We start from the raw sequence: 56,502 nt of genomic DNA, 5'->3' as shown, positions 1-56,502 counted from the left end.
CCTTGGCTTCGATCTGACGGATACGCTCACGGGTTACATCGAACTGCTTGCCGACTTCCTCGAGGGTGTGGTCGGTATTCATGTCGATGCCGAAGCGCATGCGCAGGACCTTGGCTTCGCGAGCGGTGAGGCCGGCGAGGACTTCGCGGGTAGCTTCCTTGAGGCTCTCGCTGGTCGCCACTTCGATCGGCGACTGCATGGTGGAGTCCTCGATGAAGTCGCCCAGGTGCGAATCTTCGTCGTCACCGATCGGCGTTTCCATGGAGATCGGTTCCTTGGCGATCTTCAGGACCTTGCGGATCTTGTCTTCCGGCATGTCCATGCGTTCGCCCAGCTCTTCCGGGGTCGGTTCGCGGCCCATCTCCTGCAGCATCTGGCGGGAGATACGGTTGAGCTTGTTGATGGTCTCGATCATGTGCACCGGAATACGGATGGTGCGGGCCTGGTCGGCGATCGAACGGGTGATCGCCTGGCGAATCCACCAGGTGGCATAGGTCGAGAACTTGTAGCCGCGACGGTATTCGAACTTGTCCACCGCCTTCATCAGGCCGATGTTGCCTTCCTGGATCAGGTCGAGGAACTGCAGGCCGCGGTTGGTGTACTTCTTGGCGATGGAGATCACCAGGCGCAGGTTCGCCTCGACCATTTCCTTCTTGGCGCGGCGGGCTTTCGCCTCGCCGATGGACATGGCGCGGTTGACGTCCTTGATCTCGGCAACGGTCAGCTGCGAGCTGGCTTCCAGGTCGACCAGCTTCTGCTGGTTGCGCAGGATGTCGTCACGCAGGCGCTCGATGGCCTCGGCGTACTTGGGCTTGCCCTTGAGTACGGCGTCGACCCAGGTGGTGTCGGTTTCATGGCCGGGGAACTGGCGCAGGAAGTCGGCACGCGGCATGCGGGCATCACGCACGCACAGCTGCATGATGGCGCGTTCCTGGCGGCGGACGCTGTCCAGCGAATCGCGGACCTTGGCGACCAGCACGTCGAACTGCTTGGGCACGAGCTTGATCGGCATGAACAGTTCGGCCAGGGCGAGCAGTTCCTCGCTGGCCTGCTTGCTGCCGCGGCCGTGCTTCTTCAGGGCCTTCTTGGCCTTGTCCAGCTGCTCGGAAACGGCGCCGAAACGACGGGCGGCTTCTTCCGGGTCCGGACCGCCATCGCCTTCGTCGTCGTCGGAGCTTTCGCCGTCGCCTTCTTCGTCTTCTTCGTCGTCCTTGGCCTTGGCATCGGCGCTGTCGTCCTTGAGGTCGACGGGCTCGACTTCCTCGGCCGGCAGGCTGCCGTCATCGGGGTCGATGTAGCCGCTCAGGATGTCGGACAGGCGGCCGCCTTCGGCGACCACACGGCTGTATTCTTCGAGGATGCCGTCCACCGCGCCCGGGAACTGGGCGATGGCGCTCATCACTTCGCGGATGCCTTCCTCGATGCGCTTGGCGATTTCGATCTCGCCTTCGCGGGTCAGCAGTTCCACGGTACCCATTTCACGCATGTACATGCGCACCGGGTCGGTGGTGCGGCCGACGTCGCTTTCCACCGCAGCCAGGGCGGCAGCGGCTTCTTCGGCGGCGGCTTCGTCGGTATCGGTCTCCGCCAGCAACAGGGCATCCGCATCCGGGGCTGTCTCGAATACGTTGATCCCCATGTCGTTGATCATGCGGATGATGTCTTCCACCTGTTCCGGATCGGAAATATCCTCCGGCAGGTGGTCGTTGACCTCTGCGTAAGTCAGGTAGCCCTGCTCACGACCACGGGTGATCAACTCTTTGAGACGAGATTGCTGTTGCGCTTTTCCGGACATAACACCCTATCCACTGAAGGTCTTGGCGGGCTGAAATTAAGCCGAGGATTATACCAGATTCGAGGCTTCAGGCGCCAGTTCAGCTCTGGGCGCCTGGTGACGAGGGGGAGCTGATGTGCTCTCGCAGCAGGGCTTTCTCATCGTCGGTCAGTTCACTGGGGCTCTTCTGCAACACGCTACGCAGACGCGCTTCGCGGCTGCTGTGCAGTTGATTGTGTGCAAGTGTAGTAATGGTGTCGAAGAACTGCTTTTCAAGATTGTCCTGGCCGATCAACCATTCCTTTTCCGCCAGGACCTGCAGCAGGCGTCCTTGCGGGGTTCCGTGCCAGCGCGCGATCAGGTGCATCGAGCGTTGGCTGGGGTTCTTCTGCAGCGCTTCGACCAGGGCTGCCAGCAGCTGCGAGTAAGTCTGGCCTTCGTTGGCGAAATGGCTGGCATCCTCGACCTTCTGCGCCAGTTGCGGATGGTGCAGCAGGGTGCGCAGGGCGGTCAGGGTCGGCGATTCGACGCTGATCTCGGTGCGCGGCTGGCGCGGCGTGAAGTCGCCTTTGCGGCCCTTGCCGTCCCATTTGCGATCGCCTTTCCAGGGCTTCTTGCCCGGTTTGCCGCCGCCATGGCCGCCGGAGAAGTCCTTCGGCGCTTCGAAATAGTTCGAGGCATCCTGGTAGTGGCTGTCGCCGTGGTCGGCGAACTGGCCCATGTCGTAGTCGGCGTATTCGTGGGCGTGCTGATCCGGGCCGTGCGAGGGCGCAGCGGCGGAATGGCCGGCATGACCGGAATGTCCGGAGCGTGGTGCGCTGATCTGATTGAGCGCGTCGCTCGACAGACCGGTGATCTCGCCCAGGCGCTGGCGCATCAGCAGGCGCAGGGTGTTGCCCGGGATCTTCTCCAGCAGCGGGCCGGCCAGGGTCGCCAGGTGCGCCTTGCCCTCCAGTGTGCTGGGATCGGCTTCCTGGGTTAATTGCTGGAAGAAGTAGTCCGCCAGCGGTTGCGCCTGGTGGGCGAGGCGGGCGCGGAATGCGTCCGGGCCTTCGGCGCGGACCAGGCTGTCCGGGTCTTCACCTTCGGGCAGGAACAGGAAGCGCACCTTGCGCCCGTCCTGCAGGTTGCTCAGCGCCGATTCCAGTGCGCGCCAGGCAGCATTGCGACCCGCCTGGTCGCCGTCGAAGCAGAACAGGATATTCGGCACGATGCGGAACAGGCGCTTGATGTGTTCTTCGCTGGTGGCGGTGCCCAGGGTGGCCACCGCGTTGCGGATGCCCTGTTGCGCCAGGGCGATGACGTCCATGTAGCCTTCGACCACCATGATCTCGTCGAGATCCCGGTTGTTCTTCCGCGCCTCGTACAGGCCGTAAAGTTCCTGTCCCTTATGGAAGACCGGGGTTTCCGGCGAGTTCAGGTATTTCGGCTTGTCGTCGCCCAGCACCCGGCCGCCGAAGGCGATCACCCGGCCGCGGCTGTCGCGGATGGGGAAGATCACCCGGTCGCGGAAGCGGTCGTATCGCTTGCCGCTGTCGGGGTTTTCCACCAGCAGGCCGGCGTCGAGCATGGCCTTGAGCTGCAGACTGTCGCCGCCCAGGTTCTTCAGCAGGTTGTCCCAGCCCGGCGGGGCGAAACCCAGGCCGAAGTCGCGGGCGATCTCGCCGGTCAGGCCGCGGCCCTTGAGGTATTCCACCGCGGCCTTGCGCGCCGGGTGGCTTTTCAGCGCCTGGCGGTAGAAATCGGCAGCGGCGGAAAGCAGCGGGTAGAGCGGCGAGTCGACCGGTTGGCGGGGCTTGTTGCCGCGCCGGCCTTCCTCGCGGGGCACGTCCATGCCAGCGCGCTTGGCCAGGTCCTCGACGGCCTGGACGAAGTCCAGCTGGTCGTGGTCCATGATGAAGCCGAGCGCGTTGCCGCCGGCGCCGCAGCCGAAGCAGTAGTAGAACTGCTTGTCGGGGCTGACGGTGAAGGAGGGGGTCTTCTCCTTGTGGAACGGGCAGCAGGCGCTGTAGTTCTTGCCGGTCTTCTTCAGCTGGATGCGCGAACTCACCACATCGAGGATATCGGTGCGGTTGAGCAGGTCATCGATGAAGGATTGTGGAATCAGGCCGGCCATAGACTCATCGGGACGCAGGGTGGACCCAAGCATAGCCGCGGGCGGCTAGTCGTGGGCTTGCAAAATAAGCATGGGCTGGAAAAGCAAAAAACTCCGAAGTTCGCGAACGCGAATCGGAGTATTTGTGCCTTGTTTCAGGCACTCGCCCGGCGAGTGGGCCGGGCGATGCGGAAAGCGTGCGACGAAGCGCTGTAACTCAGTACAGGCGCTCGCGGCGGCGCTGCTCGCGCTGCACTTTCTTGGCGTGACGCTTAACAGCGGCAGCGGCCTTGCGCTTACGCTCGGCGGTCGGCTTTTCGTAGAACTCGCGGCTACGGACTTCGGCCAGTACGCCTGCTTTTTCGCAGGAGCGCTTGAAACGACGCAGGGCTACGTCGAAGGGTTCGTTCTCTTTAACTTTGACGGCGGGCATCCAGGTCGTACCTTCAATGATTACCGGGGGTTTATCGCGCTCCTGACAGTTGGTTCGGGAGTCGGCGGTTTTCAAGGGTTGCGGATATTAAACGTTCGGGCGAAGGAATGCAAAGCCTCCGATCGAAAAGCGCTGGTCCGAAGCCAAGCCGCCGATTATGATGCGCGGCTTCAAATTTGCCCAGAATAAAGGCTCGAACCCATGCTAGTGCTGGGGTTGGAAACCTCCTGCGACGAGACCGGCGTCGCACTTTACGACAGCGAAAAGGGCCTTCTGGCCGACGCGCTGTTCAGCCAGATCGACCTGCACCGCCTGTACGGCGGCGTGGTCCCCGAGCTGGCCTCCCGTGACCACGTCAAGCGCATGCTGCCGCTGATCCGCCAGGTGCTGGACGAGTCCGGCTGCACGGCCGAGAACATCGACGCCATCGCCTACACCGCCGGCCCCGGCCTGGTGGGCGCGCTGCTGGTCGGCGCATCCTGCGCCCAGGCCATGGCGTTCGCCTGGGGTGTGCCGGCCGTCGGCGTGCACCATATGGAAGGCCACTTGCTGGCGCCGATGCTGGAAGAGCAGCCGCCGCAGTTTCCGTTCGTCGCCTTGTTGGTCTCCGGTGGCCATACCCAACTGGTGCGCGTGGATGGCATCGGCCGTTACCAGGTCCTCGGTGAATCCGTGGACGACGCTGCCGGCGAGGCCTTCGACAAGACCGCCAAACTGCTCGGTCTTGCCTATCCCGGTGGCCCGGAGATCGCACGCCTGGCCGCGAGCGGCACCGCTGGTCGCTTTGTCTTCCCTCGGCCGATGACCGACCGTCCCGGCCTCGATTTCAGCTTCAGCGGCCTCAAGACCTTCGCCCTGAATACCTGGCAGCGTTGCGTCGAGGCCGGTGACGACAGCGAGCAGACCCGCCGCGATATCGCCCTGGCGTTCCAGACGGCGGTGGTGGAGACCCTGACCATCAAGTGCCGCCGCGCGCTCAAGCAGACGCACCTGAAAAGCCTGGTGATCGCCGGTGGTGTCAGTGCCAACCAGGCGCTGCGCCAGCATCTGGAAAAGATGCTTGGCGAGATGAAGGGCCAGGTGTTCTACGCCCGCCCGCGCTTCTGCACCGATAACGGCGCGATGATCGCCTATGCTGGCTGCCAGCGGTTGCTGGCCGGGCAGAAGGACGGACCGTCGATCGGCGTGCAGGCGCGCTGGCCAATGGAGTCGCTGCCGGCGATCTGAATAATGACGCTGCAAACGACGCGGCACATGCTCTGAGCGGCATGGGCCGTTTTTTCGCTTGCAGCGCGGTTTGCCGGACAGGAAGCTGGTGGATCAGAAGTGACGTTCGCGTCCGGCGATGAGATCGCGCAGGTTGCTGCGGTGACGCCAGACGATCAGGCCGGTGAGCACGGTCATCGGCAGCAACGCCGACGGCTCCTGCCAGGCCAGCAGCGGCAGGGTCAGCGGGGTCGCGACCAGGGATGCGAGCGAGCTGGTGCGTGAGAGCTTGAAGGTGACCAGCCAGGCCGCTGCAGCGAGGAGCGCGGCGGGCGGGTAGAGCGCCAGCAGCATGCCGGCGGCGGTGGCAACGCCCTTGCCGCCACGGAAATTGAAGTACAGCGGGTAGAGGTGGCCGATTACCGCCGCCAGGCCGACCCAGGCCTGCTGCATGTCGGTCAGGCCGATCAGGCGGGCGATGAGTACGGGAAGCAGCCCCTTGGCTAGGTCGCCGAGCAGGGTGAGGATGGCGATCTTCTTGCCGGCCAGGCGCAGCATGTTGGTGGCGCCGGGGTTGCCCGAGCCGCTGGCGCGCGGGTCGGCGGTGCCGAACAGGCGACTGAGGAGTACCGCGAAGGACAGTGATCCGAGCAGGTAGGCGAGGATCGCCAAGAACCAGAACATGGTTTCCACCGGAGACGAGGTCGTTTCCGATTCTAACGGGGCGCCGGCCGCTTGTCGTGTCGCCTTGGAGCATGCAGTCAGTGGACAGAGTTTTCATCGAGGGGCTGGAAGTGGACACCGTGATCGGCGTCTACGACTGGGAACGGGGTATCCGGCAGTGCCTGCGCCTGGACCTGACGCTGGGCTGGGACAACCGCCCGGCGGCGGCCGACGACGACATCGCCAAGGCCCTGGACTACGCCGTGCTCTCCGAGCGCGTGATGGGGTTCGCCCGTGATGCGCATTTCCAGCTGGTGGAAACCTTTGCCGAGCGCCTGGCCGAGTTGCTGATGGCGGAGTTCGGCATCCAGTGGCTGCGCCTCAAGGTCACCAAGCCCGGCGCCGTTGCGGCGGCCATCGGCGTGGGTGTGGAGATCGAACGCGGATGCCGCTGACGACGGTCTACCTGGGGCTGGGCAGCAACTTCGAGCGCGAGCGCCATCTGCTCGCCGGACTCGAGGCGCTGGACGGCTTCCTCGAGGATATCCACTGCTCGCCGGTGTTCGAGAGCGAGCCGGTGGGGATTCGCAGCGGCCCTTTCTACAACTTCGTGATCGTGGCGCGTACCGACCTGCCGCTGGCGGAGCTGAGCCTGCGCCTGAAGCACATCGAGGCGGACAACGGTCGCTATGCGCCGGAGCGCAAAGGGCTGCCCTTGGATATCGACGTGCTGCTGTATGGCGACCTGCACGGCGAGTTCGACGGCCTGACGCTGCCGCGTGCCGAGGTGTTGAAGAATGCCTTCGTGCTCTGGCCGCTGTCGCTGCTGGCGCCGCAGTTGAAGCATCCGGGTGTGCAGCGCAGCTTTGCCGAGCTGTGGGCCGAGGCGCGGATCGACCAGCAGCTCTGGCCGGTGCCGTTCCAGTGGCGCGGCGCGGAGCTGACGCCGGCGACATTGCTCCAGGCGCATCCGGCGGCTTGATCTTGCTGCGGTGTCCTGTTGGACACCGAGTCGTAGGAGTGGACTTCGTCCGCGATCCGCACGGCACGTGGGTTCATCGCGGACGGAGTCCGCTCCTACAAGAGCCTGGCTTCCCGTGAATCGGCGTATAACCGCGAACGGTTATACGCCCTACGGTCAGCCGGCGTAGTTTTCCTTGTACGCCTTCAGGGCCGTCAGGCGCTCGCGCTTGAGGGCTTCACCCAGTTCGGCGCCCTTGTATCCCTTTTCCAGCAGCGGCTGCACCGCGACTTCGCGGGCGGCCTGTGCCGCGCCGCGCAGGTAGTTCGCCTGCGGGTATTCCCGCTCTTCCAGCCCATGGCGGCCACGGGCGTCCATCTCGCTGGCGGCGAGGAACTCCTCGAAGCGCTGTGGGCGGCGGTAGACGTCGAAGGACTGCAGCAGCTCCAGAATCGTGTTCGGCCGCAACTCCAGCGCGCGGTGGCAATGGGTGTGGTACTCGCCGACCAGTCGCGCCAGTTCCTGGCAGTCACGCGGGACCTTGAAGCGCGCGTTGATCGCATCGATCAGCGGCAGGCCGAGGTGTTCATGGGCGTGGTGTTTCGGCCAGTCTGCCTCGCGCGTCCTGCCCTTGCCCAGGTCATGCACCAGGCAGGCCCAGCGTACGCTCAGCGGCTGGTCTCGCCTGGCGCACTCGCGCAGCACGGCCAGCACGTGCTCGCCGGTGTCCACTTCCGGATGGTGTTCTGGCGGCTGCGGTACGCCGAACAACGCGTCGACTTCCGGCATCAGCACGGCCAGCGCGCCGCAGTCGCGCAGGACCTGGATGAACACGTCAGGGCGCGGTTCCATCAGGGCGCGGGAGATTTCCTTCCAGCTGCGTTCGGCGGTCAGGGCTTCCAGTTCGCCGGATTCGGACAGCTCACGCATCAACGCCAGGGTTTCCGGCGCCACGGAGAAGCCCAGCGGGGCATAGCGGGCGGCGAAGCGGGCGACGCGCAGCACGCGCAGCGGGTCTTCGGCGAAGGCGGGGGATACGTGACGCAGCAGTCGCGCCTGGAGGTCCTGCTGGCCGCCGTAGGGGTCGACCACCGTGCCCTGATCGTCCTCGGCCATGGCGTTGATGGTCAGGTCGCGGCGGATCAGGTCTTCTTCCAGGGTGACGTCGGGGCTGGCGTAGAAGGTGAAGCCGCCGTAGCCGCGCCCGCTTTTCCGTTCGGTGCGGGCCAGGGCGTATTCCTCGCCGGTCTTCGGGTGGAGGAAGACCGGGAAGTCGGCGCCGACCGGGCGGTAGCCCTGGGCGAGCATATCGTCGGCGCTGGCGCCGACCACGACCCAGTCGGTGTCGCTGAAGGGGATGCCGAGCAGGCGATCGCGCACGGCGCCGCCCACCTTGTAGATCTGCATGAAGCTGTCTCCTTTTCTAGGGATAGCTTCGGGGTTTGTGGCGGGTGGGGCAAGCGTGGCGGGGATTTCGTAGGAGCGGACTCCGTCCGCGATAGCTTCCAATCGCGCCGGATGCCATCGCGGACGGAGTCCGCTACGAGATAGCTCTGTACTCGGGCCGGCCCTCACCCTAGCCCTCTCCCAGGGGGAGAGGGGACCATTCGGTGCAGGATGAAAACTTTGGTGTCAGGCGGCACGATCAGCTCCCTCTCCCTGAGGGAGAGGGCTGGGGTGAGGGGGACGGCCCAGGCACGGATTATCCGGGACAAGACAGTTGCTCCTACGTTGTTTTCTGGCTCCCCGCGTTCGCTGGGATGACGTGTGCTGGGGACGATGCACGACACCGTCACTCCCGCGAACGCGGAACAGCGCTTGCGCTGAACGCACTTCAGTGCGGCCCGAAGGGTAAGCGCAGCGAATAGCCCAAAAGACAGTTGCTCTTAGAGCGGCGGGCGTAAGGCATGTCGCTACGGCGTGGCGGCGGGGACCTGTTTCAGCAGGGCATCGATGGCGTCCTGCAACAGCTTGGCGCTGGCGTGCGCGGGGCTCAGGCCGGTGCTGACGGTGCCTTCCCAGAGCGTCTGTTCCTGCGCATCGGTCAGGCGCAGGCGCAGGGTGCCGGTTTCGTCACGCAGGCGGTGGATGGCGAGGTAGGGGCCGAGCGGGTCGGGCGGCGGCACGTCGACCTTGAACTCCAACGGCGCGTCCTGCAATGCCAGCCAGTAGTAGACGCGGATCTGCGGCGTGGCGCTTTCCCGGTAGCCGCGCTCGACCAGGCCCTGGCGCACCTGGGCGTTGATCAGTGGGTAGCGGTTACGGTAGGGCAAGGCATCGACGGCGTTCTCCGGCGGCATCAGCTGGAAGTCGTGCAGGCCGGACAGCCGTGCGTCGGCGGTATGGGAAACCTGGGCGCGCGGCATCGGGTTGGTGCAGGTCGCGACGGCGAGGCAGAGCAGCAGGATGGCGAACAGGCGCATGGCGATCTCCACGGGGAGTCTCGCCATGCTGGAAGCCGTCCGATGTACCGGTCAACCGATCAAATGGGTGGGATGATCAGGTCCAGACGCGGGTATCCCTCCTCGCTGTCGCGTTCACCCTTTGGGGGCATGTGGAAGGTGTTGACCAGGTTCTCCCCCTGCAGGGTTTCCAGGTGGATGTCGAAGCCCCACAGGCGGTGCAGGTGCTTGAGTACGTCGTCGGTGGAGTCGCCCAGCGGTTTGCGGTCGTGCTGCTGGTGGCGCAGGGTCAGCGAGCGGTCGCCGCGGCGGTCCACATCCCAGATCTGGATGTTCGGCTCGCGATTGCCGAGGTTGTACTGCGCAGCCAGGGTTTCGCGGATCTTGCGGTAGCCGTCGTCGTCGTGGATGGCGTCGACCAGCAGGTCGTCCTTCTGGTCGTCGTCGAGGATGCTGAACAGCTTGAACTCGCGGATCACCTTGGGCGAAAGGAACTGCAGGACGAAGCTCTCGTCCTTGAAGCTCTTCATGGCGAACTTCAGGGTGGCCAGCCAGTCGCTGCCGGCGATGTCCGGGAACCAGCGCTTGTCCTCCTCGGTGGGGTTCTCGCAGATGCGACGGATGTCGCGGTACATGGCGAAGCCCAGCGCATAGGGGTTGATGCCGCTGTAGTAGGGGCTGTCGAAGCCGGGCTGGTAGACCACGCTGGTGTGGTACTGGAGGAACTCCATCATGAAGCCGTCGCTGACCAGGCCCTCGTCGTAGAGGTCGTTGATCAGGGTGTAGTGCCAGAAGGTCGCCCAGCCTTCGTTCATCACCTGGGTCTGGCGCTGTGGGTAGAAGTACTGCGCCACCTTGCGCACGATGCGCACCACTTCGCGTTGCCAGGGTTCGAGCAGCGGCGCGTTCTTCTCGATGAAGTAGAGGATGTTCTCCTGCGGCTCGCTGGGGTAGCGGGCCAGAGCCTGCTCCTTGTCTTTGCCGCCGGCCTTGGGAATGGTCCGCCAGAGGTCGTTCACCTGGCGCTGGATCTGCTCCTCGCGCTCCTTCTGGCGCTGCCGTTCCTCCTCGGCGGAGATCGGGTAGGGCCGCTTGTAGCGGTCGACGCCGTAGTTCATCAGGGCGTGGCAGGAGTCCAGCAGGTCTTCCACGGCGTCGATGCCGTAACGCTCCTCGCACTTGTTGATGTAGGACTTGGCGAACACCAGGTAGTCGATGATCGAGGTGGCGTCGGTCCAGGTGCGGAACAGGTAGTTGCCCTTGAAGAAGCTGTTGTGCCCGTAGCAGGCGTGGGCGATCACCAGCGCCTGCATGCACTGGGTGTTCTCTTCCATCAGGTAGGCGATGCACGGATCGGAGTTGATCACGATCTCGTAGGCGAGGCCCATCTGGCCGCGCTTGTAGTTCTTTTCCGTGCTGAGGAAGTGCTTGCCATAGGACCAATGGTTGTAACCGATGGGCATGCCGACGGAGGCGTAGGCGTCCATCATCTGCTCGGCGGTGATCACCTCGATCTGGTTGGGGTAGGTGTCCAGCGCATAGCGTTCGGCGAGCCGACTGATCTCGCGGTCGTACTGCTGGATCAGCTCGAAGGTCCACTCCGAGCCGGTGGCGATCGGCTGACGCTTGCTCATGCGACGAGCCTCCTCTGGAACAGCTCGCGGAACACCGGATAGATGTCCGAGGAGGAGACGATCTGCTGCTGGGCGAAGCTGTCTTCGAAGCTCTCGCGGATCTTCTCGTACTCGAACCACAGCGCCTGGTGCTCGCGCGGGGTGATCTCGACGTAGGTGTAGTACTGCACGAACGGCATGATCTGTTTCATCAGGATATCGCGGCAGACCGGCGAATCATCGTTCCAGTTGTCGCCATCCGAAGCCTGGGCGGCGTAGATGTTCCACTCGTTGGTGGGGTAGCGCTCGGCCATCACTTCCTGCATCAGCTTGAGCGCGCTGGAGACGATGGTGCCGCCGGTCTCGCGGGAGTAGAAGAACTCTTCCTCATCCACTTCGCGGGCGCTGGTGTGGTGGCGGATGAACACCACTTCGATCTTCTCGTAGTTCCGCTTGAGGAACAGGTAGAGCAGGATGAAGAAGCGCTTGGCGATGTCCTTGGTGGCCTGGGTCATCGAGCCGGAGACGTCCATCAGGCAGAACATCACGGCCTTGGAGGTCGGGTTGGGCTGCTTGATCAGCAGGTTGTACTTGAGGTCGAAGGTGTCGAGGAACGGCACCCGGTCGATGCGCGCGCGCATGGCGGCGATTTTCTGCTCCAGGTCCTGGATGTCGCCCAGGTTGTCCGGCTCCTCGCGTTTCAGGCGGTCCAGTTCGGCCATTGCTGCGCGCAGCTTGCTGCGGGTCGAGCCGGACAGGGCGATGCGCCGTGCGTGGGCCGAGCGCAGGGTGCGCACGATGTTGATGCGTGACGGGTTGCCTTCGTTGCTGATGCCGGCGCGCACGGTCTTAAAGGTGTCGCTGCCGGTGAGATGGCGCTTGACCAGGTTGGGCAGCTCCAGGTCCTCGAACATGAAGTCGAGGAATTCCTCCTGGGTGATCTGGAAGACGAAGTCGTCCATCCCGTCGCCCTGGTTGCTGGCCTTGCCGCCACCGCGGCCGCCACCGCCGCCCTGGGGCCGTGGGATGTGTTCGCCGGAGGTGAACTCCTTGTTGCCGGGATGGACGACGGTCTGCCGGCCACCGCGGCCATGGTGCAGCACCGGCTCGTCGATATCGCGGCCGGGAATGCTGATCTGCTCGCCATGTTCCATGTCGGTGATGGAACGACGGCTGACCGCCTCTTCCACCGCCTTCTTGATGTGCTCACGGTAACGCCGCAGGAAGCGCTGGCGGTTCACCGTGCTCTTGTTCTTGCCGTTCAGACGCCGGTCGATGACGTAGCTCATGAATGCTCCTCAGGGCCTGCTGCGCGGCGGCGTGGAGCCGCCCCGGAGCAGGTCCGAATGCGACGGCGACCGGCGCGACGGAAACCGCCGCGCCGATGGCAGACTACTGCGACTTGCGAACCCGCAGATACCATTCCGACAGCAGGCGTACCTGCTTCTCGGTGTAGCCGCGCTCGACCATGCGTTTGACGAAGTCGTTGTGCTTCTGCTGATCCTCCTTGCTCGCCTTGGCGTTGAAGCTGATGACCGGCAGCAGGTCCTCGGTGTTGGAGAACATCTTCTTCTCGATCACCACACGCAGCTTCTCGTACGACAGCCAGCTGGGGTTCTTGCCGTTGTTGCCGGCCCGGGCACGCAGCACGAAGTTGACGATTTCGTTGCGGAAATCCTTCGGGTTGCTGATGCCGGCGGGTTTCTCGATCTTCTCCAGTTCCTCGTTGAGGGCGGCGCGATTGAGGATCTCGCCGGTTTCCGGGTCGCGGTATTCCTGGTCCTGGATCCAGAAGTCGGCGTACAGCACGTAGCGATCGAAGATGTTCTGGCCGTACTCGCTGTAGGACTCCAGGTAGGCGGTCTGGATTTCCTTGCCGATGAACTCGACGTAGCGCGGCGCCAGGTATTCCTTCAGGAAGCGCAGGTAGCGTTCGCGGGTTTCCGGCGGGAACTGTTCCTGTTCGATCTGCTGTTCCAGCACATAGAGCAGGTGCACCGGGTTGGCGGCCACTTCATGCGGGTCGAAGTTGAAGACCTTGGACAGGATCTTGAAGGCGAAGCGGGTGGAAAGCCCGGCCATGCCCTCGTCGACGCCGGCGGTGTCGCGGTATTCCTGGATGGACTTGGCCTTGGGGTCAGTGTCCTTCAGGTTTTCGCCGTCGTAGACGCGCATCTTCGAGTAGATGTTGGAGTTTTCCGGCTCCTTCAGGCGCGACAGCACGGAGAACTGCGAGAGCATCTTCAGGGTGTCCGGCGCGCAGTGGGCGTGGGCCAGCGAACTGTTGACCAGCAGTTTGTCGTAGATCTTGATCTCGTCGGAGACGCGCAGGCAGTACGGCACCTTGACGATGTAGATCCGGTCGATGAAGGCCTCGTTGTTCTTGTTGTTACGGAAGCTGTGCCACTCCGACTCGTTGGAGTGGGCCAGGATGATGCCGCTGTAGGGCAGGGAACCGAGGCCTTCGGTGCTGTTGTAGTTGCCTTCCTGGGTCGCGGTGAGCAAGGGGTGCAGGACCTTGATCGGCGCCTTGAACATCTCGACGAATTCCATCAGGCCCTGGTTGGCCCGGCACAGCGCGCCCGAGTAGCTGTAGGCGTCGGCGTCGTTCTGCGGGAATTCTTCCAGCTTGCGGATATCCACCTTGCCGACCAGCGCGGAGATGTCCTGGTTGTTCTCATCCCCAGGTTCGGTCTTGGCGATGGCGATCTGGTTGAGGATCGACGGGTGCAGCTTGACCACGCGGAACTGGCTGATGTCGCCGCCGAATTCGTTGAGGCGCTTGGTCGCCCAGGGCGACATCACCGAGCGCAGGTAGCGCCGGGGAATGCCGTAGTCCTCTTCCAGGATGGCGCCGTCTTCGTCAGGGTTGAACAGCCCTAGGGGCGATTCGAACACCGGCGAGCCCTTGATCGCATAGAAGGGCACGTGCTCCATCAGTTGCTTGAGTTTTTCGGCCAGGGACGACTTGCCGCCGCCCACCGGGCCGAGGAGGTAAAGGATCTGTTTCTTCTCTTCCAGGCCCTGGGCCGCGTGGCGGAAGAAGGCGACGATCTGGTCGATGCACTCTTCCATGCCATGGAAGTCGGCAAAGGCCGGGTAACGACGGATCACCTTGTTCGAGAAGATCCGCGACAGGCGCGAATCGACCGAGGTGTCCAGTAGTTCGGGCTCACCGATGGCCATCAGTATCCGTTCGGCAGCGGTGGCGTAGGCGGTCTTGTCCTGCTTGCAGAGATCCAGGTACTCCTGCAGGGAGTATTCCTCTTGGCGGGTCGCTTCGAAGCGTTCCTGGAAGTGACTGAAAATGCTCATGACGTCTCCTCGCTCGATGCATGGAGCCGGCGCGGGATCGGTCGTGTGCGGGTGCGGTCGGGCCGCCAGTGATGCCGGCGAGAATCCCCCAGAACTCCAACGGAACCTGGCCTCTGCCCTGATCCGCCCCAAATGGTCACTGCCGATTTCCCGGAAGCCGGTGTGCCGGCTCTCCCTGTTTTGGATGGCCTGAGGGAAAGGATAGTTCGTTCTCAGACCTGTAAAGGGCGAAAGCGCGAGAAGTTACAGATTTTTTGGAGAGCTATTCCGTCTGTTTCGTAGGGGTTTTCAGTCGGAGCCGCCCGCGCTGGTATCCGCGGGATAGACGCTGCGCCACAGTTCGAAGCCGCCGTCGAGGCTGTAGACCTCGGAGAAGCCCTGCTGGACGAAATAGGCCGCCGCGCTCTGGCTGGAGTTGCCGTGGTAGCAGACCACGACCAGCGGTGCATCCATGTCCGCTTCGCGGATGAAATCGGCCACCGAGTAGTTGTCGATGTGCCGCGAGCCGGTGATATGGCCCATGGCGTAGCTTTGCGGGTCGCGAATGTCGACGACCTGGGCGCCGCCTTCGCGCAGTTGCTGGGCCAGGTCGGGGGCGATGCGCTTGAACTCGCTCATGTGGGGTACCTCGCAGGAAGCGGGGCTCTCGGCCCCGCTGGAATCAGGGGTGTTCCTTGGCGCAATCGCAGTGGATGCGCTCAAGGGTATCGACGTTCAGCAGGGTCATGCTGCCGCCCCAGACGCAGCCGGTGTCCAGGGCGAACAGGCCGGGGACGTCGCACTGGCCTTCCAGCGCGGCCCAGTGGCCGAAGATGATCTTGCGCCCGGCGGCCTTGCGCTCGGTATAGCTGAACCAGGGCGCATAGCCGGACGGTGCGGTGCCCAGGCCTTCCTTGGATTTCAGATCGAGCTTGCCCTCGGGGGTGCAGAAACGCATGCGCGTGAAGTAGTTGGTGATCACCCGCAGGCGCTCGATGCCGTGCAGCTTCTTGTCCCACTTGGCTGGCTCGTTGCCGTACATGCCGTCGAGGAACATCGGCAGCTGGGTGTCGTCACGCAGGGCCTTTTCGACTTCGGCGGCGCGCAGCAGGGCTTTTTCGATGGACCATTGCGGCGGGATGCCAGCGTGCACCAGAGTGATGTCGCGCTGCGCATCGTGATGGACCAGCGGCATCTGCCGCAGCCATTCGATCAGCTCGGCGCGATCCGGTGCCTCGACGATCTCGCGCAGGGTGTCGTTCTTCTTCAGGCGCTCGGCGTTGTAGGCCACGGCGATCAGGTGCAGGTCGTGGTTGCCCAGCACGCAGACTACCGAATCGCGCATGCCATACAGGAAGCGCAGGGTTTCCAGCGACGCCGGGCCACGGTTGACCAGGTCGCCGACCAGCCAGAGCTTGTCCTGCGCCGGGTCGAACTTCACTTGCTCAAGCAGGCACTTGAGTGGCTCCAGGCAGCCTTGCAGGTCGCCGACAGCGTAGGTGGCCATCAGTGCAGGGCTCCCGGCACGACCAGGCGGAACACCGGGATCTCGGCGTCGAAGTGATGGCCGTCGTCGGCGATCATCTGGTAGCTGCCGTGCATGCTGCCCACCTGGGTGGCCAGCACGGTGCCGCTGGTATAGGTGTGGCTCGCGCCTGGCTCGATCAGCGGCTTCTCGCCGACCACGCCGGCGCCGCGCACTTCCTGCACATGGCCATTGCCGTCGGTGATGACCCAGTGGCGGGTCAGCAGCTTGGCGGCCTGCTCACCCTGGTTGTGAATGGTCACGGTGTAGGCGAACACGTAGCGCTGCTGCTCCGGCTGGGATTGCTCGGGCAGGTGGCGGGTGGTGACGCTGACGGTGACGTTGTAGCGCGGATCGCTCATGCGGATGTGTCCTGCGCAGGGTGGTCGCTCAGACGGTTGGCCAGACGCACGAAGTCGGCCACGTCCAGCTGCTCGGGGCGCAGGGTCGGGTCGACGCCGGCGGCTTCGATCTCTTCCACGCTCATCAGTGCGCGCAAGGTGTTGCGCAGGGTCTTGCGGCGCTGGTTGAAGGCTTCGCGGACGATGCGTTCGAGCAGACGGTGGTCCTTGGCCGGGTGCGGCAGTTCGGTATAGGGGACCAGGCGCACGATAGCCGATTCGACTTTCGGCGGCGGGTTGAATGCGCCAGGGCCGACGGTGAACAGGTAATCCACGCGGCAGAAGTACTGCACCATGATCGACAGGCGGCCCCAGTCGCCGTTGCCCGGCTCGGCCGCCAGGCGTTCCACCACTTCCTTCTGCAGCATGAAGTGCATGTCCTGGATCAGCGAAGCGTGGTCCAGGAGATGGAAGATCAGCGGGGTGGAGATGTTGTAGGGCAGGTTGCCGACCACGCGCAGCTTGTCCTCGGGGGAGGCGACGAGGGTCGAGAAGTCGAACTTCATGGCGTCGCCCTGGTGCAGGCTGAAGTTGGGCTTCAGGCCAAAGCGCCATTTCAGTTGCGGGATCAGGTCCAGATCCAGCTCGATCACGTCGAGCTTGGCGCCGCTGTCCACCAGGCCTTCGGTCAGGGCGCCCTGGCCCGGGCCGATTTCCAGCAGGTGCTGGCCTTCCTTGGCGGCGATGGCACGCAGGATCTTGTGAATCACCCCGGCGTCATGCAGGAAGTTCTGGCCAAAGCGTTTGCGGGCACGGTGTTGGAAAAGTTCGGACATCGAGGGCTCCGGAGGAGCAGCTGGGAGCGCGAGGCTGCAAGCTGGGGACGAAAAACCGTCAGTTTACCAGCCCCGTGCGGCCAGCACGAAACGCTGGCCGAACGGAGCGACGGGATTCAGTGGCGCGCGACACCGGCTTCTGCCATCTGGTAGGCGGTTTCCAGGGCGACCTGCAGGCTGCCGCTGTCGATCCGGCCAGTGCCGGCCAGGTCCAGGGCGGTGCCGTGGTCGACCGAGGTGCGGATGATCGGAAGGCCCAGGGTGACGTTCACCGCCGCGCCGAAACCCTTGTACTTGAGCACTGGCAGGCCCTGGTCGTGGTACATCGCCAGCACGGCGTCGCAGTGCTCCAGGTGCTTGGGGGTGAACAGCGTGTCGGCGGGCAGCGGGCCGATCAGTTGCATGCCCTCGGTGCGCAGGCGCTCCAGGGTCGGCTCGATGACGTCGATTTCCTCGTGGCCGAGGTGACCGCCTTCGCCAGCGTGGGGGTTCAGGCCGCAGACCAGGATGCGCGGGTTGGCGATGCCGAACTTGTCGCGCAGGTCGGCATGCAGGATGCGGGTGACACGTTCCAGGCGCTCCGGGGTGATGGCGTCGGCGATCTGCCGCAGCGGCAGGTGGGTGGTCACCAGGGCCACGCGCAGACCGCGGGTGGCGAGCATCATCACCACCTGGGCGGTGTGGGTGAGGTCGGCGAGGAACTCGGTATGACCGGAGAAGACGATGCCCGCCTCGTTGATCACACCCTTGTGTACCGGCGCTGTGATCATGCCGGCGAAATGGCCGTCCAGGCAGCCTTTGCCGGCGCGGGTCAGGGTTTCCAGTACATAGGCGGCGTTGGCCTGGTTCAGCTTGCCGGGCTCGACGGCCGCGGCCAGCGGGGTATCCCAGACATACAGGGTACCAGCGGCGGCAGGGGCGCTCGGCCACTGGCCGGGGCCGACTTCCTGCAGGGTGATGTCCAGCCCCAGCAAGGTGGCGCGCCCGGCCAGCAACTCACGGCTGGCGACGGCGACCAGCGGATGGGGCTGGGCTTCGCGGGCCAGCAGCAGGCAGAGGTCGGGGCCGATACCGGCGGGCTCACCGGGGGTCAGGGCAAAGAGGGGGGATGTGCTCATCAGGGATCTCGAATCAGGGCGTTGGAGCGGATGCGCCTACTCTACGACGAAGCTTCTTATGGGCAAAAAGAAACCCGGCCATGGCCGGGTTTCTTTCGGGCGACTCGCGCCGCTTACTGCTTGATCTCGACGTAGGCTTCGTCGCGGATCTGCCGCAGCCAGGCCTGCAGTTCTTCGTCGTACTTGCGTGCGCGAAGGGTCTGGGCCGCCTGCTGTTCGCGGAACTTGTCGCTGCTGTCGGTGGCGCGGCGGCCGAGGACTTCCAGCACGTGCCAGCCGAACGGCGAACGGAAGGGCTTGGTGACCTGGCCTTGCGGCGCGTTGTTCATCACCTCGCGGAACTCCGGCACCAGGGATTCCGGGTCGACCCAGTTGAGGTCGCCGCCGTTGAGCTTGGAACCCGGGTCTTCGGAATACTTCTTCGCCAGCTCGCTGAAGCTCTCGCCAGCCTGGATGCGCTCGTAGAGCTTTTCGGCCAGGCGTTGGGTCTCTTCATCGCTGCGGATTTCGCTGGGCTTGAGGAGGATGTGGCGGACGTGGACTTCGTCGCGCAGCATCTTGCTGCCGCCGCGCTTCTCTTCCAGTTTCAGGATGATGTAGCCGCCCGGCGTGCGCACCGGCTCGGTCACGTCACCCACGGCGAGGCTGCCGACCATGCTGTCGAACGGGGAGGGCAGCTGCGCGGCCTTGCGCCAGCCGATCTCGCCGCCTTCCAGGGCGTTGTCGCCGGCCGAGCGGGATACCGCCAGCTGGCCGAAGTCCGCGCCTTGCTTGAGCTGCTGGTACAGCTCGGTGGCCTGACGGCCGGCAGCCTGCACGGTTTCCGGCGAGGCGCCGTCGGGTACCGGGATCAGGATGTTGGCCAGGCGGTACTCTTCGGAGAGCTGGATCTTGCCCATGTCGGAGGCGAGGAAATTCTGCACTTCCTGCTCGCTGACCTGGGTGCGCTCGGCCACGCGACGCTGGCGCACGCGGCTGATGACCATCTCGCGACGCACCTGCTCGCGGGCGTCGTCATAGGACAGGCCATCGTGGGCGAGGGCGGCGCGGAACTGGTCCAGGCTCATGTTGTTGCGCTGGGCAATGGTGCCCATGGCCTGGTTCAGCTCCTCATCGGTGATGCGGATGCCGGAGCGGTCGCCGATCTGCAGCTGGATGTTCTCGATGATCAGGCGCTCGAGCACCTGCTGGGTCAGAACATGTTCCGGCGGCAGCGGCGCGCCACGCTTCTGGATGGTTGCACGGACTTCGCGCAGGCGCTGGTCCAATTGGCTCTGCATCACCACGTCGTTGTCGACGATGGCAACGACACGATCCAGTGGAACCACATCGGCATGCACGACGGAACTTGCCAACAGCGCGCCCAGCATCAGCGGGCGCAGGGCCTTACATAGCATTGTCTTCACGTTGACGATAACCCTGGATACCTTGGTCGAGGAAGCCTTCCACCTGGTTGCCAACCACGCCGCCAAGGCCTTTCAAGATGATTTGCAGGAACACACCGTGGTCGGACTTCGACGTGTCGCTGGAACTGAGGTAGTTCTCGTCGTCGTAGTTGACCCAGTAGCGATTGATCAGGCGCAGCTTCCAGCAGCAGCTGTCGTATTCGAAGCCGCCGAAGGCTTCCAGCGTACGGCTCTGGTTGTAGTCGAACTGCCAGCGGCCGATCGCGGCCCATTGCGACAGTACCGGCCACATGAACGAGAAGTCGTGCTGGTTGATCTTGTTCACGTCGCTGTTGTACTGGAAGTTGCCGGTATTCGGGTTGTAGCTCTTGGTGTCGGCGCGATAACGGTAGCCGGCGTTCAAGATTTTGCGAGGATCGGCTTCAGGCTGATAGTGGAACATCAGGTTGCCGTTGTTCGTGTGATGAGTATCAGCGTTCCAGTTGAAGTCCGAACTCGCAGACCAGTCATGGTTGAAGCGATACAGGCCGGTCAGGGCATAAGGCGAGCGCCAGGTGTCGGCGTCCGGGTTTTCCTGGCCGCTCACGCGCAGGTCGTTCTCGGTCAGGCCGGGCAGCTGTACGCGGCGGTCGCTGAAGTAGTAGATCTGGCCGGCAGCGATATAGGCGCGCTCGAAGCCGCTGTCGTCAATGAAACGCGAACCCAGGCCGAGGGACAGCTGGTTGGCGTCGCCGATGCGGTCCTTGCCGGTGAAGCGGTTTTCGCGCCACAGCGAGTCGTAGCTGAAGGTGAATTCACCGGTGTCGAAGGTCGGCAGGTTGTCCTGGTTCTTGTACGGCACGTACAGGTACATCGCACGCGGTTCGAGCGTCTGGCGGAACTTGCTGCCGCCGAAGCTGGTGTCGCGGTCGAAGTACAGGCCGGAGTCCAGCTTGGCCAGGGTCAGAGCGCGATCCGGGCTGCTCTCGTAGTTGATCCAGGGCTGGTTGTTGGCAATGTATTGCTTGCCTTGGCCGTCCAGGTCCAGGTCGTACTTGGTGTACAGACCCTTGAGGGTGGGGGTCATGAAGCCCCAGCTGCGGTTCATCGGCAGGCTGACGCCCGGCTCGGCATGGAAGCGGTCGCCGGTGGCGCGAGCGAGGCCCTTGATATTGGCGTCCGGGCGGGTGCCTTTGATGGTGCCGTCGTCATTGAGGTAGACGGTTTCATCCAGGTCGCGGTCGAAGCGCACGGCTTCGGTGCCATAGGTGAACTGCGCGCCGCCGGGATTGAACGGCAGGGCGCCGTTCAGGGTGAGTTGCGGCAGGCGATCATACGGCGTCACGTCGGTCACGTTCGCCAGCTGATAGGCCTGGGCATTCAGGCGCGCGGTGTAGCTGTCGCCGCGGTAGGTCAGGGAGCCCTGCTGGTTCACGTAGGTCGGCGCGTTGATGCCGAGCGAGGTGTCCAGGTCCTGGAAGTAGTACGGGTCGCTGATGCGGGTGTAGTCCACCTGCGCCAGCACGCGCGAATCCAGGCCGCTGACGTTCTTCCAGCCGTACAGCCAGCGGGTGTCGGTGTACTGCGGGAAGCCCTTGCGGTCGTCGTCCTTGTCGTTCAGGTAGGCCGCGTTGAACTGACCTTCGCTGCTGTGGGTCAGGTAGCGGAACTCGCCCTCCATCAGCAGGCCGCGCTTGACCATGTATTTCGGGTACAGCGTGGCGTCATAGTTCGGCGCCAGGTTGAAGTAGTACGGCGTAGTCAGCGTGAAGCCGGTATCGGTCGTGGTGGCGAACGACGGCGGCAGGAAACCGGACTGGCGGCGGTTGTCGATCGGGAAATAGATGTACGGGGTGTAGAACACCGGAATGTCCTTCACCCGCAGGGTCGCGTTGGTCGCGGTGCCGAAACCGGTGGCCGGGTTCAGCTTGATGTTGTTGCCCTTGAGGACCCAGGCGTTGCTGCTGGGTTCGCAGCGGGTGTAGGTCCCGTCTTTCAGCTGGATGATCGCGTCTTCCTGGCGCTTGGCATACAGCGCGCTGCCGCGTACCTGGGCCTGGTGCATGACGTATTCGGCGTTGTCGATCTTCGCTGCGCCGTTGTCCAGCTGCAGTTCGGCGTGGTCGCCGACGATCAGTGCGCCGTTGTCGCGCAGCTTGACGTTGCCGACCAGCTCGCCACGGTTCTCCGCCTGGTGCAGGTTGGCTTCGTCTGCTTCCACCTGCATGCTGCCTTGGCGCAGGACTACGTTACCGGCGAGGGTAGCGACCTGTTTTTCCTGCTCGTAGCGCGACACCTTGGCCGAGACGTAGGTCGGTGCCTCGTCGTTCGGGGTCTTGTCGTTCATGCCCGGGCGGATCGGCTCGACGTATTCGCCGCTGCAGTACGGCCCCATTTCTGCCAACTGGGCGGCGGTCAGCTTCTCACGCGGGACCCAGTCGAGGTGGCTGTAATCGGTGCTGCGCGACTTCAGGCCGCGGCCGCCGGACTGGGTGACCAGTTGCTGGGGCTCTTCGGTGCTGGCAGCGGAGCTGCTGCCGGACGTTTCGCCCTTGGTGGCAGCGGCGGTGCTGGCACCGGCACTGACGGCCGTGGCACTGTGCTGCGGACGCGGAACGCTGGTGGCGCTCTGTTGCGGTGCGCAGTTCCAGGAGCCGGAGGCCGAAGGTTGGCAGGCGAACTGCTCACCGGGTGCCGCGGTCACAGAGGCGAGCGGCTGAATAGCCAGCAGGCCACCGGTCACCAGTAAGGGGAATTTTCTACGGAACACGGGGAAATTCACTGCCATCTTGTTAATCCGGGCGTCCTGCGAGCCATCGACCCGGTAAGGGCCGCGAGCCTCTCGATGGGCTCAAAAAGATGCTGGATAATAAAGCATGACCCGCGCAACGGCTAGGGCCGTGGAGAACCCATAAAGATGTCACAGGATGCCCGTTACCAGCAGATGATTGGCTGGTTGGACTTGAGTTTGCCCGCTGTGTTCAATGCTGAAGGCTGGGGCCCGGTGCCCGAGGCGAGCCTCACACCAGCCAGCAGCGATGCCAGTTTCCGTCGTTATTTCCGTTGGCAGGGCGATGGCCGCAGTCTGATCGTGATGGATGCGCCGCCGCCCCAGGAAGATTGCCGCCCCTTCGTCAAGGTCGCCGCTTTGCTGGCCGAGGCCGGTGTGCACGTGCCGACGATTCTGGCCGAGGATGTCGAGGAGGGCTTCCTGCTGCTCAGCGATCTCGGTCGCCAGACCTACCTCGACGTGATCAATCCGCAGAACGCCGAGGAGCTGTTCGAACCCGCGCTGGATGCGCTGGTGGCCTTCCAGCAGGTGGACGTCGCCGAACGCCTGCCCGCCTATGACGAAGCCCTGCTGCGCCGCGAGTTGCAGCTGTTCCCCGACTGGTACCTGCAGCACCACCTGGGTGTGACCCTGGAGGGTGAGCAACTGGCCGCCTGGCAGCGTACCTGCGATCTGCTGGTGCGCAGCGCGCTGGAGCAGCCGCGCGTGCTGGTGCACCGCGACTACATGCCGCGCAATCTGATGCTCAGCGAGCCGAATCCCGGCATCCTGGATTTCCAGGATGCGGTCTACGGCCCGGTCACCTATGACGTGACCTGCCTCTACAAGGACGCCTTCCTCAGCTGGCCGGAGCCGCGCGTGCACGATGGCCTGTCGCGTTACTGGCGCAAGGCACAGGCCGCCGGCATCCCGCTGCCGGCGCGCTTCGAGGACTTCCTGCGCGCCAGTGACCTGATGGGCGCGCAACGCCACCTCAAGGTGATCGGCATCTTCGCGCGCATCTGCCATCGCGACGGCAAGCCGCGCTACCTGGGCGACGTGCCACGCTTCTTCCGCTACCTGGAAAGCGTCATCGCCCGCCGTCCGGAGCTGGCCGACCTCGCCGCCCTGCTGGCGAGCCTGCCCAAAGACGAGACGCATCCCGCATGAAGGCCATGATCCTCGCGGCGGGCAAGGGCGAGCGCCTGCGCCCGCTGACCCTGCATACCCCCAAACCGCTGGTGCGCGCCGGTGGCGTGCCGCTGATCGAGTACCAGCTGCGGGCGCTGCGCCGTGCCGGCTTCGATCAATTGGTGATCAATCATGCCTGGCTCGGTCAGCAGATCGAGGACTACCTGGGCGATGGCGCACGGTTCGAGGTAAGCATCCGCTATTCGCCCGAAGGCGAGCCGCTGGAAACCGGCGGTGGCATCTTCAAGGCGCTGCCGCTGCTGGGCGATGACGCCTTCGTCATCGCCAACGGCGACATCTGGACCGACTTCGATTACGCGAGCCTGCACGGCGCGCTGGCCGAAGGCGATCTGGCGCACCTGGTGCTGGTGGACAATCCCGGGCACCACAGCCGCGGCGATTTCTGCCTGCGCGACGGCCGGGTGAGCGACTACCGCGAAGGCGAGCCGAGCCTGACCTACAGCGGCATTGCCGTGTTGCATCCGGCACTGTTCGAGGGCTGCGAGCCCGGCGCCTTCAAGCTGGCGCCATTGCTGCGCCGGGCGATGGAGGCCGGTCGCGTGAGCGGCGTGCAGCATGCTGGCCGTTGGGTCGATGTCGGCACCCATGAGCGCCTGGCCGACGTCGAACGCCAGTTGGCGGAGGGCTGAGGTGTTCTGGCCGGGCACATTGCTGGGGCTGATCGCCGGCTGGGCACTGGCGAGCATTCCCGGAGCCCTGCTCGGTGGGCTGCTCGGCCAGGTGCTCGATCGTCGCCTGAAGGTGCGCTCGTGGCGCGGGCTGCTGGAACAGTTGCGCGGCGGCCCGCAGGTCGGTGACCGCGAGCTGCTGTTCCTCCTGCTCGGCCGCCTGGCCAAGAGCCGGGGCCGCGTGCACGACGCGCACATCCAGCAGGCTCGGGCGGAAATGCTGCGCCTGCAACTGGACGACAGCGCGCGCCGTCAGGCCATCGAGGCCTTCGGGCGGGGCAAGAGTGGCGGCGAATTGCTGGAGATCGGCCTGCGCCAGCGCCATGGTCATGAGGCGACGGCGGAAGGCCTGCTGCTGGCCTGCTGGCGCATGGCCTGGGCGGCCGGTGCGCCGGGGTCGGCGGAGAAGCACCTGATCCTGCAATGGGGTGACTGGCTCGGCGTTCCGCGTGCCCGTATCCAGGCTCTGGCCGCCGGTGCGGAGCGGGCGAAGCCGGCGGTCACGCCGCGCGAGTCCTATACCCAGGCACTGCGCCTGCTGGGCGTGACGGTGGACAGCGAGCCGGAAGAGATCAAGCGTGCCTACCGCAAGCTGGTCAGCCAGAACCATCCGGACAAGCTCGAAGGCCTGGGCGCCAGCCCGGAACGTATCGCCGCCGCCACCGAGAAGACCCGCGAGATCCAGGCGGCCTACCTGCTGGTCCGGCAGCGGCGCGGCTTCCGTTAATCGGGTTGGCCGACCGGCTCCAGGTGCATCGACAACCAGCCGCGAATGCGGCGGTAGAGTTGTTCCTGCTCGGTCGCAAGGTCGGCGGGCAGGGCGTTCATGCCGATCTGGATGTAGTTGGGTGACTTCTGCCGCTTGCTCGCCTGCAGGCGCTGCTGCGCCGCTGTGCGGTCGGCGGCCTTGTCCTTGTAGTAGAAGTCGCCGGTGGCGACGCTGAGCAGGGGCACCGTTTCGTCCAGCGAAGGCAGGAAGTCGCGGGGCATCTCGGGCGCCACCAGCAGCAGGTTCCTGATATCGGCCGGCGTGCGCTCGCCCAGGTAACGGGTTGCCCAGTAGGCGCCGGTACCATGCCCCAGCAGGACGATGGTCCTGGGCTTGTGCTGCTCGGCCAGTTCCACCGCTGCCTGGATGCGCGCCAGTACCCGCTCGGCATGGGCCTTGCGCAGCGCCACCGGGTCGGTCGGGGTGGGCGCGGCTTCCGCCGGATTGGCCTGTGCCGGTTCGGCGCTGCCGGCTTCGCCGGTGCTTTCCGGTGTCGGCGTGGCGTTGCCCGCGCTGCCGGTCACTTCCGGTTTGCTGGCGCTGTCGGCCGCGCTGGCGTCGGTGTCCGCGCTGGCCTTGTCCGCCGATTCGGACGGACGTGGCACCGGAGCGGTGCTCTGTGGATCGGGCAGGGTCACGCTGAGGCTTTGCCAGCCGGCGTCGGGCAGCTTGCGTCGTAGCGGGCCGATCGCCACTGGCCAGTCGGCGCTTTCGCCATCGCCGGGGATCAGGATCACCACGCCTTCAGCCTCTGCGGTGTTGGCAGGCAGCCAGAGCGTGAGGAAGCTTTCCTCGCCCGCTTGCAGCATCTGCCGCTCACGCTCCGGCAATTGCCGTTGCAGGCCGCTGGCATCGTCCTGGCTACGTTCGCTGACCTGCGGCCTTGCCATTGGCGCGCTTGCCGGTTTGTCCTCGGCGGCGGGCTTGGACTCTGTCGCCCAGGCCGGCGACAGGCCGAGCGACAGGCAAAGGGCGAGCAGAGTAGGGCGGGGCAGGTGCGGCATCGGCGATATCCATGTCCAGGGCGGGCGCGAGTGCGGCCAGCCTAGCGGCTGTTATTAGGTTTGTCAGGCGCAGGCCATGCCGGGTTCCACTGGGGTTGCTGTAAGGTATGCCGGCCGTTTAGTGGCGCGATCGAACTCTGGGGTGTTGTCGGCATGAGTCGTCTGTTCTGGAAAGCCTGTCTGCTCTGGTTGTGTTGCCTGCCGTTGCTGGCTGCGGCGGAGACCGCGGCGCCGCCTCTGGCGCTCGACGATAGCCAGCGCGCCTGGCTTGCCGGGCACCCGCAACTGCGCGTCGGGACGTTGCTGGAGGCGCCCTACGTGCAACAGGACCGGCGCCTGCAACAGCTGTCCGGGGCCAATGTCGAACTGCTGGAGTGGCTGGCCAAGTCCATGGGCGTGACCCTGCAATGGCGCACCTACACGGACCTGGCGGCGCTGGAGCGGGCGGTGCGCGCCGGGGAGATCGACCTGGCGCCCGGCATCGGCCAGACCCCGGCGGCGCTGCGCGACTGGCTGTTCTCCGACCCCTATCTGCGCGTGCCGCGTCTGGTGGTGGGCGACAGGCTCGGTGGTGCCTCGGTGGAGTTGGAGTCGCTCGAAGAGGGTGAATCCGTTGCGGTGCGCGGGCCGGGGCCGGTGGTGGATTATCTGCGCGGCACCTACTCGGGCCTCACGCTGCAAGTGGTCGACAGCGACCGCGAAGCGTTGCGCAAGGTGCTCGGTCGCGAGGCCAGCTATGCGGTGATCGACGAGGCGCAGCTGGCGCGCCTGACCCGCGAGACCGAGTTCACCGGCCTTTCGGTGGTGGCCGATATCGGCTATCCGCAACTGCTGCGCGTGGCCACAAGGCGCGACCTGCCGGAGCTGGCATCGATCATCGACACCGCTCTGCGCGCGGTGCCGGCCAAGGACCTGGATCAGCTCCACGAACGCTGGTTGCAGCCCACCTATCCACGACTGGGCTCCTCGCCGGGCTTCTGGCAGAACCTCTGCATCCTGCTCGGCCTGCTGCTGCTCTTCGCCATCGGCGCATTGCTGTTGCAGCGCCGCCAGCAGCGGACGCTGGAGTCGCGCCTGGTCGCCGCACGGCGCGATATCGAATTGCGCCAGGCGGCCGAACAGGCGCTGCGCCTGACCCAGTTCGCCATCGACAGCAGTACCGTGGGCATTCTCTGGGTCAACTGGGACAGTCACGTCCGTTACGCCAACCGCGCCGCCGAGGAGCTGCTCGGCTATGCGCCGGGCGCCGTGGTGGATCGGCCGCTGGCGGACTTCGAGCCGACGCTGAACATGGATCGCTGGCTCAACCTCTGGCGCCGCGCGCGCAATGCCGACGAGGCGCCGCTGAGCTTCGAGACCCAATGCCTGCGCGCCGACGGCCAGTGGCTGCCGGCGGACGTCTCGCTGAGCTTCCTGCGTTTCGGCGATTCCGAATACCTGCTGGTGTTCCTCAACGATGTCACCGAGCGCCGCCGTGCCCGCGCCGCCCTCGAGGAAAGCGAGGCGCGCCTGCAGGGCATCGCCGCCAACGTGCCGGGGCTGGTGTTCCGCCTGGAACCCAACGCGCCGGACGACGACTCCGATTTTGCCTACATCAGCTTCATCACTGGCGGCAGCGAGACCTCGCTCGGTTACGCCCCCGGCTACCTGCGCGAAAGCGGGCTGGGGATCATGGGGCTGGTGGTGCCGTCCGAGCGCGAGAGCTATCTCGCCAGCCAGTTGCAGGCGGTGGAAAGCGGCAGCAACTGGCGCTGGCAGGGACGCATCCTGACCCGCAGCCATGAGCCGCGCTGGGTGGACATCAAGGCCACCGTGCGGACCCTCGACGACGGTCGACTGGCCTGGGATGGCGTGGTCTGGGATATCACCGAGAACAAGCAGATCGAGCTGGAGCTGGGCGAGTCCCGCGCGCAGCTGCGCGAATTGTCCGCCCACCTGGAGAGCGTGCGGGAGGAGGAGAAGGCGCGGATCGCCCGTGAAGTGCACGATGAACTGGGCCAGGTGCTCACCGTGCTCAAGCTGGAAACCTCCATGTGCGAACTGGCCTATGGCGAGCTGGACGGCGGTCTGCGCGAGCGCCTGGACAACATGAAGCGCCTGATCGCCCAGCTGTTCCAGCTGGTGCGCGACGTGGCCACCGCGCTGCGTCCGCCGATCCTCGATGCCGGCATTGGCTCGGCGGTGGAATGGCAGGCGCGGCGCTTCGAGGCGCGCACGCAGATACCCTGCCTGGTGCAGGTGCCGGAGAATCCGCCGGCGCTGTCGGATGCCAAGGCCATCGGCCTGTTCCGCATCCTCCAGGAGGCGCTGACCAATGTCATGCGCCATGCCCAGGCGCATACTGTGGAGCTGCAACTGGACGTCGAGGGCGACGAACTGTGCCTGCGCATCGAGGACGATGGCGTGGGCTTCGACCCGGGCGCCGCGCGCCAGGGCGTATCCTTCGGCCTGGTGGGCATGCGCGAGCGGGTGCTGATGTTCGGCGGCACGCTGCAGATCGACAGCCAGCCCGGGGAGGGCACCACGCTGTGGATCCGGGTGCCTCTGGACAACGATAACGACAATGACGACGAGCAGGAGTGATGGCGGTGATTCGAGTGCTGGTGGCGGAAGACCATACGATCGTGCGCGAGGGCATCAAGCAACTGATCGGCATGGCCAAGGACCTGCAGGTGGTGGGTGAGGCCACCAACGGCGAACAACTGCTTGAAACCCTGCGCCAGACGCCCTGCGAAGTGGTCCTGCTGGACATCTCCATGCCCGGCGTCAACGGCCTGGAAGCCATCCCGCGCATCCGCGCGCTGAACAATCCGCCGGCGATCCTGATGCTGTCGATGCACGACGAGGTGCAGATGGTCGCCCGTGCGCTGAAGGCTGGCGCCGCCGGCTACGCCACCAAGGACAGCGATCCGGCGCTGCTACTCACCGCGATCCGCAAGATCGCCAGCGGCGGCCGTTACATCGATCCGGACCTGGCCGACCGCATGGTCTTCGAGGTCGGCCTGACCGACTCGCGGCCGCCCCATGCGCTGCTCTCCGAACGCGAGTTCTCGGTGTTCGAGCGCCTGGTGCAGGGTGAGGGCGTCAACGAGATCGCCCAGCAACTGGCAGTCAGCAGCAAGACCATCAGCACCCACAAGGCGCGGCTGATGCAGAAGCTCAACGCCAACTCGGTGGCGGACCTGGTGCGCTACGCCATGGAGCACAAGCTCCTCTGAGCCGGCTCTGTTTGATCTGTAGCAGCTTGCTTGCCGAATTTTCCCTTCACTCTGTGCGACGTGTCCGATTTCTGTAAGAAGCCGTCTATCTAGCGGGCGTGAGGCAGGGAATGATTGCCCGCTTCATGCGGTACGTCGTGAGAATAAGGAGAAGACGATGTTGCGAGCGGTAAGGGGAGGGCTGCTGTTCGGCCTGCTGGGGAGCGTCGCGCTGCCGGCGCTGGCGGACTATGTCACGGTGATTTCCTTTGGCGGCGCCAACAAGGAAGCCCAGGAAGCGGCCTTCTACAAACCTTTCAAGACGGCCACCGACAATGCGGTCGTGCACGGCTCCTACAACGGCGACCTGGCCAAGCTCAAGCGCATGGTGGAGATCAGCCATGTGTCCTGGGACGTGGTGGAAGTCGAGGCACCCGAACTCGCCCGCGGCTGCGAGGAAGGGCTGTTCATGAAGCTCGACGCCAAGACGGTCGGCAACGCCGCCGACTTCGTCCCCGGCGCGGTGCAGCCCTGCGGCGTCGGCATCTTCGTCTGGACCACCCTGCTGGCCTACAACCAGAACAAGCTGCAAGGCACTCCGACCAGTTGGGCGGACTTCTGGGACGTGAAGAAATATCCCGGCAAGCGCGGCCTGCGCTGGGGCGCCAAATACAGCCTGGAATTCGCCCTGATGGCCGACGGCGTCGCGCCCAAGGACGTCTACAAGGTGCTGGCCACCGAGGAGGGCGTCGACCGTGCCTTCCGCAAGCTCGACGAACTCAAGCCGAACATCAACTGGTGGAAGTCCGGCCAGGACCCGGTACGCGATCTGGCCGACGGCACGGTGGTGATGAGCTCCGCCTACAACGGTCGGATCGCCGCCGCGCAGGCCGAGCAGAAAGGCTTCCGCATGGTCTGGGCCGGCGGCATCTACGATTTCGACTTCTGGGCGCTGCCTTCGGGCGTGTTCAAGAAGGAACTGGCCGAGCAGTTCGTTCACTTCGCCAGCCAGCCGCCGCAGCAGAAAGCCTTCGCCGAGAACATCGCCTACGGCCCGACCAACCGCAAGGCGGTGGAACTGCTGGCGCCGGACGTCGCCGCCAACCTGCCCACCGCGCCGCAGAACATCGCCAACGCCGTGGGCATGAACGTGGCGTTCTGGGCTGAGCACGGCGATGCCCTGGAGAAGCGCTTCCAGGCCTGGGCCAAGCGCTGACGCAGCAGTTGCCGGCCCACGTCCGGCCGGCAACTCATGTCCCCATGCTTTGTAGGGATCGCCCTACAAAGCATCCTCTCTAAGCCTTATAGCAATCTCTCATACCGCCCGATTTGCGTGCAGGTCCAGCTTCTCTAGGCTTGAGATCAACGGCATTTACAAAAAAACAAAGGTGCGGTTATGGCCGAGAATCAGGCAAACGATGTGCTGGTGAGCTTCCGTGGTGTGCAGAAGAGCTACGACGGCGAATCCCTCATCGTGAAGGACCTCAATCTGGACATTCGCAAAGGCGAATTCCTGACGCTGCTGGGGCCGTCCGGTTCCGGCAAGACCACCAGCCTGATGATGCTGGCCGGTTTCGAAACCCCCACTGCCGGTGAAATCCAGCTCGCCGGCCGCGCCATCAACAACGTCCCCCCGCACAAGCGCGACATCGGCATGGTGTTCCAGAACTATGCCCTGTTCCCGCACATGACCGTGGCCGAGAACCTGGCCTTCCCGCTGTCCGTGCGCGGCATGAGCAAGACCGACGTCAGCGAGCGCGTGAAGCGCGCCCTGTCCATGGTCCAGCTCGACAGCTTCGCCGGTCGCTATCCCGCCCAGCTCTCCGGTGGCCAGCAGCAGCGCGTGGCCCTGGCCCGCGCGCTGGTCTTCGAGCCGCAGCTGGTGCTGATGGACGAACCCCTGGGTGCGCTCGACAAGCAGCTGCGCGAGCACATGCAGATGGAGATCAAGCACATCCACCAGCGCCTGGGCGTGACCGTGGTCTACGTGACCCACGACCAGGGCGAAGCCCTGACCATGTCCGACCGCGTGGCCGTGTTCCACCAGGGCGAGATCCAGCAGATCGCCCCGCCGGCCGAGCTCTACGAGCACCCGCGCAACTCCTTCGTGGCCAACTTCATCGGCGAGAACAACCGCATCGCCGGCCAGCTGCAGGCGCGCAATGGCGACCGCTGCACCGTGGCCCTGGCCCGTGGCGAGAAGGTCGAGGCCCTGGCGGTCAATGTCGGCAACGTCGGCGACACCGTCAGCCTGTCGATCCGCCCCGAGCGCGTGCGCCTGAACGGGCACAGCGAAAACTGCGCGAACCGTTTCTCCGGCCGCGTCGCCGAGTTCATCTACCTGGGCGACCACGTGCGCATCCGCCTGGAGGTGTGCGGCCGTACCGATTTCTTCGTCAAGCAGCCGATCGCCGAGCTCGACCCGGCACTGGGCGTTGGCGACGTAGTACCGCTGGGCTGGGCCGTCGAGCACGTCCGCGCGCTCGATCCTCTGCCGGCGGCGTGACACCAAGGCCCGGCCACTCCCGGGCCTGATGCATCCAAGAAAAACAAACCTGCACACTGTGGAGAGAACAATAATGTCGAAGTCCCTGAAAGCATCGGGCCTGAAACTCGCGGTACTGAGCGTCGGCCTGGCCTGCGCGGCCCAGTCCATGGCCGCCACCGACCTGACCGTGGTGTCCTTCGGCGGCGCTAACAAGAACGCCCAGGTGAAGGCGTTCTACGAGCCCTACCAGAAGTCCACCGGCGACAAGATCGTGGCGGGCGAATACAACGGCGAGATGGCCAAGGTGAAGGCCATGGTCGACACCAACAGCGTCTCCTGGGACCTGGTGGAAGTGGAATCGCCGGAGCTGGCCCGTGGCTGTGACGAAGGCCTGTTCGAAACCATCGACCCGGCCATCCTCGGCAAGGCCGACGACTACGTTCCGGGTGCCGTGAGCAACTGCGGCGTTGGCTTCTTCGTGTGGTCCACCGTCCTGGCCTACAACGCCGACAAACTGAAGACTGCACCGACCAGCTGGGCCGATTTCTGGGACACCAAGAAATTCCCGGGCAAGCGCGGCCTGCGCAAGGGCGCCAAGTACACTCTGGAATTCGCCCTGATGGCCGACGGCGTCGCGCCCAAGGACGTCTACAAGGTTCTGGCCACCAAGGAAGGCCAGGACCGCGCCTTCAAGAAACTCGACGAGATCAAGCCGAGCATCCAGTGGTGGGAAGCCGGCGCCCAGCCGCCGCAGTACCTCGCTTCCGGCGACGTGGTCATGAGCTCCGCCTACAACGGCCGCATCGCCGCCGTGCAGAAGGAGAGCAACCTGAAGATCGTCTGGAACGGCGGCATCTACGACTTCGACGCCTGGGCCATCCCGAAAGGCGCCAAGAAGGTCGAGGAAAGCCTCAAGTTCATCGCCTTCTCGGTCAAGCCCGAGCAGCAGAAGACCTACGCCGAGAACATCGCCTACGGTCCGGTGAACAAGAACGCCGTACCGCTGCTGAGCAAGGATCTGCTGCACAACATGCCGACCACCCCGGAAAACATGCAGGGCCAGGTGGGCATGGACGTGACCTTCTGGGCTGACTACGGCGAGCAGCTGGAGCAGCGCTTCAACGCCTGGGCCGCTAAATAAGTAGCAGTGCCAAACCGCCGCGGCCGCCCGAGCCGCGACGGACCGGAACCGCCGCTCCCCCTCGCGGCGGCTCCTCCTGACACCACACCTTGGCCGCTCCCGGGCGGCCTGTTTTACCGGAGTTCGCTATGGCCACCGCAGTGTCCTTGAACGAGGTCGCCGGCACCACCACCCTCAAGCAGCGCCTGGCGCGTGCGGAGCGGATGAACCGTCTGAAGTCCCAGGCACTGATCCTGCCGCTGCTGGTCTTCCTCCTGCTGACCTTCCTGGTGCCCATCGCGGCGCTGCTCTACAAGAGCGTGAACAACCCCGAGGTCGTCGGCGCGATGCCGTTGACCGTCAACGCCATTTCCGAATGGGACGGCAAGTCGCTGCCCTCGGATGCGGTGTACAAGGCGCTGAGCGAAGACCTGGTCGCCGCGCGCAAGAACCAGACCCTCGGCGACCTCTCCAAGCGCCTGAACATGGAGCTGGCCGGCTACCGCAGCCTGCTGTCCAAGACTGCTCGCGCGCTGCCGTTCAAGGAGCAGCCAGCGTCGTACAAGGACGCGATGGAAGGCCTCGACGAGCGCTGGGGCGACCCGGCCTACTGGCAGGCGATCCGCCGCAACGCCAGCCACGTCACCCCCTATTACCTGCTGGCGGCGCTCGATCACCGCATCGACGACCTCGGTGAGCTGGCCCGCGCCACGCCCGACCAGTCGATCTACCTGGACATCTTCGCCCGTACCTTCTGGATGGGCGCGGTGATCACCGTGATCTGCCTGCTGCTGGCCTATCCGCTGGCCTACCTGCTGGCGACCCTGCCGACCCGCAAGTCCAATCTGCTGATGATCCTGGTGCTGCTGCCGTTCTGGACCTCGATCCTGGTGCGCGTCGCCGCATGGATCGTGCTGCTGCAGTCCGGCGGCCTGATCAACGGCGCGCTGCTGAAGATGGGTCTGATCGACCAGCCGCTGCAGCTGGTGTTCAACCGCACCGGCGTGTACATCTCCATGGTGCACATCATGCTGCCGTTCATGATCCTGCCGATCTACAGCGTGATGAAGGGCATTTCCCCCAGCTACATGCGCGCCGCGATTTCGCTGGGCTGCCACCCGTTCTCCAGCTTCTGGAAGGTCTACTTCCCACAGACCGTGGCCGGTGTCGGCGCCGGTTGCCTGCTGGTGTTCATCCTGTCGATTGGCTACTACATCACCCCGGCCCTGCTGGGCAGCCCGAACGACCAGATGGTCAGCTACTTCGTCGCCTTCTACACCAACACCACCATCAACTGGGGCATGGCCACGGCCCTGGGCGGCCTGTTGCTGTTCGCCACCCTGGTGCTCTACGTGATCTACGGCTGGCTGGTGGGCGCAAGCCGCCTGCGTCTGGGCTGAGGAGAATAAGAAGATGCTGAGTCCTTACATGTCCCCGGTCGAGCGCGTGTGGTTCTACACCCTGCGCATCCTCTGCGGCCTGGTGCTGCTGTTCCTGGTGCTGCCGGTGCTGGTGATCGTGCCGCTGTCGTTCAACTCCGGCACCTTCCTGGTCTACCCGCTGCAGGGCTTCTCCCTGCGCTGGTATGCCGACTTCTTCAACTCCGCCGAGTGGATGCGTTCGCTGACCAACAGCATGATCGTCGCCCCGGCGGCCACCGTGCTGGCCATGGTCTTCGGTACCCTGGCCTCCATCGGTCTGACCCGTGGCGAGTTCCGCGGCAAGGCCCTGGTGATGAGCCTGGTGATCTCGCCGATGGTGGTGCCGGTGGTGATCATCGGCGTGGCGAGCTACCTGTTCTTCGCGCCGCTGGGCCTGGGCAACAGCTACATCTCGCTGATCATCGTCCACGCGGTGCTGGGTGTACCGTTCGTCATCATTACCGTGTCGGCGACCCTGCAGGGCTTCAACCACAACCTGGTGCGCGCTGCCGCCAGCCTGGGCGCGCCGCCGGTGCTGACCTTCTTCAAGGTCACCCTGCCGCTGATCGCTCCCGGCGTGATCTCCGGTGCGCTGTTCGCCTTCGCCACCTCCTTCGATGAAGTAGTGGTGACCCTGTTCCTCGCCGGTCCCGAGCAGGCGACCCTTCCGCGCCAGATGTTCAGCGGCATCCGCGAGAACCTCAGCCCGACCATCGCCGCCGCGGCGACCCTGCTGATCGGTTTCTCCGTCCTGCTCCTGCTGACCCTCGAGTGGCTGCGCGGCCGCAGCGAGAAGATGCGTACCGCACCGACTGCCTGATCCACAGTATTTCGCGGACGGTTTCGTCCCTGTGCTCACCCACAGGAGCGGGATCGATCCGCGATTTTTTTTGCCTCTCTATTCCGCACTTCCGTATCGGCCATCGGTCGAATCCCCTTCGAGCCGCCTGAGCGGCTACAATGCGCGCCATCCGTGATTCCCGCCCACAGAGGTGCGCCATGCAACCCTACGCCATCGCTCCGTCGATCCTTTCCGCCGACTTCGCCCGCCTGGGCGAGGATGTGGACAAGGTGCTCGCTGCCGGCGCCGACATCGTTCACTTCGACGTGATGGACAACCATTACGTGCCGAACCTGACCATCGGCCCGATGGTCTGCACGGCCCTGCGCAAGTACGGCGTCACTGCGCCCATCGACGTGCACCTGATGGTCTCCCCGGTGGATCGCATCATCGGCGACTTCATCGAAGCTGGCGCCACCTACATCACCTTCCACCCGGAAGCCTCGCAGCACATCGACCGCTCCCTGCAACTGATCAAGGACGGCGGCTGCAAGGCCGGTCTGGTGTTCAACCCGGCCACCTCGCTGGACGCGCTCAAGTACGTGATGGACAAGATCGACATGGTCCTGCTGATGAGCGTCAACCCCGGCTTCGGCGGGCAGAAGTTCATCCCCGGCACCCTCGACAAGCTGCGCGAAGCCCGTGCGCTGATCGACGCCTCCGGCCGTGACATCCGCCTGGAGATCGACGGCGGGGTGAACGTGAAGAACATCCGCGAGATCGCCGAAGCGGGCGCCGACACCTTCGTCGCCGGCTCCGCCATCTTCAACGCACCGGACTACGCCGAGGTCATCCGCGCCATGCACGCCGAGCTGGCGCAGGCGCGCAAGTGATGAGTGCCGCACAGCTGCCGTTCGCCGGGCTGCCGCGTCTGGTGATGTTCGACCTGGACGGCACCCTGGTGGACTCGGTCCCCGACCTTGCCGCGGCGGTGGACAAGATGCTGCTGGCGCTCGGGCGCCAGCCGGCCGGCCTGGACGCCGTGCGCCACTGGGTCGGCAACGGCGCGCGGGTGCTGGTGCGTCGGGCCCTGGCGGGTGACATCGAACACGCTGACGTCAGCGAGGAAGACACCGAGCGCGCCCTCGAACTGTTCATGGACTTCTACGCCGACAGTCATGCGTTGACCGTGGTCTACCCCGGCGTCATCGAGACCCTGAAGTGGCTGAAGAAGCGCGGCGTCGAGCTGGCGCTGATCACCAACAAGCCCGAGCGCTTCGTCGGCCCGCTGCTGGACGAGATGAAGCTGGGCAAGTTCTTCCGCTGGATCATCGGCGGCGACACCCTGCCGCAGCAAAAGCCCGACCCGGCCGCGCTGCTGTTCGTGATGAAGATGGCCGGCGTGTCGGCGGAGCAATCCCTGTTCGTCGGCGACTCGCGCAACGACATCCTCGCCGCCAAGGCCGCCGGCGTGCGCAGCGTGGGCCTGAGCTACGGCTACAACCATGGCCGCCCCATCGCCGAGGAAACCCCGACGCTGGTGCTCGATGACCTGCGCCATCTGCTGCCTTGCTTCGATTCGGGCAAAGCGATAGTGTTGCCCGACTCCGCCTCAACTCCCGCCCAGCGAGACAGCATCGTGGAAACGGCTCCCCACACACTCTGGATGAAGGTCATCAAGGCCCTGGCCCGCTGGCGCTGGCGCGCCTGACATCCTTTGGCCGGTACGCCCGGCGCGTGTGTGCAACCGATACCGTTTTCCCCTCAGAGCCTGTTGAATCCCCGCTGCGTGCCGGCAGACCCGCACTGTGCGAAACAGGCTCCTGTTACGAGGCTGATCATGACCCGCGAAGAATTCCAGCGCCTGGCCGCCGAAGGCTACAACCGCATCCCGCTGACCTGCGAAACCCTGGCCGACTTCGATACCCCGCTGTCGATCTACCTGAAGCTGGCCGACGGCCCCAACACCTACCTGCTCGAATCCGTGCAGGGCGGTGAGAAGTGGGGTCGCTACTCCATCATCGGCCTGCCCAGCCGCACCGTGCTGCGTGTGTACGGCCACCAGGCGAGCATCAAGGTCGACGGCGTCGAGACCGAGAGCTTCGAATGCGCCGACCCGCTGGCCTTCGTCGAGGAGTTCAAGGAGCGCTACCGCGTGCCGACCCTCGCCGGTCTGCCGCGCTTCAACGGCGGCCTGGTCGGCTACTTCGGCTATGACTGCGTGCGCTACGTCGAGCAGCGCCTGGCGCAGTGCCCGAACCCCGATCCGCTGAACAACCCCGACATCCTGCTGATGGTGTCCGACGCGGTGGTCGTGTTCGACAACCTTGCCGGCAAGATGCACGCCATCGTCCTCGCCGATCCGGCCCAGGCCGACGCCTACGACCAGGGCCTGGCCCAGCTGGAAGAACTGCTGGAGCGCCTGCGCCAGCCGATCACCCCGCGCCGCGGCCTGGACTTCAGCGCGGTGAACGCGCCGGAGCCGCAGTTCCGCGCCAGCTTCACCCGCGAGGACTACGAGCGTGCCGTCGGCACCATCAAGGAGTACATCCTGGCCGGCGACTGCATGCAGGTGGTGCCGTCGCAGCGCATGTCCATCGACTTCGCCGCCGCGCCGATCGACCTGTACCGCGCGCTGCGCTGCTTCAACCCGACGCCCTACATGTACTTCTTCAACTTCGGCGACTTCCACGTCGTCGGCAGCTCGCCGGAAGTGCTGGTGCGCGTCGAGGACGGCGAAGTCACCGTGCGCCCCATCGCTGGCACCCGCCCGCGTGGCGCCACCGAAGAGGCCGACCGCGCGCTGGAAGAAGACCTGCTCTCCGACGCCAAGGAAATCGCCGAGCACCTGATGCTCATTGACCTGGGTCGCAACGATGTCGGCCGCGTGTCGCAGACTGGCAGCGTGAAGGTCACCGAGCAGATGGTGATCGAGCGCTACTCCAACGTCATGCACATCGTCTCCAACGTGAACGGCCAGCTGAAGGACGGCATGAGCGCAATGGACGCCCTGCGCGCCATCCTGCCGGCCGGCACCCTGTCCGGTGCGCCGAAGATCCGTGCCATGGAGATCATCGACGAGCTGGAGCCGGTCAAGCGGGGTGTCTACGGCGGCGCTGTGGGTTACCTGGCCTGGAACGGCAACATGGACACCGCCATCGCCATCCGCACCGCGGTGATCAAGAACGGCGAACTGCATGTGCAGGCCGGTGGCGGCATCGTCGCCGACTCGGTGCCGGCGGCGGAGTGGGAAGAAACCATCAACAAGCGCCGCGCGATGTTCCGCGCTGTGGCGCTGGCCGAGCACACCGCCAAGGTGCATGGCCGCGATTGAGTTGCCTGCTCGTTGAAAAGGCCCCGCTTCGGCGGGGCTTTTCTTTTCCGTCGGAGCGGACTCCGTCCGCGATCTGGTCGTGCGCGCGGCTCATCGCGGACGGAGTCCGCTCCTACAAAATCAAAAGCCCCTTCATCCTGCGCAGAGATCGTCTGTGCTACCGAATCGTCGGCAGGCACGCCGTGCGTATTGCGCTGGCGCCCGGCCTTGGGCTACTGTTCGGGCATCGCTAGGCGAGACCGCAACCGTGATCCACCGCAGCCGCATCATCACCTCCCTCCTCAAGGCATTCGCCCGTTGGCGCTGGCGCGCCTGATTCCTTCTTTCCCGGCATAGCGCCGGTCTCTTCTTACGCGTCCATTTCCCCCATCCGCTGGCATAATTGCCAGATTCGCGCAGCCTGCGAGGCCGCAACGGGTGTCGACGATGGCGCGATCCGAAAGCAGTGCAATCATGAGGTTCGAGCAGACATGCTGCTGATGATCGATAACTACGACTCCTTCACCTACAACCTGGTGCAGTACTTCGCCGAGTTGAAGGCCGACATCCACGTTATTCGTAACGATGAACTGAGCGTCGACCAGATCGCCGCGCTCAATCCCGAACGCATCGTCCTGTCCCCCGGTCCGTGCACGCCGAACGAGGCGGGCGTGTCCCTGGAAGTCATCGAACGCTTCGCCGGCAAGCTGCCGCTGCTGGGCGTGTGCCTGGGCCACCAGTCCATCGGCCAGGCCTTCGGTGGCGATGTGGTGCGGGCTCGCCAGGTCATGCACGGCAAGGTCAGCCCGGTGTTCCACAAGGACCTGGGCGTATTCGCCGGCCTGAACAATCCGCTGACCCAGACCCGCTACCACTCCCTGGTGGTCAAGCGCGAGACGCTGCCCGACTGCCTGGAGATCACCGCCTGGACTGCGCTGGAGGACGGCTCGGTCGACGAGATCATGGGCCTGCGGCACAAGACGCTGAACGTCGAGGGCGTGCAGTTCCACCCGGAGTCGATCCTCTCCGAACAGGGCCATGAAATGCTGGCCAACTTCCTCAAGCAGACCGGTGGGGTGCGCGCATGAACATCAAGGAAGCCCTCGGCCGTGTGGTCAACCAGCTGGACCTGACTACCGAGGAAATGCAGGACGTCATGCGCGAGATCATGACCGGGCAGTGCACCGACGCGCAGATCGGCGCCTTCCTCATGGGCATGCGGATGAAGAGCGAGACCATCGACGAGATCGTCGGCGCCGTTTCTGTGATGCGCGAGCTGGCCGACCAGGTCGAACTGGATAGCCTGAAGCACGTGGTCGACGTGGTCGGCACCGGTGGCGACGGCGCCAACATCTTCAACGTGTCCTCGGCGGCTGCCTTCGTGGTCGCCGCGGCGGGTGGCAAGGTCGCCAAGCACGGTAACCGCGCAGTCTCCGGCAAGAGTGGCAGCGCCGACCTGCTGGAAGCCGCCGGCATCTACCTGGACCTCAAGCCGGTTCAGGTGAAGCGCTGCATCGAGACCGTCGGCGTCGGCTTCATGTTCGCCCAGGTCCACCACAAGGCCATGAAGCACGCCGCCGCGCCGCGCCGCGAGCTGGGGCTGCGTACCCTGTTCAACATGCTCGGCCCGCTGACCAATCCGGCCGGCGTGAAGCACCAGGTGGTCGGTGTGTTCAGCCAGGCGCTGTGCCGCCCGCTGGCCGAGGTGCTCAAGCGCCTGGGCAGCGAGCACATCCTGGTGGTGCATTCCCGCGACGGCCTGGACGAGTTCAGCCTCGCCGCGCCGACCCATGTCGCCGAGCTGAAGGACGGCGTGGTCAGCGAATACGAAGTGCAGCCGGAAGACTTCGGCATCAAGAGCCAGAGCCTGATCGGCCTGACCGTGGACAGCCCACAGCAGTCGCTGGAGCTGATCCGTGACGCCCTCGGTCGGCGCAAGACCGAAGCCGGGCAGAAGGCTGCCGAGCTGATCGTGCTCAACGCCGGCGCCGCGCTCTACGCCGCGGACCTGGCCACCAGCCTGCACGAAGGCATACAACTGGCCCACGACGCCCTGCACACGGGGCTGGCGCGGGAGAAGATGGAAGAGCTGGCGGCCTTCACCGCCGTTTACCGAGAGGAGAACGCACAGTGAGTGTGCCGACGGTTCTGCAGAAGATCCTGGCCCGCAAGGCCGAAGAAGTCGCCGAACGCCGCACCCGCGTCAGCATCGCCGAGCTCGAGCAGCTGGCGCGCGCCGCTGACGCCCCGCGCGGTTTCGCCAATGCCCTGCTGGAGCGCGCCAAGCGCCGCGAGCCGGCGGTCATCGCCGAAGTGAAGAAGGCTTCGCCGAGCAAGGGCGTCCTGCGCGAGAATTTCGACCCGGCCGATATCGCCCGCAGCTATCAGGAAGGCGGCGCAGCCTGCCTGTCCGTGCTGACCGACGTGGACTTCTTCCTGGGTAGCGATGCCTACCTCAAGGAAGCCCGTGCCGCGTGCAAGCTGCCGGTGATCCGCAAGGACTTCATGATCGATCCGTACCAGGTGGTTGAAGCCCGTGCCATTGGCGCCGACTGCATTCTGCTGATCGTCTCGGCGCTGGACGATGCGCGCATGGCTGAGCTGGCCTCGGTGGCCAAGGACGTCGGCCTCGACGTGCTGGTGGAGGTGCACGATGCCCCGGAACTGGAGCGTGCGCTGAAGACCCTGGACACTCCGCTGGTGGGTATCAACAACCGCAACCTGCACACCTTCGAGGTGAGCCTGGAAACCACCCTCGACCTGCTGCCGGAAATCCCGCGCGACCGCATGGTGATCACCGAGAGCGGCATCCTCAACCGCGCCGACGTCGAGCTGATGGAAGTCAGCGACGTGTTCGGCTTCCTGGTGGGCGAAGCCTTCATGCGTGCCGAGGAGCCGGGTACCGAGCTCAAGCGCCTGTTCTTCCCCGAACAGGGCAAGGTCAAGCTGGGCGCCGATCCGGACTGATCGTTCCTGCGGACACAAAAAAGCCGGCGATTGCCGGCTTTTTTGCATCCACGGAAATCTCAGCGAGTGCCGAAGACCACCATGGTCTTGCCCTTCACGTGCACCAGACCCTGTTCCTCCAGGCTCTTGAGCACGCGGCCGACCATCTCGCGGGAGCAGCCGACGATGCGGCCGATTTCCTGGCGGGTGATCTTGATCTGCATGCCGTCCGGGTGGGTCATGGCGTCCGGTTGCTGGCACAGGTCCAGCAGGGTACGGGCGACACGGCCGGTGACGTCGAGGAAGGCCAGGTCGCCGACCTTGCGGGTGGTCTTGCGCAGGCGGTCGGCCATCTGGCTGCCGAGGGTGAAGAGAATCTCCGGGTCCTGCTGGCTCAGTTCACGGAACTTGGCATAGCTGATCTCGGCGACTTCGCACTCGGTCTTGGCGCGGACCCAGGCGCTGCGCTCCTGGCTGGCGCTGCCTTCCTTCTCGAAGAGCCCCATCTCCCCGAAGAAGTCGCCGGTGTTGAGATAGCCGATGATCATCTCGCGACCATCGTCGTCCTCGATCAGGACGGTGACCGACCCCTTGATGATGAAGAACAGGCTCTCGCAGCGATCCCCGGCGTAGATGATGGTGCTCTTGGCGGTGAAGCGGCGGCGGTGGCAGTGCGCGAGAAGCTTGTCGAGGTTCTTGATTTTGGGTGTAAGGGTAATAGCTACCATGCCCGAGTCCCGGAAAGTAAAAGAGTGGCCTTTGCACAACAGGCGTCTAATGATTTTTTATTCAGTATGAGTAGTGGCGCCGCATGTCCCTGGCTGATCCCCCTCGATCCCCAGGGCGGCAAGATTGTCCCTTGGTGCAATGACTTGCCTGTAGGTAATCGGGCAAGAGATTAACAGACGACGTGTTACCAACAATGGGAAAACCGGAACATTCGTCGGGACAATTTCCGAGAGTGTGCCAGTAAAATGGCGCCAGCTTAAGTGATAAATGTCTGTAGGCCTCGCCGAATTGAGACACAGCTAACAGCCGGCGCCTCCCCTGGGCGGTGGAAAGGGCTGTGATAAGCTGGCGCCCCTTTTTTCGGCGGAGTTCTTCTCAATGAAAGCGCGAATCCAGTGGGCTGGCGAAGCGATGTTTCTCGGCGAGTCCGGCAGCGGCCACGTGGTGGTGATGGACGGTCCGCCGGATGCCGGTGGTCGCAATCTGGGCGTGCGCCCGATGGAAATGCTGCTGCTTGGCCTGGGCGGCTGCACCAACTTCGACGTGGTGAGCATCCTGAAGAAGGGCCGCCAGCCGGTAGAAAGCTGCGAGGCCTTCCTCGAAGCCGAGCGCGCCAGCGAAGACCCGAAGGTATTCACCAAGATCCACGTGCACTTCGTGGTCAAGGGCCGTGGGCTGAAGGAAGCGCAGGTCAAGCGTGCGGTCGAGCTGTCGGCCGAGAAGTACTGCTCCGCCTCGATCATGCTCGGCCGCGCCGGCGTCGAGATCACTCACGACTACGAGATCGTCGAACTCGGCTGACAGCCAGCTTCATCCTTTCATCATCAAGGGTGCGCAAACTCTGGCAGAGGTCGCCTGACCTCTGCATAATGCGCCACCTTTTTTCCGGGCCCTCCGGCCCGAAACCAAGCAACCACAATCGCCATCGCGAAGAGGTGTAAACCGTCCTACGCAGGTGCGCCGTACGCATCTGACGGGCATGCTCAACCACGCGGCAGAGCCGCATTGAAGAGAGTTCCCACGGTGAAAAGCAAACTCAAGCTCCACGGGTTCAACAACCTGACGAAGACCTTGAGCTTCAACATCTATGACATCTGCTATGCCGAGACGCCTGAAGACCAGCAGGCCTACGTGCAGTACATCGACGAAGAGTACGATGCCGAACGTCTCACGCAGATCCTCACCGATGTTGTCGACATCATTGGCGCAAACATCCTGAACATCGCGCGTCAGGACTACGATCCGCAAGGCGCCAGCGTGACCATCCTGATCTCCGAGCAGCCGGTCACCCCGACCGACAGCCAGATCGAGGAATCCCCGGGGCCGCTACCGGAAACCATCCTGGCGCACCTCGACAAGAGCCACATCACCGTGCACACCTATCCGGAGATCCATCCGGTGGAAGGCATTGCGACCTTCCGGGTGGACATCGATGTGTCGACCTGCGGCGTCATCTCGCCGCTCAAGGCGCTCAACTACCTGATCCACCAGTTCGACTCGGACATCGTCACCGTGGATTACCGCGTACGTGGCTTCACCCGCGACGTGGAAGGCAAGAAGCACTTCATCGACCACGAGATCAACTCGATCCAGAACTATCTCTCCGACGACACGTACGAGGCCTATCAAATGACCGACGTGAACGTGTACCAGGAGAACATGTTCCACACCAAGATGCTGCTCAAGGAATTCGACCTGGATAACTACCTGTTCGGCGATGCGACCCGCAACCTGTCGCCCGAGCAGCGCAAGCAGGTGGAAGAGCGTGTGCGTCATGAGATGCTGGAAATCTTCTACGCGCGCAACATGCCGCGCTGATCGGGCGACTGCGCTGGGAGATACGGCTTTTCGCCTTGTCTCTCCTGCGTTCGTAACGCTCGATAGTGGAAACGAAAAAGGGCGCCCGGTGGGCGCCCTTTTTCGTTTCTGGCCGGTTCAGATCCGGTAGGTGGACTTGGTCATCACCTTCGACAGCAGGGTCATGCCGAACTTCACCGGCGCCGGGAAGCGCAGGCCGCCGGCCTCGATGGCGCTGGTGGCGTGGTGCTGTTCATCGGAACGCATCTGTTCCAGGATGGCGCGGGACTTCTGGTCCTCGGCGGGAATCTCCGTCAGGTGTTCGTCGAGGTGCTTGCACACCTGGTCCTCGGTGGCGGCGACGAAGCCGAGGCTGACGCGGTCGCTGATCAGGCCGGCGGCGGCGCCGACGCCGAACGACAGGCCGTAGAACAGCGGGTTGAGCAGGCTCGGGCGGCTGCCCAGTTCGCGGATGCGCTGTTCGCACCAGGCCAGGTGATCGACTTCTTCGTCGGCGGCGGCTTCCATGGCCTTGCGCACTTTCGGCAGCTTGGCGGTCAGCGCCTGGCCCTGGTACAGCGCCTGGGCGCAGACTTCACCGGTGTGATTGATGCGCATCAGCCCGGCGACGTGGCGGGCATCGGTTTCGCTGAGCTCGGCGTCCGGCTGGACGATGGCAGGTGACGGGCGCCCGGGGTGACCGCTGAAGGGCAGCAGGGTACGCAAGGCGGCATCGGCCTGCAGCAGGAAGCGGTCGGCGGGGGAGTAGTGACGGTCGGCGGACATGGCGCACCTCCGGTAAGAACATTCGCCCGGCAGTTTACCGGATGGCGGATGACAGGTCTTGCCGTGGTGCGCGCAAAGAGTCCCGGTAGCCGGTTACTAGCCCGGCGGCCAATGCATCTGACGCTGGCCGAGCACATGCATGTGGATGTGATGCACGGTCTGTCCGCCCAGGTCATTGCAGTTCATCACCACACGGAAGCCTTCGTCGCAGGCCAATTCCTTCGCCAGGCGCTGGGCGGTGAAGAGGATATGGCCGGCCAGCGGCTTGTCCGCTTCCTGCAGGTCGTTGAGGGTGGCGATGTGTTTCTTGGGAACCACCAGGAAGTGCACCGGCGCCTGCGGGCCGATGTCATGGAAGGCTATCACCTGGTCATCTTCATAGAGCTTGCGCGCGGGAATCTCCCCGGCGACGATCTTGCAGAACAAACAGTCCACGGACGTTCCTCCGATCTGGTTGGCTGGAACAGGAGTTTAGCGGCCGTGACCCGCACCGCCCAGACTCGCGGCGGTATTCGCAAGGAGCCAGCGTGCAGAACGACATCCATGATCTGGGCCTGGTGCTCGATTCCAGGGTCAAGCTGATCGTGATCGAGTCCTGGGACGAGCCAAGGGTGCTGGAGACCCTGACCGGCCTTGCGGTGCGCCGTGGGCTCGACCTGCGGCTGTGGTCGGCGACCGAGGGCCTGCAGCGCCTGGGATTCGGCGGCGAGCCGCAGGGAGAGGGCGACAGCCGAGAGGCGGAAACCGCACTGCGGCTGATCAAGGCCGATCCGCAGCCGACCCTCTACGTGCTCTGCGACCTGCATCCCTATCTCAATGAGAGTCCCCGCGCGGTCCGCCTGCTCAAGGAGATCGCCATGGCCGAAGGGACGTTCAAGCCCACGGTGATACTGGTCTCCCATGCGCTGAAGCTGCCCGCGGAGATCCAGCGTTTCGCCGCGCGTTTCGCACTGTCGCTGCCCTCCGAGGACGAACTGGTGGGCATCGTCCGCGAGGAGGCCGCGCGCTGGAGCGAGCGCAACAGCGGAGCGCGCGTGCGCACTGACAATCGCACCCTGCGCCAGGTGGTGAAGAACCTGCGTGGCCTGAGCCACGGCGAGGCCCGTTTGCTGGCGCGGGGCGTGATCTGCAACGACGGTGCGATCACCCAGGAAGACTTGCCGGAACTCAATCGCACCAAATTCGAGCTGCTCAACCTGGATGGCGTGCTCAGCTTCGAGCACGACACTGCGCGCTTCGCCGAAGTGGGCGGGCTGGCGAACCTCAAGCGCTGGCTCGGCGAGCGGCAGGGCGCCTTCACCGAGGGCAAGGAGAAAGACCTGCCCAAGGGCGTGCTGCTGGTCGGCGTGCAGGGCGGCGGCAAGAGCCTCGCGGCGAAGGCTGTCGCCGGGCTCTGGGGCCTGCCGCTGCTGCGTCTGGATTTCGGCAGTCTGTACAACAAGTATTTCGGCGAGACCGAGCGCAACCTGCGCGAGGCGCTGCACCTGGCTGACAGCATGTCGCCTTGCGTGCTCTGGGCGGACGAGATCGAGAAGGGCGTGGCCACCGGCGACCAGGACAACGGGGTCAGCCAGCGTGTGCTCGGTACCCTGCTGACCTGGATGTCCGAACGCAAGGCGCCGGTATTCATGGTCGCCACCGCCAATGCCATCGACCGCCTGCCGCCGGAACTGGTGCGCAAGGGGCGCTTCGACGAGCTGTTCTTCGTCGATCTGCCGGATCGCGATGTACGCATGGACATCTTTCGCATCCACCTCGCGCGCCGCGAACTGGATGTGGCGCAGTTCGAGCCGGGCGCGCTGGCCGATGCCGCCGAGGGCTTTTCCGGCGCGGAGATCGAGCAGGCCGTGGTCGGCGCCTTTTATGCCGCCCAGGCACGGCAGAAGTCGGTGGATCAGTCCTTGCTGCTGGAGGAAATCCGGCGGACGGCGCCGCTGTCGGTGGTGATGGCGGAGGAGTTGGCCGCATTGCGGGAGTGGGCCGACGGCCGCACCGTGCGGGCCGACTGAGTTCGCCTCAGCTGGCCAGCGCCATGCGGTTGATCCGACCGGCGAGTTTGCGCATGACCCAGCGCGGCAGCAGTCGCACACCCTGGGCAAACAGACGGTTGCGCCAGCCGGGAATGATGATGGCGGGCGCTCGGCGCAGGGCCTTCACGGTGAGAAAGGCGACCTGTTCCGGGGACATGATCCGCTTGTCGTTGCCGACCTTGCCCAGGTGCATGTCGGCGTTGCGGTAGAACGCGGTGCGGGTGGGACCGGGGCAGAGTACGGAGACCTTGATGCCGCGTTTTTTCAGCTCTTCGCGCAGGCCTTCGGAGAAGTGCAGCACGAACGCCTTGCTGGCGTAATAGCTGCTCATCCACGGGCCGGGCAGCAATCCGGCCATTGAAGCGACGTTGAGAATCTGCCCGCCGCCGCTGCGCTCCATCATGGCGCCGATGCCGTGACACAGGCGCGCCACGGCGAGCACGTTGAGCTCCAGCAGTTCCTGCTCGCCGGACCAGTCATGATCGACGAAGGCGCCCGAGGTGCCGATGCCGGCGTTGTTCACCAGCAGCTCGATCTGCCGCCCGCTTTGCTCCAGTTCGTGGAGCAGGCCGGAGATCTGCAGCGGCTCGGAGAGATCGCAGACGCGGAACAGCACCTCGACGCCGAAGCGTTGCGACAGCTCACAGGCGATGCTGTCCAGCGCGTCGCGCTGGCGGGCAACCAGGATCAGCGCCTGGCCGCGCCGGGCGAGGGCTTCGGCCAGCGCCAGGCCGATGCCGCTGGAGGCGCCGGTAATGAGGGCAAAACGAGGCATTCAAAGGTCTCTGTGGCGGGGTGGCGTTCGACCACGCCCGCCACGGGTTGTTGCATTACTGGTCGGTGCTGCCGGCGTCGTCGGAGTCCGCGCCTTCGGTATCGCCGCTGTTGAACTCGCTGGACGGTTCGGCCGGGGCGGCGGCATCCGGTTCGGCCTGCTGGTACTGGGCCGCATGGCTGCGCTCGACGTACTGCTCGTAACTGGGAATCGCGATGGCGGCAAGGATACCGAACACCACCGGAACGATCACCATGCTCCAGGCCAGCGCCACCACGCCGCGGCTGTTGGGCGGCGGCGGCGGACCGTAGCGGTTGGCGCCGTCGTTGCCGGGGATCAGCATCATCAGCAGAGGGAACACGCTGCCGACCACCGGGACGATGTTGAGCAGCATCAGCCATCCCGACCAGCCGACATCGTGCAGGCGCTGGACGCCCATCATGATGCCGACGACCACGTAGGCGATGAACACGACGGCCGCGAGCAGGATGCCCAGCGTCTGGGACAGGGCGAAGGCACCGGCCACCAGCAGGAAGATCGGAATGCCGACCAGGAACAGCGCCATGCTCCAGCCCAGGTAGCGCACCCGGCCGATACGCCCCTCGGTGGTGAAGGGCCTGAGCTCGCCGAACTCTGGCAGCTCATCACCCACGTGGGCCTGCGGCGGCGCATAGGGGGAGGCGGTCGATGCACTCATGCCGGTTGCCGCCGCGCTGGCGTTCATCTCTGTCTGGCGGGCGAGGTAGCGCTCGATGATGATGCCGCAGGCGGCGCAGTCGCTGGCCTTGAGCTGTACATGCCCGCATTTGGGGCAGGCCATCTGGTCGTCGCGGATCGTTTCGGCGGGAGCCTGGTTGGCAGCCGTCGCTTCGCTGGGATGGTCGTCGGTCTCGACCAGGCTCAGGCCTCCCGCCCGTTCCTCGGCTTCCTTGCGGGCGTTGGCGCCTGCGCCATGCAGGGCGCGGAGGTACTTGTCGGCTTCGTCGTCAGAGAGGTCGCGCTTGAGGACTACGGGTTTGCCGCTGAACAGCGCGTCGATCTTCGACGTGTCGCTCTTGAACAGGCGGGCGAGATTCTCCTTGGCGGTTTCCAGTGGCGTCTGCGGCATCAGCGTGCCGTCGAACACGATCTTGAAACGGGCTTGGTCCATTGGGGCATCCTTGTCAGCGGGCTGTGGTGAGATCGATACAGCGTAATAGCGCCATTGAGGGGCAACAAGTTGCCCCGATGCACATATCGGCAGACGGTGGGGCTGCTCAGACCAGCAGGTGGCCGGGCAGCGTCGTGCTGCGGGTCAGGGCCTGGCGGTATTCGTTGTCGAGCCGTGCGATGAGCTCCTCCACGGACGGCAGGTCATGGATGTTGCCTACGCCCTGGCCGGCCGACCAGACGGTCTTCCAGGCCTTGGCCTCGTCGCTCACCGGCTTGAGCTTCTCGCCATAGTTGATGTCGGCCTTGTCGGTCAGGCGCTTCAGGTCGAAGCCGGCGGCCTCCAGGCTCTGGCGCATGAAGCTGGCCGGTACGCCGGACACTGCGGGCGTATGGATGATGTCGGCGGCGCGGGCTTCGAGCAGCATCCGCTTGTAGTCGGTGGACGCATTGCTCTCGCGGGTGGCGATGAAGCGCGTGCCGAGATAGGCGAGGTCGGCCCCGAGCACCTGGGCGGCGAGAATCTCGTGGCCGTGGTTGATGCAGCCGGCCAGCAGCAGGGTCTTGTCGAAGAACTGGCGGATTTCCGCGACCAGCGCGAAGGGACTCCAGGTACCGGCATGGCCGCCAGCGCCGGCGGCAACCGCGATCAGGCCGTCGACCCCGGCCTCCGCAGCCTTTTCGGCATGGCGGCGGGTGGTGACGTCGTGGAAGACCAGTCCGCCATAGCTGTGCACCGCATCCACTACCTCGCGCACGGCACCCAGGCTGGTGATGACGATGGGCACCCGATGCTCCACGCACAGCGCCAGGTCCGCCTGCAGGCGCGGGTTGCTGTGGTGGACGATGAGATTCACCGCATAGGGCGCCGCCTTGGGATCGGCGGCGAGGCCCGCTTCGATTTCCTCCAGCCAGGCCTTGAAGCCGCTGCTTTCGCGCTGGTTCAGCGCCGGGAAGCTGCCGACGATGCCGCCCTTGCAGCAGGCCAGCACCAGTTGCGGAGTGGACACCAGGAACATCGGTGCCGCCACCAGGGGCACGCGCAGGCGGCGGTCGAGCAGGGCGGGCAGGGACATGACGGTCTCCTTGTCGGGTCAGAAGGGTTTGACCACCACCAGAATGACGATGGCCAGCAGGAACAGTACCGGTACTTCGTTGAACCAACGGTAGAACACGTGGCTGCGGGCGTTCTCGCCACGGGCGAAGCGCTTGAGCATGGCCCCGCAGGCGTGGTGGTAGCCGATCAGCAGGACCACCAGGGTGAGCTTGGCGTGCAGCCAGCCCTGGCTCAGCCAGGCCGGATTGAGGTAGAGCATCCAGGCGCCGAGGACGATGGTGAGGATCATCGACGGCCCCATGATGCCGCGGTACAGCTTGCGCTCCATCACGCAGAAGCGCTCGCGGCTCGCGGCGTCCTCGCTCATGGCGTGGTAGACGAACAGGCGCGGCAGGTAGAACAGGCCAGCGAACCAGCAGACCACGGCAATGATGTGAAAGGCTTTGAGCCACAGGTACAGCATCGGGACTTCCTCGGATCGGTGATGAGCCGATAGTAGTGGCGTGGTGCAATGGCGTCATCCTCGGCGCAGCAGCGCTGCGGCGGTGATCGTTTTCCCGTGTCGATTGGTGTCGGGAGCTGCGCTTGCCGGTGCGCTGATCGGAAAGGGGAAACCGCGGGCCGACAGAATGGTCGACCCCATGCGGATTCGCTCTGTTCAGCGGGGGCAGCGGCTCATATCATGGTTGCCCCTGAATTTGGCCCCATAGGTGGAGTGACAGGTAGATGATCAAGGTCGGTATCGTAGGTGGCACGGGTTATACGGGCGTGGAACTGCTGCGTCTGCTGGCACAGCATCCCCAGGCGCGCGTCGAGGTGATTACCTCGCGCTCCGAGGAGGGCGTGAAAGTCGCCGACATGTACCCGAACCTGCGAGGCCACTATGACGGCCTGGCGTTCAGCGTGCCGGACGTGAAGCGTCTGGGCGACTGCGACGTGGTGTTCTTCGCTACCCCGCACGGTGTGGCCCATGCCCTGGCCGGCGAGCTGCTGGCCACCGGTACCCGGGTGATCGACCTGTCCGCCGACTTCCGCCTGCAGGACGCCGAGGAGTGGGCCAAGTGGTACGGCCAGCCCCACGGCGCGCCCGAACTGCTGCCCGAAGCCGTCTACGGCCTGCCGGAAGTCAACCGCGAGGCCATCAAGGCTGCGCGCCTGATCGCTGTTCCCGGCTGCTATCCGACCGCCACCCAGCTCGGCTTCATCCCGCTGCTGGAGAAGGGCCTGGCTGATGCCAGCCAACTGATCGCTGACTGCAAGTCCGGCGTCAGCGGTGCCGGTCGTGGCGCCAAGGTCGGTTCGCTGTTCTGCGAGGCTGGTGAGAGCATGATGGCTTACTCGGTCAAGGGTCACCGTCACCTGCCGGAAATCAGCCAGGGCCTGCGCCGCGCCGCAAAAGGCGATGTCGGCCTGACCTTCGTCCCGCACCTGACCCCGATGATCCGTGGCATTCACGCAACCCTGTATGCGCGCGTGGCCGACCGTGGCGTCGATCTGCAGAAGCTCTATGAAGAGCGCTATGCCAATGAACCGTTCGTCGACGTGATGCCGGCCGGCAGCCATCCGGAAACCCGCAGCGTGCGCGGCGCCAACGTCTGCCGCATCGCGGTGCATCGTCCGCAGGGCGGCGATCTGGTGGTGATCCTGTCGGTGATCGACAACCTGGTGAAAGGCGCGTCCGGCCAGGCGATCCAGAGCATGAACATCCTGTTCGGCCTGGACGAGCACATGGGCCTGTCCAACGTCGCGCTGCTGCCGTAAGGAAGGATCGCCCCGGGAGGCGGTCGATTGATCTGGACCAAAGGATGAGTCGGATTAGTTGACCGTTTTTCTGGGGTAAGCGGATAATAGCCCGCAATGTTGTAACGTACGGCCTCGGCCGGGAGAGTTGTCACCATGACCATCGAAACCTTCACCCCCACTCCGCTGGTGTTTTCCCTCGGCGCTGCGACCAAGGTGAAGAACCTGATCGACGAAGAAGGCAATCCGCGACTGAAGCTGCGGGTGTTCGTCACAGGCGGTGGCTGCTCGGGCTTCCAGTACGGGTTCACCTTCGATGAAGACACCGCGGACGACGACACCATCGTCGAGCGCGACGGTGTCAGCCTCGTGGTCGACCCGATGAGCTTCCAGTACCTCGCCGGTGCGGAAGTGGACTACCAGGAAGGCCTCGAAGGTTCGCGGTTCGTCATCAAGAACCCGAACGCAGCGACCACCTGTGGCTGCGGCCAGTCCTTCTCGATCTGAGGCTGTAGACATGAAAACGCCGCGCAATTGCGCGGCGTTTTTGTTTGTGCGCTCGGCTCAGGCCGGGTAGAGCCCACCCAGAATGCGCGGCCCCTGGGCGGCAGTGACTTCCGGGCAGTTGCCGGGCAGACGCTCGAGGAAACGATGAGCCAGCCAGGCGAAGGCCATGGCTTCCATCCATTCCGGCGGCACGCCGCGATCGATGCTGCTGATCACGCTGGCGCCCGGCATCTGCACCGCCAGGCGTTGCATCAGGGTGGTGTTGAAAGCTCCGCCGCCACAGACCACCACTTCCTGGCAACCGGGCTGCGCATCCAGCAGGGCAGCGGCAATGCTGTGTGCCGTCAGCTCCAGCAGGGTCGCCTGTACATCTTCGGCTTTTACCGCAGTGTGCTTGGCAAGAAGCGAAGCCAGCCAGTTCAGGTTGAAGCGTTCGCGGCCGGTGCTTTTCGGGCCTTTGGCGGCGAAGAAGTCGTCCGCCAGCATGTCGTGCAGCAATGCCGGGTCGATGCTGCCGCTGGCTGCCCAAGCGCCATCGCGATCGTAGGCTTCGCCGCGTTGCTCCTGAATCCAGGCGTCCAGCAGCACGTTGCCCGGACCGCAGTCGAATCCACGCACGGGTTGGCCGGGGCTGAGCAGGGAGACGTTGCTGAAGCCGCCAATGTTGAGGATCGCGCACTCTCGGCTATCCCGGCCGAACAGCGCCTGGTGGAAGGCTGGAACCAGGGGCGCGCCCTGGCCGCCGGCTGCCACGTCGCGGCGGCGGAAGTCGGCAATTACGTCGATGCCGGTCAGCTCGGCGAGCAGTGCCGGGTTGCCAATCTGTACGGTGAAGCCCAGGTGCGGCTCATGACGAATGGTCTGGCCGTGACTGCCAATGGCGCGAATCTCACTGGCGTCCAGGTTTTCACGGGCCAGCAGTTGCTTGATGCCTTGGGCGGCCAGGCGCACCCAACTGTTTTCCGCGAGGGCGGAGCGGGCGACTTCGTCCGGACCGGAAGAGCAGAGCGCCAGCAGGTCGGCGCGAAGCGTGGCAGGCATGGGGATATAGTGGGAGGCGAGCAGAGTGGTCTGCTCGCCTTGCTCGATCAGGGCGATGTCCAGCCCGTCGAGACTGGTTCCGGACATCACCCCCAGATAGAGCGGCATGGATCAGCGCTTGTTCAGGGCCAGGAAGGTTGCCTTCTCCTGGTCCATGCGAGCGATCAGCGGTTGGGTCTGAGCCAGGAAACGCTTGCGTTCCGGCCCGCTGAGCGGATCGGCCGTCGGCAGCTTGGCGCTCAGGGGGTCGACGTGCTGACCGTTGACCTGGAACTCGTAATGCAGGTGCGGGCCGGTGGCGAGGCCGGTCATGCCGACGTAACCGATGATCTGGCCCTGCTTCACTGCCACGCCGGAGCGGATGCCCTTGGCGAAGCGGCTCATGTGGCCGTACACGGTGCGATAGCGCTGGCCGTGCTGGATCACCACGGCGTTGCCGTAGCCGCCCTTGCGGCCGGCTTCGAGGATCTTGCCATCGCCGGTGGCCTTGATCGGGGTGCCGATCGGTGCGGCGTAGTCCACGCCCTTGTGTGCACGAATCTTGTTCAGGATGGGGTGGAAACGCCCAATCGAGAAGCGCGAGCTGATGCGGGCAAAGTCCACCGGCGTGCGGATGAATGCCTTGCGCATGCTGCTGCCGTCGGCGCGCAGGTAACTGGTGTTGCCCTGTTTGGTGGTGTAGCGCACCGCGGTGTATTCCTTGCCGCGGTTGATGAAGCGCACCGCGAGGATGCTCCCGGTGCCCACCTGTTTGCCCTTCACCTGCTGGGATTCGTAGATCACATCGAACTCGTCGCCCTCGCGGATATCCTGGGCGAAGTCGATGTCGTAGCCGAGGACGCTGGCCATCGACATGATCAGATCATGGGATAGCCCAGCGTTGCGGCCGGCCACGAACAGCGAGCTGTCTACGCGGCCGTGGGCATAGTTCGCGTGTACCGAGGGCTTGACCAGGTCGCGCTTGAAGTCATAGCCCTTGGCCGACTTGTTCAGGCTGATGGTCTCCAGGTCGTTGCGCTTGACCTTCAGGCCCTGCAACTCGCCCTTGGCGTCAATGAGGAAGTCCACGTCCTGGCCGACATCGAGACGGGTGAACTGCTTGGCGTCCTTGTTGGCGGCAAGCAAGTCGTGCACGACGTTCGCCGGCAGGCCGGCCTTCGCGAACACGTTGGAAAGAGTGTCGCCCTTGCCCACGGTCACGCTCTTCCACGCAGGGTCTGCGGGGGCGGAGGGGGAGGGTTGTTTGCTCGAGTCGGCGAGATCGTTCTTCTTGTCCGCGTCTTGTTCGGCGCTGTTCTGGTTGTCCGGCTGGCCTTCTATCTGTGCAAAAGGCGAAGAGCCGTCGTCTTCCGTGACCGGATTGGGTCGAAGGTCGTCTTTTTCCTGGAGGATCTGCTCGGTACCGCTGTCCAGCTCGAGATTGAGCGTGGTCTTCTTCGCCTCGACCTCGGCCGAGGGGAACACCAGCAGAGCCAAGCTGAGGAGCGCTGCTACACCGCTTGCGGCCAGCAGGTGACTCTTCGGATAGTACGGCGCTTTCTGATTGGATTGCGTCATGGCATGAGTGGTGTTTTTGGAATGTGAAATAACTGCCTAAAATATAATCAAATTCCCTCAGAGGCAACCCTGCTGACGGGCTTCTGACGTCCTGTCCTCTGGCGCCGGGCAAAACTTGTTTTTAGTGCCTGTTCTTGTATCGTTGGTTCCCTTTCGCAATTCGCAACGTACAGGAACCTGCAATGAAGTCGGTCGAAGAGCAGCTGGCGCTGATCAAGCGCGGAGCGGACGAAATTCTCGTGGAAGCCGAGCTGATCGAAAAGCTCAAGCGCGGCCAGCCCCTGCGTATCAAGGCCGGATTCGACCCGACCGCCCCTGACCTGCACCTCGGCCACACCGTTCTTATTAATAAGCTGCGCCAGTTCCAGGAGCTGGGGCACCAGGTGATCTTCCTGATCGGCGACTTCACTGGGATGATCGGTGACCCCAGTGGGAAAAGTGTTACCCGTCCTCCCCTCACTCGCGAGCAGGTTCTTGAGAACGCCGAGACCTACAAGGCCCAGGTTTTCAAGATTCTTGACCCCGCGAAGACCGAAGTAGCCTTCAACTCGACCTGGATGGACCAGCTTTCCCCTGCTGACTTTATCCGTCTGGCTTCCCAGTACACCGTTGCCCGCATGCTGGAACGCGATGATTTCAGCAAACGCTATGCCAGCAACCAGTCCATCGCCATTCACGAGTTCCTCTATCCGCTGGTTCAGGGCTATGACTCCGTCGCGCTGCGTGCTGACGTCGAGCTCGGCGGCACCGATCAGAAGTTCAACCTGCTGATGGGGCGTGAACTGCAGCGTGCCTATGGCCAGGATCCGCAGTGCATCCTGACCATGCCGCTGCTGGAAGGTCTGGATGGCGTGAAGAAGATGTCCAAGTCCCTGGGCAACTACATTGGCATCCAGGAGGCGCCGGGTGTCATGTACAGCAAGCTGGTCTCGATTCCCGACACCCTGATGTGGCGTTACTTCGAGCTGCTCAGCTTCCGTTCGATGGAAGAGATCGAGGGCTTCAGGAAGGATGTAGAGGCGGGCGCCAACCCGCGCGATATCAAGATCAAGCTGGCCGAGGAAATCGTTGCTCGCTTCCATGGTGAAGAGGCTGCCGCTTCGGCGCACAAGTCCGCGGGTAACCGTCTGAAGGATGGCGAGCTGCCGGAAGATCTGCCGGAAGTAGAGGTCGCGGCGTCGGAAGATCTGCCGATCGGGGCTGTCCTTAATAAGGCGGGTCTGGTGAAGAACTCCGCGGTCGCTCGCGACCTGCTGTCCTCCAGTGGCGTACGCGTGGATGGCGAAGTCGTGGATCGCAGCTTTGTCTTCAAGATCGGCGCCACTCACGTGCTGCAGGCTGGCAAGAAGGCCTTTGCACGCGTCTCCCTGGTTGCCGAGTAAAGAAAGTTTAAATTAGTCGTTGACGGCCAATTTAAACTCCCTATAATGCGCACCACTCCCAGCGACGAAGCGCTGAAAGAGCTTGAAAATCAAGCACTTACAGTAGGTCGAAGTTGGAAGTGGTGATCAGGCAGGTGATTCACTTGCCGCTCTTCATTGGCTGCTCCGGCGGCGAGCTGAAGAGAAGGTCATCGAGGTGCTTGACAGTGAGCTTGATCGCTGTAGAATGCGCCTCCCGCTGATGAGAAGGCTTCCTTCGCTGATGCGCAAGCGGTTGAGTAGAAAAGAGATTTTCGAAAATAACGCTTGACGGGAAAAGAGGTTAGCGTAGAATGCGCGCCTCGGTTGAGACGAAAGCCTCAGCCAAACGCTCTTTAACAAGTTGAATCAAGCAATTCGTGTGGGTGCTTGTGATGTAAGACTGATGATCGACTGATTATCAGCAACGCAAGTAACACTCGTGAATTCGAGAGTTTTAGCTCATTAAGTTGAGCATGCGATTGCTGAGCCAAGTTTAGGGTTTTCTCAAAACCCAAGCAGTATTGAACTGAAGAGTTTGATCATGGCTCAGATTGAACGCTGGCGGCAGGCCTAACACATGCAAGTCGAGCGGATGA

At 64.5% G+C, this 56,502-nt stretch carries 51 protein-coding genes and 1 rRNA gene (1 of these 52 only partly in view); 26 read left to right on the top strand and 26 right to left on the bottom strand.

Features of this window, described 5'->3' with window-relative positions; all coding sequences use genetic code 11:
* The 3 genes from rpoD to rpsU all read right to left on the bottom strand — a co-directional run.
* Positions 1-1,795, bottom strand: partial view of an RNA polymerase sigma factor RpoD gene (gene rpoD / locus ACQ5BL_RS15845; protein WP_207887564.1) — the 5' portion only. The gene continues 62 nt to the left of window position 1, outside the view; 1,795 of the gene's 1,857 nt are visible here — the first part of the coding sequence; its start codon is at positions 1,793-1,795; its stop codon lies off the left edge, out of view.
* 79 nt (positions 1,796-1,874) lie between these two features.
* Complete coding sequence (gene dnaG / locus ACQ5BL_RS15840; RefSeq protein ID WP_243807877.1) at positions 1,875-3,890, bottom strand: DNA primase; 2,016 nt, start codon at positions 3,888-3,890, stop codon at positions 1,875-1,877.
* Positions 3,891-4,086: 196 nt separating this feature from the next.
* A complete protein-coding gene (gene rpsU, locus ACQ5BL_RS15835) occupies positions 4,087-4,302 on the bottom strand; it encodes a 30S ribosomal protein S21 (RefSeq protein ID WP_003085057.1) in 216 nt (71 codons plus the stop codon).
* A 201-nt stretch (positions 4,303-4,503) separates the two neighbouring features.
* On the opposite strand from rpsU, the gene tsaD reads away from it, so the two are divergent.
* A complete protein-coding gene (gene tsaD / locus ACQ5BL_RS15830) occupies positions 4,504-5,529 on the top strand; it encodes a tRNA (adenosine(37)-N6)-threonylcarbamoyltransferase complex transferase subunit TsaD (RefSeq protein WP_243807876.1) in 1,026 nt (341 codons plus the stop codon).
* A gap of 93 nt (positions 5,530-5,622) precedes the next feature.
* Here tsaD and plsY read toward each other — a convergent pair whose 3' ends face one another.
* A complete protein-coding gene (plsY, locus tag ACQ5BL_RS15825) occupies positions 5,623-6,192 on the bottom strand; it encodes a glycerol-3-phosphate 1-O-acyltransferase PlsY (protein WP_243807875.1) in 570 nt (189 codons plus the stop codon).
* Between the two features lie 80 nt (positions 6,193-6,272).
* On the opposite strand from plsY, the gene folB reads away from it, so the two are divergent.
* Both folB and folK read left to right on the top strand, forming a co-directional pair.
* The gene (gene folB, locus ACQ5BL_RS15820) at positions 6,273-6,626 is read left to right on the top strand and encodes a dihydroneopterin aldolase (RefSeq protein ID WP_243807874.1); all 354 of its coding nucleotides are present in this window, start codon (positions 6,273-6,275) and stop codon (positions 6,624-6,626) included.
* Complete coding sequence (folK, locus tag ACQ5BL_RS15815; protein ID WP_243807872.1) at positions 6,617-7,153, top strand: 2-amino-4-hydroxy-6-hydroxymethyldihydropteridine diphosphokinase; 537 nt, start codon at positions 6,617-6,619, stop codon at positions 7,151-7,153. Before folB ends, folK begins: the two co-directional genes overlap by 10 nt.
* 156 nt (positions 7,154-7,309) lie before the next feature.
* Here folK and ACQ5BL_RS15810 read toward each other — a convergent pair whose 3' ends face one another.
* The 12 genes from ACQ5BL_RS15810 to ACQ5BL_RS15755 form a co-directional block, all read right to left on the bottom strand.
* A complete protein-coding gene (locus tag ACQ5BL_RS15810) occupies positions 7,310-8,539 on the bottom strand; it encodes a multifunctional CCA addition/repair protein (RefSeq protein WP_243807870.1) in 1,230 nt (409 codons plus the stop codon).
* 506 nt (positions 8,540-9,045) lie between these two features.
* Entirely contained in the window at positions 9,046-9,555 is a 510-nt protein-coding gene (locus ACQ5BL_RS15805; RefSeq protein WP_243808066.1) for a DUF4136 domain-containing protein, read from the bottom strand.
* Positions 9,556-9,614: 59 nt separating this feature from the next.
* On the bottom strand, positions 9,615-11,168 hold the full coding sequence (locus ACQ5BL_RS15800; RefSeq protein WP_207887557.1) for a SpoVR family protein: 1,554 nt from the start codon (positions 11,166-11,168) through the stop codon (positions 9,615-9,617).
* Positions 11,165-12,436: a YeaH/YhbH family protein gene (locus ACQ5BL_RS15795; RefSeq protein WP_243807868.1), complete on the bottom strand. Its 1,272-nt coding sequence runs from the start codon at positions 12,434-12,436 to the stop codon at positions 11,165-11,167. Before ACQ5BL_RS15795 ends, ACQ5BL_RS15800 begins: the two co-directional genes overlap by 4 nt.
* A 103-nt stretch (positions 12,437-12,539) precedes the next feature.
* The gene (locus ACQ5BL_RS15790) at positions 12,540-14,462 is read right to left on the bottom strand and encodes a PrkA family serine protein kinase (protein ID WP_015475261.1); all 1,923 of its coding nucleotides are present in this window, start codon (positions 14,460-14,462) and stop codon (positions 12,540-12,542) included.
* A gap of 288 nt (positions 14,463-14,750) precedes the next feature.
* Positions 14,751-15,080: a thiosulfate sulfurtransferase GlpE gene (gene glpE / locus ACQ5BL_RS15785; RefSeq protein ID WP_243807865.1), complete on the bottom strand. Its 330-nt coding sequence runs from the start codon at positions 15,078-15,080 to the stop codon at positions 14,751-14,753.
* A 43-nt stretch (positions 15,081-15,123) separates the two neighbouring features.
* On the bottom strand, positions 15,124-15,948 hold the full coding sequence (locus tag ACQ5BL_RS15780; RefSeq protein ID WP_243807863.1) for a symmetrical bis(5'-nucleosyl)-tetraphosphatase: 825 nt from the start codon (positions 15,946-15,948) through the stop codon (positions 15,124-15,126).
* Positions 15,948-16,328 carry a Co2+/Mg2+ efflux protein ApaG gene (apaG, locus tag ACQ5BL_RS15775; RefSeq protein WP_243807862.1) on the bottom strand — a complete coding sequence of 127 codons (381 nt, stop codon included), beginning with the start codon at positions 16,326-16,328 and terminating at the stop codon, positions 15,948-15,950. Before apaG ends, ACQ5BL_RS15780 begins: the two co-directional genes overlap by 1 nt.
* On the bottom strand, positions 16,325-17,143 hold the full coding sequence (gene rsmA, locus ACQ5BL_RS15770) for a 16S rRNA (adenine(1518)-N(6)/adenine(1519)-N(6))-dimethyltransferase RsmA (protein WP_243807861.1): 819 nt from the start codon (positions 17,141-17,143) through the stop codon (positions 16,325-16,327). The genes apaG and rsmA overlap by 4 nt, the downstream gene beginning before the upstream one ends.
* 116 nt (positions 17,144-17,259) lie before the next feature.
* On the bottom strand, positions 17,260-18,261 hold the full coding sequence (gene pdxA, locus ACQ5BL_RS15765; RefSeq protein WP_243807860.1) for a 4-hydroxythreonine-4-phosphate dehydrogenase PdxA: 1,002 nt from the start codon (positions 18,259-18,261) through the stop codon (positions 17,260-17,262).
* Between the two features lie 113 nt (positions 18,262-18,374).
* On the bottom strand, positions 18,375-19,667 hold the full coding sequence (locus ACQ5BL_RS15760) for a peptidylprolyl isomerase (RefSeq protein WP_207887551.1): 1,293 nt from the start codon (positions 19,665-19,667) through the stop codon (positions 18,375-18,377).
* Positions 19,648-22,434, bottom strand: coding sequence for an LPS-assembly protein LptD (locus ACQ5BL_RS15755; protein ID WP_243807859.1), 2,787 nt, complete (start codon positions 22,432-22,434; stop codon positions 19,648-19,650). The genes ACQ5BL_RS15760 and ACQ5BL_RS15755 overlap by 20 nt, the downstream gene beginning before the upstream one ends.
* Before the next feature lie 129 nt (positions 22,435-22,563).
* On the opposite strand from ACQ5BL_RS15755, the gene ACQ5BL_RS15750 reads away from it, so the two are divergent.
* From ACQ5BL_RS15750 to ACQ5BL_RS15740, 3 genes are read left to right on the top strand one after another with little or no spacing between them, the layout of a single operon-like run.
* Positions 22,564-23,586 carry an aminoglycoside phosphotransferase family protein gene (locus ACQ5BL_RS15750; protein ID WP_430293185.1) on the top strand — a complete coding sequence of 341 codons (1,023 nt, stop codon included), beginning with the start codon at positions 22,564-22,566 and terminating at the stop codon, positions 23,584-23,586.
* Positions 23,583-24,257, top strand: coding sequence for an N-acetylmuramate alpha-1-phosphate uridylyltransferase MurU (gene murU / locus ACQ5BL_RS15745; protein WP_243807857.1), 675 nt, complete (start codon positions 23,583-23,585; stop codon positions 24,255-24,257). The genes ACQ5BL_RS15750 and murU overlap by 4 nt, the downstream gene beginning before the upstream one ends.
* Before the next feature lies 1 nt (position 24,258).
* Complete coding sequence (locus ACQ5BL_RS15740; RefSeq protein WP_243807855.1) at positions 24,259-25,023, top strand: DnaJ domain-containing protein; 765 nt, start codon at positions 24,259-24,261, stop codon at positions 25,021-25,023.
* Here ACQ5BL_RS15740 and ACQ5BL_RS15735 read toward each other — a convergent pair.
* Entirely contained in the window at positions 25,020-26,069 is a 1,050-nt protein-coding gene (locus ACQ5BL_RS15735) for an alpha/beta hydrolase family protein (protein ID WP_243807854.1), read from the bottom strand. The two genes, ACQ5BL_RS15740 and ACQ5BL_RS15735, sit on opposite strands and share 4 nt — an antisense overlap.
* A gap of 153 nt (positions 26,070-26,222) precedes the next feature.
* Here ACQ5BL_RS15735 and ACQ5BL_RS15730 point away from each other — a divergent pair, with 153 nt between their 5' ends.
* From ACQ5BL_RS15730 to trpC, 13 genes are all read left to right on the top strand, one after another.
* Positions 26,223-28,652, top strand: coding sequence for a PAS domain-containing sensor histidine kinase (locus ACQ5BL_RS15730; protein WP_243807853.1), 2,430 nt, complete (start codon positions 26,223-26,225; stop codon positions 28,650-28,652).
* Complete coding sequence (locus ACQ5BL_RS15725; RefSeq protein WP_207887545.1) at positions 28,652-29,287, top strand: response regulator; 636 nt, start codon at positions 28,652-28,654, stop codon at positions 29,285-29,287. Before ACQ5BL_RS15730 ends, ACQ5BL_RS15725 begins: the two co-directional genes overlap by 1 nt.
* 157 nt (positions 29,288-29,444) lie before the next feature.
* Positions 29,445-30,482 (top strand): ABC transporter substrate-binding protein, encoded by a 1,038-nt coding sequence (locus ACQ5BL_RS15720; RefSeq protein ID WP_207887544.1) that lies wholly within the window; start codon positions 29,445-29,447, stop codon positions 30,480-30,482.
* Positions 30,483-30,662: 180 nt separating this feature from the next.
* Entirely contained in the window at positions 30,663-31,772 is a 1,110-nt protein-coding gene (locus ACQ5BL_RS15715; protein ID WP_243807852.1) for an ABC transporter ATP-binding protein, read from the top strand.
* Positions 31,773-31,845: 73 nt separating this feature from the next.
* A complete protein-coding gene (locus ACQ5BL_RS15710; RefSeq protein ID WP_243807851.1) occupies positions 31,846-32,895 on the top strand; it encodes an ABC transporter substrate-binding protein in 1,050 nt (349 codons plus the stop codon).
* 128 nt (positions 32,896-33,023) lie between these two features.
* Entirely contained in the window at positions 33,024-34,274 is a 1,251-nt protein-coding gene (locus tag ACQ5BL_RS15705; RefSeq protein WP_243807850.1) for an ABC transporter permease, read from the top strand.
* A gap of 13 nt (positions 34,275-34,287) precedes the next feature.
* Positions 34,288-35,115 carry an ABC transporter permease gene (locus ACQ5BL_RS15700; RefSeq protein ID WP_207887540.1) on the top strand — a complete coding sequence of 276 codons (828 nt, stop codon included), beginning with the start codon at positions 34,288-34,290 and terminating at the stop codon, positions 35,113-35,115.
* Positions 35,116-35,294: 179 nt separating this feature from the next.
* Entirely contained in the window at positions 35,295-35,969 is a 675-nt protein-coding gene (gene rpe / locus ACQ5BL_RS15695) for a ribulose-phosphate 3-epimerase (RefSeq protein WP_015475282.1), read from the top strand.
* Positions 35,969-36,787: a phosphoglycolate phosphatase gene (locus ACQ5BL_RS15690; RefSeq protein WP_207887538.1), complete on the top strand. Its 819-nt coding sequence runs from the start codon at positions 35,969-35,971 to the stop codon at positions 36,785-36,787. Before rpe ends, ACQ5BL_RS15690 begins: the two co-directional genes overlap by 1 nt.
* Before the next feature lie 129 nt (positions 36,788-36,916).
* Positions 36,917-38,410 (top strand): anthranilate synthase component I, encoded by a 1,494-nt coding sequence (gene trpE / locus ACQ5BL_RS15685; protein WP_243807849.1) that lies wholly within the window; start codon positions 36,917-36,919, stop codon positions 38,408-38,410.
* Between the two features lie 470 nt (positions 38,411-38,880).
* A complete protein-coding gene (locus ACQ5BL_RS15680; RefSeq protein ID WP_207887536.1) occupies positions 38,881-39,477 on the top strand; it encodes an aminodeoxychorismate/anthranilate synthase component II in 597 nt (198 codons plus the stop codon).
* Positions 39,474-40,523 (top strand): anthranilate phosphoribosyltransferase, encoded by a 1,050-nt coding sequence (trpD, locus tag ACQ5BL_RS15675; RefSeq protein ID WP_243807847.1) that lies wholly within the window; start codon positions 39,474-39,476, stop codon positions 40,521-40,523. The genes ACQ5BL_RS15680 and trpD overlap by 4 nt, the downstream gene beginning before the upstream one ends.
* Positions 40,520-41,356, top strand: coding sequence for an indole-3-glycerol phosphate synthase TrpC (trpC, locus tag ACQ5BL_RS15670; RefSeq protein WP_243807845.1), 837 nt, complete (start codon positions 40,520-40,522; stop codon positions 41,354-41,356). The genes trpD and trpC overlap by 4 nt, the downstream gene beginning before the upstream one ends.
* Positions 41,357-41,415: 59 nt before the next feature.
* On the opposite strand, the gene crp is transcribed toward trpC, so the two are convergent.
* On the bottom strand, positions 41,416-42,063 hold the full coding sequence (gene crp / locus ACQ5BL_RS15665; RefSeq protein WP_207887533.1) for a cAMP-activated global transcriptional regulator CRP: 648 nt from the start codon (positions 42,061-42,063) through the stop codon (positions 41,416-41,418).
* Between the two features lie 379 nt (positions 42,064-42,442).
* Here crp and ACQ5BL_RS15660 point away from each other — a divergent pair, with 379 nt between their 5' ends.
* Positions 42,443-42,865, top strand: coding sequence for an OsmC family protein (locus ACQ5BL_RS15660; protein ID WP_152219856.1), 423 nt, complete (start codon positions 42,443-42,445; stop codon positions 42,863-42,865).
* Positions 42,866-43,087: 222 nt separating this feature from the next.
* Positions 43,088-43,882, top strand: a complete 795-nt coding sequence (gene speD / locus ACQ5BL_RS15655) for an adenosylmethionine decarboxylase (RefSeq protein ID WP_207887532.1) — start codon at positions 43,088-43,090, stop codon at positions 43,880-43,882.
* A 117-nt stretch (positions 43,883-43,999) separates the two neighbouring features.
* Here the strand turns inward: speD and coq7 are convergent, their stop codons facing one another.
* Positions 44,000-44,647, bottom strand: coding sequence for a 2-polyprenyl-3-methyl-6-methoxy-1,4-benzoquinone monooxygenase (gene coq7 / locus ACQ5BL_RS15650; protein ID WP_207887531.1), 648 nt, complete (start codon positions 44,645-44,647; stop codon positions 44,000-44,002).
* 96 nt (positions 44,648-44,743) lie between these two features.
* Positions 44,744-45,082 carry a histidine triad nucleotide-binding protein gene (locus tag ACQ5BL_RS15645; protein WP_243807843.1) on the bottom strand — a complete coding sequence of 113 codons (339 nt, stop codon included), beginning with the start codon at positions 45,080-45,082 and terminating at the stop codon, positions 44,744-44,746.
* A 92-nt stretch (positions 45,083-45,174) separates the two neighbouring features.
* Between ACQ5BL_RS15645 and ACQ5BL_RS15640 the strand changes: the two genes are divergently transcribed.
* Positions 45,175-46,656, top strand: a complete 1,482-nt coding sequence (locus tag ACQ5BL_RS15640) for an AAA family ATPase (RefSeq protein WP_207887529.1) — start codon at positions 45,175-45,177, stop codon at positions 46,654-46,656.
* 7 nt (positions 46,657-46,663) lie between these two features.
* On the opposite strand, the gene ACQ5BL_RS15635 is transcribed toward ACQ5BL_RS15640, so the two are convergent.
* The 4 genes from ACQ5BL_RS15635 to hemJ all read right to left on the bottom strand — a co-directional run bounded on the left by ACQ5BL_RS15635 (position 46,664) and on the right by hemJ (position 50,118).
* Positions 46,664-47,452 (bottom strand): SDR family NAD(P)-dependent oxidoreductase, encoded by a 789-nt coding sequence (locus ACQ5BL_RS15635; RefSeq protein ID WP_243807842.1) that lies wholly within the window; start codon positions 47,450-47,452, stop codon positions 46,664-46,666.
* 55 nt (positions 47,453-47,507) lie between these two features.
* Positions 47,508-48,602 carry a DUF805 domain-containing protein gene (locus ACQ5BL_RS15630; RefSeq protein ID WP_243807841.1) on the bottom strand — a complete coding sequence of 365 codons (1,095 nt, stop codon included), beginning with the start codon at positions 48,600-48,602 and terminating at the stop codon, positions 47,508-47,510.
* 106 nt (positions 48,603-48,708) lie between these two features.
* Positions 48,709-49,677, bottom strand: a complete 969-nt coding sequence (locus ACQ5BL_RS15625) for an NAD(P)H-dependent flavin oxidoreductase (protein ID WP_207887526.1) — start codon at positions 49,675-49,677, stop codon at positions 48,709-48,711.
* Between the two features lie 18 nt (positions 49,678-49,695).
* A complete protein-coding gene (hemJ, locus tag ACQ5BL_RS15620; protein WP_207887583.1) occupies positions 49,696-50,118 on the bottom strand; it encodes a protoporphyrinogen oxidase HemJ in 423 nt (140 codons plus the stop codon).
* 266 nt (positions 50,119-50,384) lie between these two features.
* On the opposite strand from hemJ, the gene argC reads away from it, so the two are divergent.
* Positions 50,385-51,419, top strand: coding sequence for an N-acetyl-gamma-glutamyl-phosphate reductase (argC, locus tag ACQ5BL_RS15615; RefSeq protein WP_243807840.1), 1,035 nt, complete (start codon positions 50,385-50,387; stop codon positions 51,417-51,419).
* A gap of 135 nt (positions 51,420-51,554) precedes the next feature.
* Positions 51,555-51,905, top strand: coding sequence for an iron-sulfur cluster insertion protein ErpA (erpA, locus tag ACQ5BL_RS15610; protein WP_152219878.1), 351 nt, complete (start codon positions 51,555-51,557; stop codon positions 51,903-51,905).
* Between the two features lie 57 nt (positions 51,906-51,962).
* Here erpA and ACQ5BL_RS15605 read toward each other — a convergent pair whose 3' ends face one another.
* A complete protein-coding gene (locus ACQ5BL_RS15605) occupies positions 51,963-53,054 on the bottom strand; it encodes an anhydro-N-acetylmuramic acid kinase (protein ID WP_430293184.1) in 1,092 nt (363 codons plus the stop codon).
* A gap of 3 nt (positions 53,055-53,057) precedes the next feature.
* Positions 53,058-54,503, bottom strand: coding sequence for a peptidoglycan DD-metalloendopeptidase family protein (locus ACQ5BL_RS15600; protein WP_207887523.1), 1,446 nt, complete (start codon positions 54,501-54,503; stop codon positions 53,058-53,060).
* A gap of 182 nt (positions 54,504-54,685) precedes the next feature.
* On the opposite strand from ACQ5BL_RS15600, the gene tyrS reads away from it, so the two are divergent.
* The gene (gene tyrS / locus ACQ5BL_RS15595; RefSeq protein WP_207887522.1) at positions 54,686-55,885 is read left to right on the top strand and encodes a tyrosine--tRNA ligase; all 1,200 of its coding nucleotides are present in this window, start codon (positions 54,686-54,688) and stop codon (positions 55,883-55,885) included.
* Between the two features lie 544 nt (positions 55,886-56,429).
* Positions 56,430-56,502 (top strand): 16S ribosomal RNA (locus tag ACQ5BL_RS15590); the annotation flags it as partial.

The organism is Pseudomonas sp. B1-22 (genome assembly GCF_050474425.1).
In the GTDB taxonomy this organism is placed as follows: Bacteria; Pseudomonadota; Gammaproteobacteria; order Pseudomonadales; family Pseudomonadaceae; genus Pseudomonas.
This window is presented reverse-complemented; position numbering and strand designations above follow the sequence as displayed.

Excerpts from the sequence above, each read along its gene's own strand:
- dnaG (WP_243807877.1), bottom strand. The coding sequence starts at position 3,890 with ATGGCCGGCCTGATTCCACAATCCTTCATCGATGACCTGCTCAACCGC.
- rpsU (WP_003085057.1), bottom strand. The coding sequence starts at position 4,302 with ATGCCCGCCGTCAAAGTTAAAGAGAACGAACCCTTCGACGTAGCCCTG.
- tsaD (WP_243807876.1), top strand. The coding sequence starts at position 4,504 with ATGCTAGTGCTGGGGTTGGAAACCTCCTGCGACGAGACCGGCGTCGCA.
- plsY (WP_243807875.1), bottom strand. The coding sequence starts at position 6,192 with ATGTTCTGGTTCTTGGCGATCCTCGCCTACCTGCTCGGATCACTGTCC.
- folK (WP_243807872.1), top strand. The coding sequence starts at position 6,617 with ATGCCGCTGACGACGGTCTACCTGGGGCTGGGCAGCAACTTCGAGCGC.
- ACQ5BL_RS15810 (WP_243807870.1), bottom strand. The coding sequence starts at position 8,539 with ATGCAGATCTACAAGGTGGGCGGCGCCGTGCGCGATCGCCTGCTCGGC.
- ACQ5BL_RS15805 (WP_243808066.1), bottom strand. The coding sequence starts at position 9,555 with ATGCGCCTGTTCGCCATCCTGCTGCTCTGCCTCGCCGTCGCGACCTGC.
- ACQ5BL_RS15800 (WP_207887557.1), bottom strand. The coding sequence starts at position 11,168 with ATGAGCAAGCGTCAGCCGATCGCCACCGGCTCGGAGTGGACCTTCGAG.
- ACQ5BL_RS15795 (WP_243807868.1), bottom strand. The coding sequence starts at position 12,436 with ATGAGCTACGTCATCGACCGGCGTCTGAACGGCAAGAACAAGAGCACG.
- ACQ5BL_RS15790 (WP_015475261.1), bottom strand. The coding sequence starts at position 14,462 with ATGAGCATTTTCAGTCACTTCCAGGAACGCTTCGAAGCGACCCGCCAA.
- glpE (WP_243807865.1), bottom strand. The coding sequence starts at position 15,080 with ATGAGCGAGTTCAAGCGCATCGCCCCCGACCTGGCCCAGCAACTGCGC.
- ACQ5BL_RS15780 (WP_243807863.1), bottom strand. The coding sequence starts at position 15,948 with ATGGCCACCTACGCTGTCGGCGACCTGCAAGGCTGCCTGGAGCCACTC.
- apaG (WP_243807862.1), bottom strand. The coding sequence starts at position 16,328 with ATGAGCGATCCGCGCTACAACGTCACCGTCAGCGTCACCACCCGCCAC.
- rsmA (WP_243807861.1), bottom strand. The coding sequence starts at position 17,143 with ATGTCCGAACTTTTCCAACACCGTGCCCGCAAACGCTTTGGCCAGAAC.
- pdxA (WP_243807860.1), bottom strand. The coding sequence starts at position 18,261 with ATGAGCACATCCCCCCTCTTTGCCCTGACCCCCGGTGAGCCCGCCGGT.
- ACQ5BL_RS15755 (WP_243807859.1), bottom strand. The coding sequence starts at position 22,434 with ATGGCAGTGAATTTCCCCGTGTTCCGTAGAAAATTCCCCTTACTGGTG.
- ACQ5BL_RS15750 (WP_430293185.1), top strand. The coding sequence starts at position 22,564 with ATGTCACAGGATGCCCGTTACCAGCAGATGATTGGCTGGTTGGACTTG.
- murU (WP_243807857.1), top strand. The coding sequence starts at position 23,583 with ATGAAGGCCATGATCCTCGCGGCGGGCAAGGGCGAGCGCCTGCGCCCG.
- ACQ5BL_RS15735 (WP_243807854.1), bottom strand. The coding sequence starts at position 26,069 with ATGCCGCACCTGCCCCGCCCTACTCTGCTCGCCCTTTGCCTGTCGCTC.
- ACQ5BL_RS15730 (WP_243807853.1), top strand. The coding sequence starts at position 26,223 with ATGAGTCGTCTGTTCTGGAAAGCCTGTCTGCTCTGGTTGTGTTGCCTG.
- ACQ5BL_RS15725 (WP_207887545.1), top strand. The coding sequence starts at position 28,652 with ATGGCGGTGATTCGAGTGCTGGTGGCGGAAGACCATACGATCGTGCGC.
- ACQ5BL_RS15720 (WP_207887544.1), top strand. The coding sequence starts at position 29,445 with ATGTTGCGAGCGGTAAGGGGAGGGCTGCTGTTCGGCCTGCTGGGGAGC.
- ACQ5BL_RS15715 (WP_243807852.1), top strand. The coding sequence starts at position 30,663 with ATGGCCGAGAATCAGGCAAACGATGTGCTGGTGAGCTTCCGTGGTGTG.
- ACQ5BL_RS15710 (WP_243807851.1), top strand. The coding sequence starts at position 31,846 with ATGTCGAAGTCCCTGAAAGCATCGGGCCTGAAACTCGCGGTACTGAGC.
- ACQ5BL_RS15705 (WP_243807850.1), top strand. The coding sequence starts at position 33,024 with ATGGCCACCGCAGTGTCCTTGAACGAGGTCGCCGGCACCACCACCCTC.
- ACQ5BL_RS15700 (WP_207887540.1), top strand. The coding sequence starts at position 34,288 with ATGCTGAGTCCTTACATGTCCCCGGTCGAGCGCGTGTGGTTCTACACC.
- rpe (WP_015475282.1), top strand. The coding sequence starts at position 35,295 with ATGCAACCCTACGCCATCGCTCCGTCGATCCTTTCCGCCGACTTCGCC.
- ACQ5BL_RS15690 (WP_207887538.1), top strand. The coding sequence starts at position 35,969 with ATGAGTGCCGCACAGCTGCCGTTCGCCGGGCTGCCGCGTCTGGTGATG.
- trpE (WP_243807849.1), top strand. The coding sequence starts at position 36,917 with ATGACCCGCGAAGAATTCCAGCGCCTGGCCGCCGAAGGCTACAACCGC.
- ACQ5BL_RS15680 (WP_207887536.1), top strand. The coding sequence starts at position 38,881 with ATGCTGCTGATGATCGATAACTACGACTCCTTCACCTACAACCTGGTG.
- trpD (WP_243807847.1), top strand. The coding sequence starts at position 39,474 with ATGAACATCAAGGAAGCCCTCGGCCGTGTGGTCAACCAGCTGGACCTG.
- crp (WP_207887533.1), bottom strand. The coding sequence starts at position 42,063 with ATGGTAGCTATTACCCTTACACCCAAAATCAAGAACCTCGACAAGCTT.
- ACQ5BL_RS15660 (WP_152219856.1), top strand. The coding sequence starts at position 42,443 with ATGAAAGCGCGAATCCAGTGGGCTGGCGAAGCGATGTTTCTCGGCGAG.
- coq7 (WP_207887531.1), bottom strand. The coding sequence starts at position 44,647 with ATGTCCGCCGACCGTCACTACTCCCCCGCCGACCGCTTCCTGCTGCAG.
- ACQ5BL_RS15635 (WP_243807842.1), bottom strand. The coding sequence starts at position 47,452 with ATGCCTCGTTTTGCCCTCATTACCGGCGCCTCCAGCGGCATCGGCCTG.
- ACQ5BL_RS15630 (WP_243807841.1), bottom strand. The coding sequence starts at position 48,602 with ATGGACCAAGCCCGTTTCAAGATCGTGTTCGACGGCACGCTGATGCCG.
- ACQ5BL_RS15625 (WP_207887526.1), bottom strand. The coding sequence starts at position 49,677 with ATGTCCCTGCCCGCCCTGCTCGACCGCCGCCTGCGCGTGCCCCTGGTG.
- argC (WP_243807840.1), top strand. The coding sequence starts at position 50,385 with ATGATCAAGGTCGGTATCGTAGGTGGCACGGGTTATACGGGCGTGGAA.
- erpA (WP_152219878.1), top strand. The coding sequence starts at position 51,555 with ATGACCATCGAAACCTTCACCCCCACTCCGCTGGTGTTTTCCCTCGGC.
- ACQ5BL_RS15605 (WP_430293184.1), bottom strand. The coding sequence starts at position 53,054 with ATGCCGCTCTATCTGGGGGTGATGTCCGGAACCAGTCTCGACGGGCTG.
- ACQ5BL_RS15600 (WP_207887523.1), bottom strand. The coding sequence starts at position 54,503 with ATGACGCAATCCAATCAGAAAGCGCCGTACTATCCGAAGAGTCACCTG.
- tyrS (WP_207887522.1), top strand. The coding sequence starts at position 54,686 with ATGAAGTCGGTCGAAGAGCAGCTGGCGCTGATCAAGCGCGGAGCGGAC.